This is a genomic window from Ensifer sp. 22521 (assembly GCF_052044795.1).
Taxonomy (GTDB): domain Bacteria; phylum Pseudomonadota; class Alphaproteobacteria; order Rhizobiales; family Rhizobiaceae; genus Ensifer.
In genome coordinates this window covers 1-47,863 of sequence record NZ_JBQENM010000039.1, presented here as the reverse complement: position 1 = coordinate 47,863, position 47,863 = coordinate 1, and the positions used below count along the sequence as shown (strand labels likewise).

Here is a 47,863-nt window from a genome sequence, read left to right as displayed (position 1 = left end):
GCAATCACGTGTCACAGGCGGAAATCGGCCTAATCGGTCTCGGCGTCATGGGCTCGAACCTGGCGCTCAACATCGCTGAAAAGGGCAACAAGATCGCGGTGTTCAACCGCACCGTCGAGGCGACGCACAAGTTCTACGCGGAAGCCGGTGAACTCAAGGGCCAGATTGTGCCCTGCGACACCATTGAAGAGTTTGTTGCCGCCATCCGTCCGCCGCGCCCGATCATCATCATGATCAAGGCCGGCGAGCCGGTCGATCAGCAGATGAAGATCCTCGAGCCCTACCTTTCCAAGGGCGACATCATGATCGACGCCGGCAACGCCAACTTCCGCGACACGATGCGCCGCTTCGAGGCGCTGAAGGACAGTGGCCTGACCTTCATCGGCATGGGGGTTTCCGGCGGTGAGGAGGGCGCGCGCCACGGCCCGTCGATCATGGTCGGCGGCAAGGAGGAGTCCTGGAAGCGCGTCGAGAGCGTTTTGACCTCGATCGCTGCCAAGTATGACAACGACCCTTGCGTTGCCTGGCTCGGCGAAAACGGCGCCGGCCATTTCGTCAAGACCATCCACAACGGCATCGAATATGCCGACATGCAGATGATCGCCGAAATCTACGGCATCCTGCGCGACGGCCTGAAGATGTCGGCGACCGAGATTGGCGACGTCTTCGGCACCTGGAACAAGGGCCGCCTCAACTCCTACCTGATCGAGATCACCGAGAAGGTGCTGAAGGCCGCTGATCCTCTGACCGGCAAGCCGATCGTCGATTTGATCCTCGACAAGGCCGGCCAGAAGGGCACCGGCAAGTGGTCGGTGATCGAAGCGCAGAACATGGGCGTGCCGGCAACCGGCATTGAGGCGGCGGTTGCGGCGCGCAGCACCTCCTCGATGAAGGACGAACGCGAAGCGGCCGAAAAGATCCTCGGGCTGCCTGAGGTCGGCGACTTCAAGGTGGCCGACAAGGCAGCCTTCATCAGGGATCTCGAAAGCGCGCTGCTGGCCGCCAAGATCGGCGCCTATGCGCAAGGCTTCGCGGTGATGTCGGCGGCATCAAAGGAGTTCAACTGGAACCTGCCGATGCCGACCATCGCCAAGATCTGGCGCGCCGGCTGCATCATCCGCTCGCAGTTCCTCGACGAGATCACCACCGCGTTCACCAAGGCGCCGGATGCTGCCAACCTAATCGTCACCCCGGCCTTCGTCGCCATGGTCAAGGAAACCGACGCAGCCCTGCGCCGCGTCGTTTCGGCTGCCGTTCTCGGCGGCCTGCCGGTGCCTGCGCTTGCGTCAGCGCTCGGCTACTTCGACAGCTACCGCCGTGGCCGCGGCACGGCCAACGTCATCCAGGCGCAGCGCGACTTCTTCGGCGCCCACGGCTTCGACCGCATTGACGGCGCCGACAGCCATCACGGTCCGTGGGGCAGCGGCCTCAACGGCTAGAGCAATTCCAGGAAAAGTGCAAAGCGGTTTTCCGTCCGGAACTGCGTGATTTCAAAGACTTAGATCGCTTCAGTTTCGATGAAACAATGAAGTGATCTAAGTCTCGACGACAGAGCAGCTTGAGACGGGGCGGCCTTGGCTGCCCCGTTTTGCGTTGGGGCTGCCGCCGCCGCTTCGTTCGGACAAGATGCTAAAGCGCGTCGCGATCTTCCAGATTTGCTCCTAGCGCTTTAAGTTTTCGATATTTCGCATGTCGTTATCGCAAAACCGCTGCGCACTTTTGCGCGACACGCTTTAGCCCGTCATCGATGAGGTCGCTGATATCCCTGTGCCGCCCGATGCACCCGGATTGGAGCAGGATTTGATTGGCAGGACGGCGAACACCGAGGCAATCATCAGCACAATAATGATCAGCACCAGCCTGTCGGTGAAGGTGGCTCGAAAGATCTGCAGCACATAGTGCTTGGTCTTCATCGTGCCCACGCGCTTTCATCGCCATCTGCGCATGATGGCTTCCGTGCACCGTGGACGTCATACGTCCGTTCATGTGAATTTGCTTGCTTCGTCGGGAAACTGCTGACGTCGTGTATTGTTCCGGGAAGGGCGCCTGGCGCTGCGATTGCCGCCAGGCGCTTTCGCCGATGGGCGTAACTAACGCCGATAGGCGTTGCGGTCGCCACCCGAGCGGCGGCGCTGTGCCCGCAGCTTGCCCAGCCTTTTCGGCGGATCGACAAAGATCACCAGCAGAAACCCGACGGCCATAAGCACGTATGCCGGGATGCCGGTCGCCGCGCTGCCGAAGAAAGCGCAAAGGGTGGCCAGCGCAAGGTAGATGCCGATGGTGAAGGGGTTGGATACAAAGCCCCATACGCGGTTCGTCATTCGGTCTTTCCATGCAATTTTCGGTGTCATGCCGAACATCACCTGTCTGAAGTGATTGGCAGCAGATGCTGCGATGGCGCCCCAGCCAGCCCAGCAATATGTGAATGGTGAGCGTCGCGACAATGACACTCGGACCTTTGACTGCGCGAATCGGACCAAAGTCCCATCGATTTCAAGCGGCCATCCGGTAGGATCTGTAGCAGCTGCTACGGTAGCACTTCACAAGAACCTAGTTTTTTCAGTACCGATTTAGAGCGGAGTCGCGTTGTGCGTTCGGGCTTTGCTTGTGGACCCTCGGTCCCCGCCGAGGAAGGCGGGCACTGCGAATGCTGGGCGCCGGCGCGCGACGCCCAGCTCGCCTATTTTCGTGTCAGCTCCGCAGACCGGGAGCTTCCTGGCCGGTGCGGGCGACATATTCGGTGTAGCCGCCGCCATACTGGTGGATGCCGTCCGGCGTCAGTTCGAGCACACGGTTGGACAGTGCGGCGAGGAAGTGGCGGTCGTGCGAGACGAAGAGCATGGTGCCTTCGTAGTCCGCCAGCGCCTTGATCAGCATTTCCTTGGTGTCGAGGTCGAGGTGGTTGGTCGGCTCGTCGAGAACCAGCAGGTTCGGCGGATCGAACAGCATGATTGCCATCACCAGGCGGGCCTTCTCGCCACCGGAAAGCACCCGGCACTTCTTCTCGACATCGTCGCCGGAAAAGCCGAAGCAGCCGGCAAGCGCGCGAAGCGGTGCCTGGCCTGCCTGCGGGAACGTGTCCTCAAGCTGCTGCAGCACCGTGCGGTCGCCATCGAGCACGTCCATGGCATGCTGGGCGAAGTAACCCAGCTTGACGCTGGCGCCAAGCGCGACGTTGCCTGCGTCCGGTTCGGTCGAGCCGGCAACGAGCTTCAGGAGCGTCGACTTGCCGGCGCCGTTGATGCCCATAATGCACCAGCGCTCGCGCCGGCGCACCATGAAGTCGAACCCTTCATAGATGCTGCGGCTGCCGTATTTCTTGTGCACGCCCTTGATGTTGATGACGTCTTCGCCGGAGCGTGGCGCCGGGCGGAATTCGAAAGCGACGCTCTGGCGGCGCTTCGGCGGCTCGACCCGGTCGATCTTGTCGAGCTTCTTCACCCGGCTCTGAACCTGAGAGGCGTGCGAGGCGCGGGCCTTGAAGCGCTCGATGAACTTGATCTCCTTGGCGAGCATAGCCTGCTGGCGCTCGAACTGCGCCTGCTGCTGCTTCTCGTTCTGGGCGCGCTGCTGCTCGTAGAAGCCGTAGTCGCCCGAATAGGCGTTGAGCGAGCCGCCGTCGATCTCGATGATCTTGGTGATGATGCGGTTCATGAACTCGCGGTCGTGCGAGGTCATCATCAGCGCGCCGTCGTAGTTCTTGAGGAAGTCCTCGAGCCAGATCAGGCTTTCGAGATCCAGATGGTTGCTCGGCTCGTCGAGCAGCATCACGTCGGGCCGCATCAGAAGAATACGGGCAAGCGCCACGCGCATCTTCCAGCCGCCCGAGAGCGCGCCGACATCGCCGTCCATCATCTCCTGGCTGAAGCTCAAGCCCGCCAGCACCTCGCGGGCGCGGCCTTCCAGCGCGTAGCCGTCGAGCTCCTCGTAGCGTGCCTGCACCTCGCCGTAGCGCTCGATGATCGCATCCATCTCGTCGAGCCGATCCGGATCGACCATCGCGGCTTCAAGCTCGCGCAGTTCGGCGGCGACTTCGCTGACCGGCCCGGCGCCGTTCATGACCTCGGCAACCGCGCTGCCGCCCGCCATCTCGCCGACGTCCTGGTTGAAGTAGCCGATGGTGATGCCCTTATCGACGGCGACCTGGCCTTCGTCAGGCACTTCCTCGCCGGTAATCATGCGGAAGAGCGAGGTTTTGCCGGCGCCGTTCGGGCCGACGAGGCCGACCTTTTCGCCGCGGTTGAGGGCGGCGGAGGCTTCGATGAAAAGGATGCGGTGGCTGAGCTGCTTGCTGATGTTTTCGATGCGGATCATGTCTGCTGTAGCCTGAAGGGAGGTGTGGGGCGCCGTCGCGCCCGATTGTTGCCCCGGCCTGTCGCAGGTTTCTGCGTCACAAGCAAGACTTCAGGGTGCTTCCGCGTCGTTTCACGACGCCCATGGCAAACTGTCGCTGGTCGACGACAGAGGGGCATGCCGTCTCCCAGATCCTCATTCCTGTGCCTGTCACAGGAATCCAGTCAGGCCCAAGTCTTTGGGCCGAAAAGACTCTTCCGCGCCGCGGACGCGGCGCTGCTGGATCCCTGTGACAGGGCACAGGGATGAGGGCGGAGATGTTTTCGGCTCAGGCCCGCAGACCGCGCGTGATCGGCGGCTGGAACTCCGGCTGGCTGAGGCTCTGCAGCGTTTCCGGCGGTTGGCCGTCGATATGGCCGATGACCGCCTTTGCCAGTTCGCGACCGGCAACGCGGATGTCCTCGTACATGGTCATCACCTCCGGGCGAAGCCAGCGCAGGAAGTCGCTCGGGGACTTCGAAACCATGTCGCAGTCTTCGCCGAGCTTCTTCTTGGCCATCTCCAGACCGGCGATCAGCGCGATCGCGCCTGAACCGCTGCCCGAGATGATGCCGTCGGGCGCGTCCTCCGAGCGCATCAGCACCTCGAAGGCGTCGCGGATTTCGACCAGAGAATGGTCGATATTGGTCTGGTGGAAGCCGATTGCATCGGCCTGAAAGTCGCGAAGGCCCCGTTCGAAGCCGGCGCGCATATGCGAATAAAAGGTGAGATGCGGCGGCGGCTCGAGCAGCACCAGGCGCCGCCGGCCGCGCGCGACGAGCTTGCGCACCGCCTCATAGGCGAAGCGCTCGTTGTCGAAGTCGTGATAGGGGTGGACGATGCCCATTTCGGTGCGGCCGTGCGTGACGAAAGGCAGGCCGCGCTCGGTCAGAAGTGCCACGCGCGGATCGTGCGGCTCGGTGCGCGAGATGATCACGCCGTCGGCAGCGCCCGTGTCGAGGATGTAGCGGATCGGCGCCAGGGCATCCTTGACGGCGCTATAGGGGGTGACCACGAGGTGATAGGGCGTGCCCGCGAGGATCTCGGTGATGCCGACGACCATCGGGCTGGTGATGCCCATGATCTCTTCTTCCAGCGTCAATACGAGACTGATGACGTTGGTCTTGCCGGTTCTGAGCCGCACGCCGGCGCGGTTCGGCTGGTAGCCGATCTGCTTGGCGACGAGACGCACGCGTTCCTTGGTTTCCGCGCCGATATCGGGCGCATCCTTCAGCGCCCGGGAAACCGTGGTGATGCCGAGCCCGGTCATGAAGGCGATCGTCTTCAGCGTTGGCCGGCCGCCATCCGGCAGTGTTTGCGGCCTGTTTTTCGTCTTGCTGTCCATTGCCGTCACCCGCCCACTCTCTGCCCGCGCGCCGCCAGTTTTGCCCGCCCGGCGGCGAAACGCGTCGGTTCAGCCTGTCCACTGCTGCCTGCCGCGTCACTTTATCGCCTTATATACGAAAAGCAGCGAGCGGCTATCCTGCTTTGGACCGATAAAATTGCTTCAAATCTGTAACGATACAGTTGCGATGTCGAGCGTTTTCGTTGCTGCACTGCGGAATCTGAAGCGGTCTGGTTGAATCGCACCTTGGGGCGGGTGTCTTTTGCGCTTGCGAGACGATGATCTCCACAACGGCGCAAGGCACTCGCTGAAGTTCTATAAATATCAGCTATATAAGCGAGTCTTCTGCAAGACGCGAAGGGGCAGGCGCCGGGCGCAAAGCGCTTTGGACGTCCGCTGTCATCTGCACGCAATAGGTGTTTTCTAAGATTCTGTTTAAATCGATTGTGGTGGGTGTTGCGTCCTGTAATCGATTGCATTAAGTTTTTTACGGTAACGTTACAGTGAGGGAGGAGACTCATGAAAATACGTTCTTTTGCAGCCATGCTCGCGACCGCGGTGGCCCTGCCACTCGGTGCGGCCAGTGCCGCCGATCTTGAAGTAACCCATTGGTGGACGTCCGGCGGCGAAGCAGCCGCGGTCGCGGAACTCGCGAAGGCCTTCGACGCAACGGGCAATCACTGGGTTGACGGCGCAATCGCCGGCTCCGGCGGCACTGCCCGCCCGATCATGATCAGCCGCATCACCGGCGGTGATCCGATGGGCGCCACGCAGTTCAACCACGGCCGCCAGGCAGAAGAGCTGGTTCAGGCCGGCCTGATGCGCGACCTGACCGACGTCGCGACCCGCGAGAAGTGGAAGGACATCATCAAGCCGGCAAGCCTGCTCGATTCCTGCACCATCGACGGCAAGATCTATTGCGCCCCGGTCAACATCCACTCCTGGCAGTGGCTGTGGCTGTCGAACGCCGCCTTCAAGACGGCCGGCGTCGAAGTTCCGAAGAACTGGGACGAGTTTGTTGCCGCCGCACCGGCGCTGGAAAAGGCCGGCATCGTGCCGCTCGCAGTCGGTGGCCAGCCCTGGCAGGCAGCCGGCGCCTTCGACGTGCTGATGGTGGCGATCGCCGGCAAGGACACGTTCCAGAAGGTCTTTGGCGACAAGGACGAGGAAGTGGCGGCCGGTCCTGAGATCGCCAAGGTCTTCAAGGCCGCTGACGACGCCCGCCGCATGTCCAAGGGCACCAATGTCCAGGACTGGAACCAGGCGACGAACATGGTCATCACCGGCAAGGCCGGCGGCCAGATCATGGGTGACTGGGCTCAAGGTGAATTCGCGCTTGCCGGCCAGAAAGCCGGAACGGATTACACCTGCCTTCCGGGTCTCGGCGTCAACGAGATCATTTCGACCGGTGGCGACGCATTCTACTTCCCGCTGCTGAAGGACGAAGAAAAGTCCAAGGCGCAGGAGGCGTTGGCTTCGACGCTGCTCGATCCGAAGACCCAGGTCGCCTTCAATCTCAAGAAGGGCTCGCTGCCGGTGCGTGGCGACGTCGACCTCGCAGCCGCCAACGACTGCATGAAGAAGGGCCTGGACATCCTTGCCAAGGGCAACGTGATCCAGGGCACCGACCAGCTGCTTTCGGCCGACAGCCAGAAGCAGAAGGAGGACCTGTTCTCCGAATTCTTCGCCAACTCGTCGATCACGCCGGAAGACGCGCAGAAGCGTTTCGCCGACATCATCGCGAACGCGGAGTAACCGCAACTGCCTGATTGACCGGTCCCGCCGTAATGGCGTGGGCCGGCCAAGGCCTCCCTTTCGGCACGACGTGCCGACAGCCGCGCGTGCGTTCGCCTTCACGCGGCACTTAGGGAGCGGTTGTCGCCCTGATGCGGCACGACGTCGACGTTGATCGCGCGGCGCTGCCCATCGTCCGAAACCCATTGCAGTTCCGGAGGAACGAAACATGGCAGGCTACACACAAGGTTCGGGCCGACCGAACCAGTGGCTGCGGAACCTGAACGCGAAGATTGCCTCCGTCCCGATGATCCTGACGGCCGTGGTGATTTTCCTCGGCGGCACGATCTGGACGGTCGTCTATTCCTTCACCAATTCCAAGCTCTTGCCGCGGCTATCCTTCGTCGGCCTCGATCAGTACGAGCGCCTCTGGGACGCGCCGCGTTGGCTGGTCTCGGTGCAGAATCTGGCGATCTACGGCGTCTTTTCGCTGATCTTCAGCCTGGTCATCGGCTTCGTGCTGGCGGCGCTGATGGATCAGAAGATCCGCTTCGAAAATACCTTCCGCACGATCATGCTCTATCCCTTCGCCCTGTCCTTCATCGTGACGGGCCTGGTGTGGCAATGGCTGCTCAATCCGGAATTCGGCATCCAGTCTGTGGTGCGTTCGGCCGGCTGGGAGAGTTTTACCTTCGACCCGCTCTATAACGCCGACATCGTCATTTACGGCATCCTGATCGCCGCGCTCTGGCAGGGCACCGGGCTCGTCATGTGCCTGATGCTCGCTGGGCTGCGCGGCATCGACGAGGACATCTGGAAGGCGGCGCGCGTCGACGGCATTCCGATGTGGAAGACCTACATCTTCGTCGTCATCCCGATGATGCGCGGCGTCTTCATCACCACGCTGGTGATTATCGCGAGCGGCATCGTCAAGGTCTACGACCTTGTGGTGGCGCAGACGAGCGGCGGCCCCGGCATCGCGTCGGAAGTGCCGGCCAAGTACGTCTACGACTACATGTTCCAGGCGCAGAACCTCGGTCAGGGCTTCGCCGCCTCGACCATGATGCTGATCACCGTCGCCATCATCATCGTGCCTTGGGCCTATCTGGAATTCGGGGGAGGGCGCAAGCGTGTCTGATATCGTTGCTTTCAATTCGGTGGCTGACGAAGCCGCACCCCAGGCGCAAGCCGACAGGGTTATCGCCGGCCCACGCGGTCGCAAACCCCGCCGGGCGCTGTCGGGCCGTAACATCATGATCTACGGCACGCTGATCGTCGTGGCGCTCTACTACCTGCTGCCGCTCTATGTGATGGTCATGACCTCGCTCAAGGGCATGCCGGAAATCCGGCTCGGCAACATCTTCGCGCCGCCGGTCGAAATTACCTTCGAGCCGTGGGCGAAGGCCTGGGCGAGTGCCTGCACCGGGCTTAACTGCGACGGCCTTTCGCGCGGCTTCTGGAACTCGGTGCGCATCACCGTTCCCTCGACGATCGTCTCGATCGCGATCGCCTCGGTCAACGGCTATGCGCTTGCCAACTGGCGCTTCAAGGGCGCGGAGCTGTTCTTCACGATCCTGATCGTCGGCGCCTTCATTCCCTATCAGGTGATGATCTACCCGATCGTCATCGTGCTCCGGGAAATGGGCATCTACGGCACGCTGACCGGCCTCATCATCGTGCACACCATCTTCGGCATGCCGATCCTGACGCTGCTCTTCCGCAACTATTTCGCCGGCCTGCCGGAGGAACTGTTCAAGGCGGCGCGCGTCGATGGCGCCGGGTTCTGGACGATCTACTTCAGGATCATGCTGCCGATGTCGCTGCCGATCTTCGTCGTGGCGATGATCCTGCAGGTCACCGGCATCTGGAACGACTTCCTGTTCGGCGTCGTGTTCACCCGGCCGGAATACTACCCGATGACGGTTCAGCTCAACAACATCGTCAACTCGGTCCAGGGCGTGAAGGAATACAACGTCAACATGGCGGCGACGATCCTGACGGGTGCCGTGCCGCTCTTCGTCTACTTCGTCTCCGGACGGCTTTTTGTTCGCGGCATCGCCGCCGGCGCAGTGAAAGGGTAAGGACATGCAAAACGTCAGCGTATCGGTCAAAGACCTGTCGTTGAGCTTCGGTGCCGTCACTGTGCTCGACACGCTCAACCTCGACATCAAGGACGGCGAATTCCTGGTGCTGCTCGGCTCGTCCGGCTGCGGCAAGTCGACCCTGCTCAATTGCATCGCTGGCCTGCTCGATGTCAGCGACGGGCAGATCTTCATCAAGAACAAGAATGTCACCTGGGAGGAGCCGAAGGACCGCGGCATCGGCATGGTGTTCCAGTCCTACGCGCTCTATCCGCAGATGTCGGTGGAGAAGAACCTTTCCTTCGGCCTGCAGGTTGCGAAGGTCCCGAAGGAGGAGATCGACAAACGTGTGCGCCGCGCCTCCGAGATCCTGCAGATCCAGCCGCTCCTGAAGCGCAAACCGTCTGAGCTTTCCGGTGGCCAGCGCCAGCGCGTGGCGATTGGCCGGGCGCTGGTGCGCGACGTCGACGTGTTCCTGTTCGACGAGCCGCTCTCCAACCTTGACGCCAAGCTGCGCTCGGAGCTGCGCGTCGAGATCAAGCGGCTGCACCAGTCGCTGAAGAACACGATGATCTACGTCACCCACGATCAGATCGAGGCGCTGACGCTGGCTGACCGCATCGCTGTCATGAAGAGCGGTGTGATCCAGCAGCTGGCCGATCCGATGACGATCTACAACGCCCCGGAAAACCTGTTCGTCGCCGGCTTCATTGGCTCGCCGTCGATGAACTTCTTCCGCGGCGAGCTGCAGCTTCGGGACCAGCGCGCCTACGTCCACGCCAACGGCGTCGATTTCGACGTGTCCGCCTATCCGTCGCGGGCACCCCTCGTGCACGGGCAGAAGGTTGTCCTTGGCCTCAGGCCCGAACATGTGCGCGTCGACGAGGCGGCAAGCGGGGCTGCGGCCTCGCACCGGGCGGTGGTCGATATCGAGGAACCGATGGGCGCCGACAATCTGTTGTGGCTGAAACTCGCCGGGCAGTCGATGTCGGTGCGCATCGCCGGCCAGCGGCGCTATGCGCCAGGCACGGCCGTCACGCTCTCCTTCGACATGGCGGTTGCCTCGATCTTCGATGCGACGAGTGAGAACCGGATCTGAGATAAACGACGTGCCGGACAGAGACCTCTGTCCGGCGTCTCCCAGCAATGACAGCGCCGGCGTCGCCGGTTGATCCATGGAAATACGACAATGCTCTCTGAGGACTACACCCGAACCGCCATCCGTCTCGACATTTCAGGGGATTGGCAGCTCAGCTCGGTCGACAACAGCCACAGCTTGGCTATGGCGCTGCCGGGCGACGTGCACTCGGCCTTGCAGAAAGCGGGCGTGATCGAAGACCCCTATGTCGGTCGCAACGAGAATGACGTGCAGTGGGTGGCGCACAAGGACTGGGTGATCGAGCGAACAGTCACGGTCGCCGCCGACGAACTCGCGGGCTACTGGTATCTCGACCTCGAATGCCTCGATACCGTTGCCTCGGTCTTCGTCAACGACACGCTGGTGCTCGAAGCGGAGAACTGCTTCCGCCGCTATAGACCCGATGTTTCCCGCGCGCTCGTCGCCGGGGAGAACCGCATCCGCATCGTGCTGCATTCCTCGATCGCCGAAGGCGCGCGCCGGCAGGCCGAGCAGCCCTTCTACGTGCCTTACCATCCCGGCAATTCGCCGATCGCCAATGGCAACATGCTGCGCAAGCCCCAGTGCCATTTCGGCTGGGACTGGAACATCGCAATCGCGCCGCTCGGCGTCTACGGCGAGCTCGCGCTCTGCCGGCTGGAGATCGCCCGCATCGAGCATGTGACGACCAAGCAGGTCTGGCTTGAGGACGGTTCGGTCGACCTTCTGGTGACGGTGACGCTGTTTGCCGACGCGCCCGGCATCGTCCCCATACATTTTTCGCTCGACGAGGACCGCGAGCGGCTGGACTGCGCCGTCGGCAAGGGCGAGACGCGCATCACCCATGTCTTCACCGTCGCAAAACCAAAGCGCTGGTGGCCGGCGGGTAGCGGCGAGCAGCATTTGTCACATCTGACGGTCGAGGTGCCGCAGGAGCAAGTGAGCCGCCAGATCGGTTTCCGCACGATCGAGCTGGTGACCGACAAGGACGAGGCCGGCAGCCGCTTTGCCTTCCGCGTCAACGGCCGCGAGATCTTCTGCAAGGGTGCCAACTGGATCCCGGCCGATGCGCTGATGTCGCGGGTGACGCCAGAGGGCGTCGAGGATCTGCTGACCTCGGCAGTGGACGCCAACATGAACATGATCCGGGTCTGGGGCGGCGGCTTCTACGAGCCGAACTGGTTCTACGATCTCTGCGACCGGCTCGGGCTTTTGGTGTGGCAGGACTTCATGTTCGCCTGCAACCTCTATCCCTCGACCCCGGATTTCCTGGAGAATGTCGCGGCAGAGGTGGATTATCAGGCAAAGCGCCTGTCGTCGCATCCATCGATCACGGTCTGGTGCGGTGACAACGAGCTGGTCGGTGCACTCACCTGGTTCGACGAGCCGCGCAAGGATCGCGACCGCTATCTCGTCTCCTATGATCGGCTGAACCGCACGATCGAGGTGGCGCTGAAGGCCGCACTTCCCGAAGCGATCTGGTGGCCGTCGAGCCCGGCGTCCGGCTATCTCGATTTCGGCGACGCCTGGCATGCCGATGGTTCCGGCGACATGCACTACTGGTCGGTTTGGCACGAGAACAAGTCCTTCGACAATTACCGCACCGTGCGCCCGCGTTTCTGCTCGGAGTTCGGCTTCCAGTCCTATACGTCGATGCCGGTCATCCGGCAGTTTGCGGCGGAGAAGGACCTCAACATCGCGTCGCCTGTGATCGAGAGCCACCAGAAGAATGTCGGCGGCAATGAGCGCATCGCCGGCACGATGTTCCGATATTTCCGCTTCCCCAAGGATTTCCCGGCTTTCGTTTATCTCAGCCAGATCCAGCAGGGGCTGGCGATCCGCACGGCCGTCGACTATTGGCGCTCGCTAAAACCCCATTGCATGGGCACGCTCTACTGGCAGCTCAACGACACCTGGCCGGTCGCCTCCTGGTCGAGCCTCGACTATGGTGGTAGCTGGAAGGCGATGCACTATATGGTCCGCCGGTTCTTCCAGCCGGTTTCGGTCGCGGCCATCCCATCGGCGGATGGCAGAGAGATCGCCTTCTCGATGGTCAACGATACGGCGGAGCCGGTGACGGTCGAGCTTCAGACCTTCTTGGTTTCGCTCGATTGCAAGCGCACGCCGCTGACGGCGGCCGCCGGCACCTGCAGCCCGGATCGCGCGGCGACCCTGGTGACGCTTGCGGCTTCCGATATTCCGGCGGATCACCTGTTGTTCTGGTCGTTCGATGCATCGAACGGCATGCGCGGCGAGGGGCACCACGCCAACGGCACCTACAAGGCACTCGACCTGCAACCGTCCGGTTTGACACTCGATGTGGCGCCCGCGGGCGAAGGCGCTTTCGACGTCAGCGTCAAGGCAAGCGGCCTGGCGCTGCATGTGATGATCGAGGCCGATGTCGCCGGCCGATACTCCGACAATGCCTTTGATCTGCTGGCCGGGGAAACCAAGCTTGTCCGCTTCACGCCGAAGGTGCCGCTCGCCGCAGGCGAGCTTCCGCGCTTTGCCGCCTTCGATCTTGAATCCTGCCAGGGAAAAGGTTGACCGCCATGAAACGCAGCCACGTCAACGATATCATCGCCGAGAGCGGTGCCTTCATGAAGAGCTACGGCTTCACACTGCCGCCCTTTGCCTACTGGTCGCCAGAACAACTGAAGGCGCGGGTCGCCTCTGACAGCCCGACGATCTTCGATGCCCGGCTCGGCTGGGACATCACCGACTACGGCAAGGGACGCTTCGATGAATTCGGGCTCGTGCTCTTCACGCTGCGCAATGGCAACGCCGCGAACCTCACGACCGGCCACGGCATGGTCTATGCCGAGAAGCTGATGATCACCGCCAAGGACCAGGTCAATCCGCTGCACCGCCATGCGGTGAAGACCGAGGACATCATCAACCGCGGCGGCGGCTCGCTGGTGCTGCAGATGTACAATTCGAGGCCTGATGGCACCGTCGACGAGGAGAGCGATGTCGTCGTCGCCACCGATGCGCGACTTCGCACACTCAAGGCTGGCGAACTCTTGAAGCTCAAGGCCGGCGAAAGCGTCACGCTTTTGCCCGGCAACTGGCACGCCTTCTGGGCCGAAGCCACGGACGTGCTGATGGGCGAGGTTTCGACCGTCAACGACGATCTCACCGACAACTATTTCCGCGAGCCCGTCGGTCGCTTCTCGGCGATCGAGGAGGACGCGGCACCCACCCACCTGCTGGTGTCGGACTACGACACCTGGCTCAAGTGATCCCAGGACCCCAACCCCCAAGGGCAATTGACCCAAGACCAAACGATCTTTCGAGGAGGATTTCATGAAGGACGTCAGTTTCCAGCTTTATAGCGCCCGCAATTTCCCGCCGTTCGCCAATGTGCTCGAGGCACTCGGACAGGCCGGCTACAGCCAGGTCGAAGGCTATGGCGCACTCTATGCGGCGCTCAGCGACGCGGAGATCGCGAGCTTCAAGGAAGGGCTCGACAGCAATGGCCTCGCCATGCCGACGGCGCACTTTGGCTTGGACATGCTCGAAAGCGATCCGGGCCGCGTGCTGGAGATCGCCAAGGCGCTCGGCATCCAGGCGATCTATTGCCCGTACCTGATGCCCGACCAGCGCCCGACGGATGCGGCCGGCTGGCGTGCCTTCGGAGAGCGGCTGCAGAAGGCCGGCAAGCCCTATCGCGATGCCGGGCTGATCTTCGGCTGGCACAACCACGACTTCGAATTCTTTGCCCTTCCTGACGGCAGCATTCCGCAGGACCTGATCTTCGAAGGCGGACCGGATCTTTCCTGGGAAGCCGACATCGCCTGGATCATCCGCGGCGGTGCCGACCCGATCGCCTGGATCAGGAAATACGGCGACCGCATCACCGCCGTCCACGTGAAGGACATCGCGCCCACCGGCGAGAAGAAGGACGAGGACGGCTGGGCCGATGTCGGCGAGGGCACAGTCGACTGGAAAGGCCTGTTCCAGGCGCTCTCAGGAACCAAGGCCCGCTACTTCATTGCGGAACATGACAATCCGAGCGATTTCAAGCGCTTCGCCAAGCGTTCGCTCGCCTCCATCCAATCCTATTGAGAAGCAGGTTCATCCATGACCAAGGAACTTGGCGTCGGCATCATCGGATGCGGCAACATCTCCACCACCTACTTCAAGCTCGCTCCCCTCTTTAAGGGCATCAAGGTCGTCGCCTGCGCCGACATCAACCCGGCGGCAGCCGAGGCGCGGGCAGCCGAATACGGCGTCGAGGCGCAGAGCATCGAAGCGCTGCTCGCCAATCCTGACGTCGACATCGTCGTCAACCTGACGATCCCGGACGCGCACTACCCGGTGTCGAAGGCGATCCTCGAGGCCGGCAAGCACGTCTACTCTGAAAAGCCATTGGTGCTTTCGCTCGAACAGGGCGAAGACCTCAGGGCGATCGCTAGGGACAAAGGCCTTTCCGTCGGTTGCGCACCGGACACCTTCCTCGGCGGCGCGCACCAGCTGGCCCGCAGCACCATCGATGCCGGCAAGATCGGCCGGGTGACGTCTGGCACCTGCCACGTGATGAGCCCGGGCATGGAGATGTGGCATCCGAACCCGGACTTCTTCTTCCTGCCCGGCGGCGGCCCGATCCTCGATCTCGGCCCCTATTACATCGCCAACCTGATCAACCTGATCGGGCCGGTGAAGCGCGTCGCAGCACTGTCCTCCATGGCCAACCCGACCCGCACCATCACCAGCGAGCCACGCAAGGGCGAGGAGATCCCGGTCAAGACCCCGACCAACATCCACGCGCTGCTCGAGTTCCAAAATGGCGCGACGATCACCCTGTCGGCGAGCTGGGATGTCTGGTCGCATCGCCATGCCAATATGGAGCTCTATGGCACCGAAGGCTCGCTCTACGTGCCCGATCCGAACTTCTTCGGCGGCAAGGTGGAGATAAGCGGTCGCGACAGGAACATTGAGCCACTGGAACCCTGGGATCATCCCTTCGGCGTCGAAAACCAGGAGCATCCGCAGGGACCGATGGCGAACTACCGCACCGCCGGCCTAGCCGACATGGCGCAGGCGATCCTTGAAGGCCGCGATGCCCGCTGCTCGCTCGACCGGGCGCTGCACGGCGTCGACGTCATGGTCTCGATCCTGAAATCGGGCGAGGAGGGCCGCTTCATCGAGCTCTCCACCACCTGCACGCAGCCGGCCGCGCTCGGCATCGAGGAGGCGCGGGCGCTGCTGCGGGAGCGGCAAGAAGAAATGTCGGGAAATCGCGTCGCTGCGGCTTCATAGGGGGCAGCCGTCCGGCACGCGCGCCGCGGACCAGGGGGCCCTCTGCAAACTCGGAAGAGAGGCTTCCGGGGGAGAGCTGCACCCCAACCTCCCTCATCCTCGCCCTTGTGGCGGGGATCCAGCGACACGACGTCTGTCGGGTCAAAAGACTATTCAGCCCAAGGACTTGGGCTGGCTGGATTCCTGTGACAAGCACAGGAATGACGGAGATTTTGGCTGGGGCAAAGCTTCCCTCGCGAGCGTTCGGCGATTAGAGATATCTTTGACAGCAAGCTTGGGTTTCCGTGATCACGGAAACCCTTCTCGTTTTGAGGGATGGTAGGTGCATGCCGCCATCCGGATACGGATCGCGGAGGATTGTGCGATGACCTGGCTACCGGCGGAAAACCGCTACGACACCATGAAGTATAACCGCGTCGGCCGCTCCGGCCTGAAGCTGCCGGCGATCTCGCTGGGGCTCTGGCACAATTTCGGCGGTGACACGCCGCATGACCGCAAGGTCGACATGTGCCGCACCGCGTTTGACCTCGGCATTACCCATTTCGATCTCGCCAACAATTACGGCCCGCCTCCGGGCTCGGCCGAGACCGCCTTCGGCGAAATCATGCGCACGGATTTCGCCCATCTGCGCGATGAGCTGATCATCTCGTCCAAGGCCGGCTACGATATGTGGGCCGGTCCTTACGGCGAATGGGGCAGCCGCAAGTACATGATCGCTTCCTGCGACCAGAGCCTGAAGCGCATGGGGCTCGACTATGTCGACATCTTCTATTCGCACCGTTTCGATCCGGACACGCCGCTTGAAGAAACCTGTGGCGCGCTCGACCATATCGTGCGTTCGGGCAGGGCGCTTTATGTCGGCATTTCCTCCTACAATTCGCAGCGCACCCGCGAAGCGGCTGCAATTCTCAAGGATCTCGGCACACCGTGCCTCATCCATCAGCCGAGCTATTCGATGCTCAACCGCTGGATCGAGGACGATGGCCTGATCCACACGCTCGAAGATCTCGGCATCGGCTCGATCGTCTTTTCGCCGCTTGCCCAGGGCATGCTGACGACCAAGTATCTGCAGGGCATTCCGAGCGACAGCCGGGCGGCGCAGAACCACTTCCTCAAGAAGGACTTCATCCGCCCGGAGATCATCGACAACATCCGCAAGCTGAACGGCATCGCCGAAAAGCGCGGCCAGACTCTGGCGCAGATGGCGCTTGCCTGGGTGCTGCGCAACGGCCGGATCACCTCGGCGCTGATCGGCGCCAGCCGCTCCGAACAGATCGTCGATTGCGTCAAGGCGCTCGAAAACGACACGTTCACGGCGGAGGAGCTGGCCGAGATCGATCTCTATGCCCGTGAGGCCGATATCAACCTCTGGGCATCGTCGGCCGAACGCTAAGTTCTGCTGAAAACATTGATTTGCCTGCATTTTGGGCAAAACTGCCTGCTTTCCGGCGCATTAGACAAAAGTCGAATAGGTGCCGGAAAGCGCCTTCTGGACATGGTCCGGTGTTTCTGTAAGGTGCTGCAATGCCGGTCGATTGCGACGCCGATTTGCGTCGTTTCGGCAGGTTAACGAGGAGGAGCCACCGTCGCCCGGGAAGGGGCAGGGTGGATTGATGGGTGGTAGCGCTGATCGCGGCCGCCCTTTTGGCGAGAACTAGGGGAGGAACCATGGATCGCCGTTCATTTATCAAAAACGCAAGCCTCGGTGGCTTGGCCGCAGCGGGTGCTGCCGCGCTTGCAACGCCGGCCATTGCGCAGGCAAACCCCAAGATCAACTGGCGCCTGGCATCGTCGTTCCCAAAGTCGCTCGACACGATCTATGGCGGCGGTGAAGTGCTGGCGAAGCATGTGTCGGAAGCGACCGACGGCAACTTCCAGATTCAGGTCTTCGCCGCCGGCGAAATCGTGCCCGGCCTGCAGGCTGCTGACGCGGCGGCTGCCGGTACGGTCGAGGCTTGCCACACGGTTTCCTACTATTACTGGGGCAAGGACCCGACCTGGGCGCTTGGTGCCGCCGTTCCCTTCGCGCTCAATGCGCGCGGCATGAACGCCTGGCACTACCACGGCGGCGGCATCGATCTCTTCAACGAGTTCCTGGGAACCCAGGGCCTCGTCGGTTTCCCCAACGGTAATACCGGCGTGCAGATGGGCGGCTGGTTCCGCAAGGAGATCAAGACGGTCGCCGATATGCAGGGCCTGAAGATGCGCATCGGGGGCTTCGCCGGCAAGGTCGTCGAGAAGCTCGGCGTCGTGCCGCAGCAGATCGCCGGCGGCGACATCTATCCGGCGCTCGAAAAGGGCACCATCGACGCCGCCGAATGGGTCGGCCCCTATGACGACGAGAAGCTCGGCTTCTACAAGGTCGCGCCCTACTACTACTATCCCGGCTGGTGGGAAGGTGGCCCGACGGTCCACGCCATGTTCAACAAGGCGGCCTTCGACGGCTTGCCGAAGAACTACCAGTCGCTGCTGCGCACCGCCTGCCAGGCGACCGACGCGAACATGCTGCAGAAGTACGACTACCTGAACCCGTCGGCGATCAAGCGCCTGGTGGCTTCCGGTGCCAAGCTCAGCCCGTTCAGCGCCGAAATCCTGTCGGCCTGCTTCGACAAGGCGAACGAAGTCTATGCCGAAATGGAAGACTCGAACCCGACCTTCAAGAAGATCTGGGACTCGATCAAGGCCTTCCGCGGCGAGTACTACCTCAACGCCCAGATCGCCGAATACAACTACGACACCTTCATGATGATCCAGCAGCGCGGCGGCAAGCTCTAAGCTTTCGCCTGTTGCTGATGACAAAGGGCCGCTCGCAACGTCTGTTGCGGGCGGCTTTTCGTTTCGGCCGGAGGCCGCCGGCGTCCCGACGACCCTGCATTTCTGATCCCTACGCATGCGCAGGAGGCGCGGCACGGCAGCGGTTTCGTGGTATGGTTGCGGCCTTGATGAAAGGGAGAAGGTGCAATGCCAAGCGAAGGCCAATCGGTCGTGCTCGGTCCCCATCAGGGCCGCCGGTACGACATGGGTGCCATACAGGCTGTCTTCAAAGCCGATCGCCCGGAAACCCTAGGCCGCTTTTCGATCTCGGAATGGTGGCTCGATGCTCGGCATGAAGGACCCGGCGCTCACAAGCACGACGACAATGACGAGATTTTCTACGTCATCGAGGGCACCGCCAGCATCCTGGTCGGCGACACCTGGCACCAGATGGCCAAGGGCTCGCTCTGCGTCATCCCGCGCGGAACGATGCATGATTTCCGCAATGAGAGCGCATCGCGCATGGGTCTGCTCAACGTCTATGTCGGCGGACCGTTCGAGGAGATGATGCCCATGATCGTCGACTGGTATCGCGACAATCCGGCCAAGAGGATCGATTGAGCAAGTGCGTTTGGTGTGGCTGCCCTGAGATTGCTGACAGACCTCGACGATGGCCTGCGGCGATATGCGTGCCCCGTTCTCCCTCATCCTCGCCCTTGTGGCGGGGATCCAGCGATCCGACGTCCGTCGGACGAAAGACTCTTTTCAGCCCAAGGACTTGGGCTGGCTAGATTCCTGTGACAGGCACAGGAATGGGGGAGAGTGTGGTTTGCGCTCGACCTCCTACAGGCATCGAGTATCGTTGTCGGCAAACGAAAAGGGCGGCCCTTGCGGGGCCGCCCTTATGTTTTGTGTGCCAGCCGTCTTACTTGAACGAAGGCGGCTGGCTGAGGTCGTTTGACGGTGCCGTCTGCGGCTGGGCACCCGTGCCGCCGAACGAAGGCGGCTGGCTGAGGTCGTTCGAGGGCGCGGTCTGCGGCTGGGCGCCGGAGCCGCCGCCCTGATCCGCAGGCTTCTGGTCGAGCGGGCTGCCGCCTGGAAGCTGCAGGCCGCCCGGAAGGCCGAGGCCACCGCCATTGTCCGGAAGCGTCAGGCCACCACCCGGCGCAAAGCCCGGCACCTCGATCTTGATTGTGTTCGGATCGACGCCCGTGCCCGTTCCCTTGTAGTGCATGACCATCTGCGGGAACATGATCGTCAGCGCCACCATCAGGATCTGGATGCCGACGAAAGGCACCGCACCCCAGTAGATCTGCCCGGTCGTGACGGGCTGGATCGTCTTGCCGGTGATTTTGTCGAGATAGGGCACCTTTGCCGCGACCGAACGCAGATAGAAGAGCGCGAAGCCGAAGGGTGGGTGCATGAAGCTCGTCTGCATGTTGATGCCGAGCAGAACGCCGAACCAGATGAGGTCGATGCCGAGCTTGTCGGCGGCGGGCGCCAGGAGCGGCACGATGATGAAGGCGAGCTCGAAGAAATCCAGGAAGAAGGCCAGGAAGAAGACGAGCAGGTTGACGGTAATGAGGAAGCCGGTTTCGCCGCCCGGCATCGCCGTCAGCAGGTGTTCGACCCAGATGTGGCCGTTGACGCCATAGAAGGTGAGCGAGAAGACGCGCGCACCGATCAGGATGAACAGCACGAAGGCCGAAAGCCGGGTCGTTGCCGTGAGCGCCCCGCGCACCACGTCCATGTTGAGACGGCCCTTGGCGGCTGCCATGATCAGCGCACCGACGGCGCCCATCGCACCGCCTTCGGTCGGCGTCGCGATGCCGAGGAAGATGGTGCCGAGGACGAGGAAGATCAGCGCCAAGGGCGGGATCAGCACGATGATGACCTGCTGGGCAAGCCTCGACATCGCATTGATCTTCAGGCCGCGGTCGATAAGCGCGACGACGTAGATGACGATGACGCCGACGGTGCCGCCGAGGATGTCGGCATTCTCGCCCTGGGTCGGGTAGAGATAGACGTGGGCGGCATACGCGATGCCTGCCGCCACCGCCAGCGCAACGGCGAGCGACGTGACGCCGGAACCGAGCGTGCGGGCTTCCAGCGGCAGGGCCGGCATCGAATCGCGCCGGATGAAGGTCATCAGCAGGATGTAGACCATGTAAAGGCCGGTCAGCACGAGGCCCGGGATCAGGGCGCCGGCGTACATGTCGCCGACCGAGCGGCCGAGCTGGTCGGCAAGAACGATGAGCACGAGCGACGGCGGGATGATCTGGGCAAGCGTGCCCGAAGCCGCGATGACGCCCGAGGCGACCTTCCGGTCATAGCCGTAGCGCAGCATGATCGGCAGCGAGATCAGGCCCATGGCGATGACCGAGGCGGCAACGACACCGGTGGTGGCTGCGAGCAGCGCGCCGACGAAGATGACCGCATAGGCAAGACCGCCGCGGATCGGGCCGAAGAGCTGGCCGACGGTGTCGAGCAGGTCTTCGGCCATGCCCGATTTCTCGAGCACGATCCCCATGAAGGTAAAGAACGGGATGGCGAGCAATGTGTCGTTTGACATCACCCCCCAGAACCGGTCCGGCAGTGCATTGAGCAGCGGCCAGGAAAGATTGATCGAGTCCGACAGCGGCGCGAGCTCGACGCCGATGATGAAGAACAGCAGGCCGTTGGCGGCGAGCGAGAAGGCGACCGGGTATCCCAAGAGCAGGAACACGATCAGCGACGCGAACATGATCGGCGCCAGGTTTTCAGCAATGAATTCGATCATGGACGGGTCTCCGGAGACACGACATCGTCAAGCGGCGCATGGGTCGGCACATAGGGTGTCGGGTCTTCCATGTTTCCGGTCATGATCGCGATCTTCTTGATGATTTCCGACACACCCTGGAAGGCGAGCAGCAGGAAGCCGACCAGCAGGATGGCCTTGGCCGGCCAGATGATCAGGCCGCCGGCCGAGGAGGAGACCTCGCCCGAGACGTAGGACATCTTCACGTAGGGGAAGAGGTAGTAGAGCACCAGGAGAACGAAGGGCATCAGGAACAGCAGGTGTCCGAGCAGATCGATCCAGTGCTGCACGCGACGCGAGAACTGGCCGTAGACCACGTCGATACGGATGTGTTCGTTCTGGCTGAGCGTGTAGGCGGCGGCAAACATGAAGGCGGCGCCGAACAGGTACCATTGCGCCTCGAGCCAGGCGTTCGACGACATGTTGAAGATTTTTCGGATCACGGCATTGCCGGCGCTGACGAGCACTGCCGCCAGGATCAGCCATGAAACGCCCTTTCCGATGAATTCCGTGATCGTGTCTATTAATCGGCTGAAGCCGAGCAAAGCTCTCATCGATTTCCTCCCCGCGATGGCTCTTATGGTTCTTGTGCCAAGCACAGCCAGAGTGCCGATTTCAAGCGCGCGTTCAAGTCCGAGGTACGATTTTCCCGTGTAGTTCGGCCGCCTCCGACTAAAGTAGAATAAGCTGTCCCGGCGCTCTGCCCATTGTTTGTGCAAACCCGTACCGCTTCGTCGGTCTGAGCGTGAGCGGACGGTTCCCGCCGGCGCGTCAGCGGTGCGAATCGGTGTGGAAAGACGGCCATAGAGAGGTGCTTGAACGTCTTACTGCAACGTTGCAGTCTTGAAATCGTATGATTTTTGAGATCGGATGTGCGCACCAACGGAGGACGCCGAAACCCATGACTGCCATGATCCGCAACCCGATCCTGAAGGGGTTCAATCCGGACCCTTCGATCTGCCGCGTCGGCGACGATTACTACATCGCGACCTCCACCTTCGAATGGTATCCGGGTGTGCAGATCCATCACTCGCGCGACCTGGTGAACTGGCGGCTCGTGCGTCGGCCGCTGGAGCGGGCAAGCCAGCTCGACATGCGCGGCAACCCTGATAGCTGCGGCGTCTGGGCGCCGTGCCTCTCCTACAACGACGGGCTGTTCTGGCTGGTCTACACCGACGTCAAGCGCTTCGACGGCAACTTCAAGGACGCGCACAACTACATCGTCACGGCGGAGGCGATCGAGGCGACCTGGTCGGATCCGGTCTACGTCAATTCCTCCGGATTCGATCCGTCGCTCTTCCACGACGACGATGGCCGCAAGTGGTTCCTCAACATGCAGTGGAACCACCGCACCGAGAGTTTCGGCGGTTCGCCCAAGCATCCGGCTTTCGACGGCATTTTGCTGCAGGAGTGGGACGAACGTACACGCAAGCTCGTCGGTCCGGTGAAGAACATCTTTGCGGGCTCGGCGCTCGGCCTGGTCGAAGGGCCGCATCTCTTCAAACGCAATGGCTGGTACTACCTGACGACGGCGGAAGGTGGCACCGGATATGATCATGCCGTGACCATGGCGCGGTCGCGCACGATCGATGGTCCCTACGAGATGCATCCGGATACCTACCTGATGACATCAAAGGATCACCCGGAGGCGCCGCTGCAGCGTGCCGGCCACGGACAATATGTCGAAACACCTGATAGTCAGGCCTATCACACGCATCTCTGCGGCCGGCCGCTGCCGCCGCAGCGTCGCTGCACGCTCGGCCGCGAGACGGCGCTGCAGAAATGCGTCTGGCGCGACGACGGCTGGCTCTATCTCGAAAGCGGCGGCCCGGTGCCGGAAGTGCTCGTGCCCGCTCCAGTTCAGGTCGAGCGGATACCGGCAGCGACCGTCGTAGAGACGGATTTCAACGACAGTGCGCTGCCGATCGAGTTCCAGTGGCTGCGCACACCGCAGCCGGAGCGGATCTTTTCGCTCGAATGGCGGCCCGGGCATCTCCGGCTCTTCGGGCGCGAGAGCATGGGCAGTTGGTTCGAGCAGGCGCTGGTCGCCCGCCGACAGGAACATCACGCCTTCCGCGCCGAGACGACGGTGGATTTCAAGGCCGAAACCTATCAGCAGGTCGCGGGCCTGACGCAGTACTACAATCGTCACAAATTCCACGCGCTCGGCGTGACGTGGCACGAAACGCTCGGGCGTGCGCTGACCATTCTCTCATGCCCCGGCGATTTCCCGCATGGCCGGCTGGAGTTCCCTGTCGGCAGCGGCATCGCCATTCCGGATGGGCCGATCGACCTTGCCATGGAGATCCGCGACAACGATCTGCAGTTCTTCTGGCGGGAGGCGGGTGCCGAGGATTGGCGCGCGATCGGCCCGGTTCTCGATGCGGGCGTCGTTTCGGACGAGGGCGGCCGCGGCGAGCATGGCTCGTTCACCGGTGCTTTTGCCGGGATGTTCGCCTTCGACACGTCGGGGGGCGGCAAGCCGGCCGATTTCGACCATTTCCGCTACGTCAGCCTCGCAGCAGATTGATGATGGCACATTAGGGATATGGAATAAGCGACGGATATCATTGCATATTTGTAATGTAGAGTTTCATATTCGGTTCAGGAGGCGGGGCCTATTTTCCGGGTGCAGACAACGAAAGGACACCCGAATGAAACGTCTCCTGATCGCGCTCTTCGCCAGCTCCGTTCTGATCGCGCCGGTCGCGGCACTTGCCCAGCCGGCAGGATCCTTCGAGGTGGCGCAGAACTAAGACCGCTCCCGCCGCCCAATCGACCGGAATGGCGATCGCCAGATGGATCGTCACGTCGACCGCCACGTCGACAAGCACGTCACGATCGAGAAACGGGTGATCGTCAAGAAGAAGGAACGCTGGGCGCGCGGCCATCGCCTGACGCCGGCCGAGCGCCGCCACATGGCCCAGGTGCGGGACTACCGCTATTACAAGCTGCATCCGCCGCCGCGTGGCCAGCAGTGGGTACGGGTCGACAACGACTTCCTTCTGATCAGCCTTGCAACCGGCGTCATCGTCGGCCTGGCGACGGCACGGTGAGGACAATCTTCTGGCCAGGGGCGGCGGTTGCGCCGCCGCTGGCCAGCAATGGCATTTCTATCATTCTGAGGATGCCCCCGGACGCCCGGCGCCGACCAAGACCTCCCTCATCTCTGTGCTTGTCACAGAGATCCAGCCGCCGTGCGTCGGCACGGCGAAAGGAATGCTGGACGCCTGGAGTTTTCTCGCGCCGCCGACGCGGCGCGGCTGGATTCCTGTGACAAGCACAGGAATGAGGGAGGTTTTTGCGGCTGTTGCACTTCACAAGCGCCTCTTCGAGTCTTGTTTGCCCCTTCACTTGGCGCGCACCGCTACCGTTCCGAGGGTCGGCGAGTATTCCCGCTCTCCGAACAACATGCCTTCGATCTCGCCCATTGGCTCCAATGCCTCTTCCTCCCCAGCCGTTTCCCCTAAGAACGGATCGAACATCGGCACCGGCCGCCCGGCGGTGTTGAGCGCCATGCACATGAAGCGCGGCCGACGCGGAATTGGCGCGGCCTCTGCCATCAGGCGGCCCGCGGCGACCAGTTGGCGAAGGGATCGGCGAGATCGCGCCAGCGCTCTGGTTGGAAGGCTTCGTCGGCGATGAGGCAGGCGTCGAGTTCGGCGCGAATCTCTGTCTCGCTCATCGGACCTGCGCCGATGAAGACGATCTCCTGGCGTCGGTCGCCCCAGACCGGATCGATATAGGGACCGACAGCCTTCAGGAAGCCAGGGTCGCGCGGCCATTGCTCCTTCGGCACCGCGGACCACCAGAGGCCCATCTTGCCGGTTCTGACGAGCGGACCCGCCTGGCTGATCTCGCCGACATAGTGCGGCCGGGTCGCGAGCCAGAAGAAACCCTTGGCCCTGAGCACGCCCGGCCAGGAGCGATTGAGAAAAGCCTGGAAGCGCATGGGATCGAGAGGCCGGCGGGCGCCATAGACGAAGGAGTGGATGCCGTATTCCTCTGTCTCCGGAACATGATCCTTGAAACCGTGCAGTTCCTTGTACCAGAGGGGATGCTGCTCGGCCTGGACGATATCGAAGCGGCCGGTTCCGAGCACATCGCGCAGCTTGACCTTGCCGAAATCGGTCTCGATCAGCTGCGCATCGGGATTAAGGCTGACGATGATCTTGCGGGCGGCGTCCAGCTGCTCGGGCGTGGCGGTGCCGATCTTGTTCAAAACGACGACATCGGCGAATTCGATCTGCTCGACAAGCAAGTCGACGAGCGTGCGTGTATCGCCTTCACCCGCCGTCTCACCGCGATCGGCAAGGAAATCGAGCGAGGAATAGTCCGCGATCAGGTTCACGGCATCGACGACGGTGACCATCGTGTCGAGGCGCGCGACATCGGCCAGGCTCTCGCCGTCCTCGTCGCGAAAGTCGAAGGTGGTGGCGACGGGCAGGGGCTCGGAAATGCCGCTCGATTCGATCAGCAGATAGTCGAAGCGGTTCTGTTCGGCGAGGTTGCGGACCTCCTTCAGCAGATCCTCGCGCAGCGTGCAACAGATGCAGCCATTGGTCATTTCCACCAGCTGCTCTTCCGTGCGCGAGAGGCCGGCGCCGCCGTCGCGCACCAGCGCCGCGTCGATGTTGACTTCGCTCATGTCGTTGACGATGACGGCGACGCGCAGGCCGTCGCGGTTGGAAAGCACGTGGTTGAGCAGCGTCGTCTTGCCGGCGCCGAGGAAGCCGGAGAGAACGGTAACGGGAAGCTTTTCCATCGATTGTTTCCTGTATGTTATATCGTTACGATTGTTGCGGGTAAAAAAGGCGAGCACGATCGCCCGCTTCAGCCTGCTGACAAAGCCGCCTCCGATCGGGAGGGCCCGCCGATGAAGGCAGGGTCAACACCTCCGTCATTCCTGTGCCTGTCACAGGAATCCAGCTGGCCCAAGTCCTTGGGTCGAAAGAGTTTTTTTACCCGACGGACGTCGGGTCACTGCATCCCGCCACAAGGGCGAGGATGACGGAGTGTGGGATAACCGCTCGCAAGCATGCCATCTCACGCTTTGCCAGCGGAGCGAGGCGGGCGCTCCCCACATTCGAGAGAAGCGAACGCCCGCCTTTGCCGTCTTGGGAGGACGGATCAGCTTGCCGAGGCGAGGCAGGTTTTCAGCGATGTGCCGATGTTTTCCATCAGCTGGAAGTAGAGATCCGGGCCGGCGTCGAGCGTGCCGGCTTCCGGGTCGAGCGTGCCGGATTTCGCCGGCGTTCCTTCGATCACCACATTGATCAGCTTCGGCTCGAACTGCGGCTCGGCAAAAACACAGGTCGCACCTAGCTCCTTGATCTTGGCATGGATCTGGGAAAGTCGCTCGGCGCCCGGCAGCACTTCCGGGCTGACCGTGATCGAGCCGGCGACGCGGACCTTGTAGCGGTGCTCGAAATACTGATAGGCATCGTGGAAGACGACGAAGGGCTTGTCTTTCACCGGCGCGACCGTTTCGGCAAGCTTTGCATCAAGGTCGTCCAGCCGCTTGTTCAACGCCTCAAGATTGGCCTTGTAGGCGCCGGCATTGTCCGGATCGGCTTCGGCGAGCGTCTTCTCGATCTCGGCAGCCATCGCCTTGGCATTCACAGGGTCGAGCCACATGTGCATGTCGGTATCGCCGTGGCCGTGCTCATGATCATGGCCGTGATCGTGCCCGGCGGCCGCTTCCGGCGCTGCGGCGTCATCATGCTCCGTTTCGCCTTCCGCATGCTTGTGGCCTTCGTCGCCGTGTCCTTCATCGCCATGGTCATGCGCCTCAAACGCGCCACCCTCGCGGAATTTCAGCTTCTCGAGGCCTGGCGCTTCGCTGAGTTCCACCACCTTGGCGCTGCCACTCAGCGCGTCGAGCGGCTTGTCGAGGAAGGCTTCAAGGCCGGGGCCGACCCAGAAGACCACCTTTGCCGCCTGCAGGGCAGAGGCGTTGGAAGGTTTCATGTTGTAGGTGTGCGGCGAAGCGGCGCCCTCGACAATCAGCGACGGTTCGCCGACGCCCTGCATGATCGAGGCGACGAGGGAGTGGATCGGCTTGATCGAAACCACCACATTGGGACCGGCCGCGATGGCCGGTGCGGCGAGAAGCATGGTGGAGGCAAAAAGCAGGGCGGAAGTCGATTTCATCGGGTTCTCCGGGCTTGAATGGCGCGCCTGGCCCTATCGACCGGGCACGCTGTCGGGCATGCAAAGCATCGATGCAACAGGCCATTGAAGGGCTTGAAGCAATCATGTAATGTTATTACATCAATTGCGTTATGCTATAACGTGTGCGATAGCCAGTGGCAACCATCCAATCCGGAATTTTTTCATGCTGAATTTCCGCTCCCCAGACACGTTGCCGTTGGTCAATCTCAGCAAAACCGGCGTGCGCCGCAACGGCCGCTGGCTGGTGCGCGGCGTCGAGTTCTCGATCAGCCCGGGCGAGATCGTCACGCTGATCGGGCCGAACGGCTCGGGCAAATCGACGACGGCAAAGGCGGCGATCGGCGTGTTGAAGCCGGATGAGGGCTATGTCGAGCGCAAGCCGGGCCTGAAAGTCGGCTACGTGCCGCAGAAGCTCGCCGTCGACTGGACACTGCCCTTGACGGTCGAGCGGCTGATGACGCTGACCGGACCCTTGAAGGGCAGGGAGATCGAGGAAGCGCTTTCGGCGACCGGCGTGCTGCATCTGGCGAAAGCTGAAGTCCAGCATCTGTCGGGCGGCGAGTTCCAGCGGGCGCTGCTTGCCCGTGCCATCGCCCGCAAGCCCGACCTGCTCGTGCTGGACGAGCCGGTGCAGGGCGTCGATTTCAGCGGCGAGATTGCGCTTTACGAACTGATCAAACAGATCCGCAACCGCACAGGCTGCGGCATCCTTCTGATTTCGCACGACCTGCACATCGTCATGGCCGAGACCGACACGGTCGTCTGCCTGAACGGTCACGTCTGCTGCCGCGGTACGCCGCAGGCCGTCAGCCAGAGCCCGGAATACCAGAAGCTCTTCGGTAGGCGGGCGGCCAATACGCTTGCGGTCTACAGCCACCACCATGACCATACCCATCTGCCCGATGGCCGGGTGCTCCATGCCGACGGCTCGATTACGGAACATTGCTTCCCCGGCGACGGCCACCACCATGACGACGAGGAAAACGTGCACGACCACGGCGAGGATTGCGGCTGCGGCCACCACACGCGGCTGCATGGTTATGACGCGAAGGAGAAGCGCGATGCTTGACGATTTCTTCGTGCGCGCGCTGATCGCCGGCATCGGCATCGCCGTCATGGCGGGGCCGCTCGGCTGCTTCGTCATCTGGCGACGCATGGCCTATTTCGGTGACACCATGGCGCATTCGGCGCTGCTCGGCGTGGCGCTATCGCTGCTTCTCGAGCTCAACCTGATGCTCAGCGTCTTCATCGTTGCCGCCGTCGTCTCGGTGCTGCTCCTCTTCCTGCAGCGGCGAGGGGCGCTTTCGACCGATGCACTGCTCGGCATCCTTTCGCATTCGGCGCTCTCCTTCGGCCTCGTCATCGTCGCCTTCATGACCTGGGTGCGCATCGATCTCGTCGGCTTCCTCTTCGGCGACATTCTCGCCGTCTCGGAATCCGACATCGACATCATCTGGGGCGGCGGCATCCTCGTCATCTTCGCCATCGTCTATCTCTGGCGGCCGCTCTTGGCCTCCACCGTCAATCCGGAACTGGCAGAGGCGGAGGGGTTGCAGCCCGAGCGCACGCGGCTCTTCTTCATGCTTTTGATGGCGCTGGTGATCGCGATCGCCATGAAGATCGTCGGCATCCTGCTCATCACCTCGCTGCTCATCATCCCGGCGGCGACTGCACGGCGCTTTTCGACCTCGCCGGAAGTGATGGCGGTTCTTGCCTCGGTCATTGGTGCGCTTGCGGTTACCGGCGGACTTTTCGGCTCGCTGCACTGGGATACGCCATCGGGACCGTCTATCGTCGTTGCTGCGGTTGGGCTTTTCGTTCTGAGTCTGCTACCGATCGGCCGCCGCCCGATCGAGGCAGCGCACCATTCCACGCCCGGAGGACACCACTGATGGCGACGCCGCAACTGACCAAGAACCAGACGCTGGTGATGGATGCGCTCAGCCATTCCGAAGGGCCGATGAGCGCCTACACCATTCTCGACAAGCTGCGCGATCATGGTTTTCGTGCGCCGCTGCAGGTTTATCGGGCACTCGACAAGCTGCTCGAATACGGCCTCGTGCACCGGCTGGAGAGCCTGAACGCCTTCGTCGCCTGTAGCTGCCCGCATGATCACGAGCACGACCACGGCGTCACCGCCTTCACCATCTGCGAAGGCTGCGGCCAGGTGACGGAGTTTCATGACGAGGCGATCGAGCAGCGGCTTTCGACGCTGACGCGGGCGCAGAACTTCAAGACCGAGAAGACCACGATCGAGATCCGCGGCCATTGCCAGAGCTGCGTCTGAGTCCGATTCCGCCGATCAGGGCGGAACCGCTTTTTCGGACAAGCCTGGAGTTCAATCCAGCCGGGTGAGATCGGAGGCGTAGCGCCGCCAGTTCTTGACGTAGTGCGCTGCCGAGCGCTTCAGCCCTTCAACAGCAGCGTCGTCCAGCGTACGGATCGCCTTGGCCGGCGCGCCGACGATCAGCGAATTGTCCGGAAACTCCTTGCCCTCGGTCACTAGCGCATTGGCACCGACCAGGCAGTTGCGGCCGATCTTGGCGCCGTTGAGCACCGTCGCACCCATGCCGATCAGCGAGTTCTCGCCGATGGTGCAGCCGTGGATGATGGCACCATGGCCGATGGTGCAGCCTTCGCCGATCGTGACCGGGAAGCCCGGGTCGACATGGATGACGACGTTTTCCTGGATATTGGTGCGGGCACCGAGCCGGATCGGCTCATTGTCGCCGCGCAGCGTCACGCCGAACCAGATGCCAACCTCGTCGCCGATCTCGACCTGTCCGATGACGTTTGCGTCCGGGGCCACCCAGTAGCCGCCGTTCGGCGGGGTCTGCGGGCGAAGCGATCCAAGGGCATAAAGCGGCATCGGCAGATATCCTTCGTGTCGTCTGAAATGATGGGGTGCCAGGAAGTGCGCGTCACGCCGTTCCTGGCACAATTTTTCTAAAGGACGCTAACCGCAAGCGCCGCGACGCCGTCGACGCCGCAGGTGACCTCGTCGCCGCGCACGACGGCACCAACGCCCGACGGCGTGCCGGTCATGATGACGTCGCCGGGAGCCAGCGTGAAGAGCTTGGAGAGCTCGGCGATGATCTCCGGTACCTTCCAGATCATCTGATCGAGATCGCCCTGCTGGCGCATTTCGCCATTCACCTTCAACCAGATATTGCCGTTGACCGGGTGGCCGATCGCTTCGGCCGGCACGATCACCGAGACCGGGGCGGAATGTTCGAAGGCCTTGGCGGCGGCCCAGGGCTTGCCTGCCTTCTTGGCCTCGGCCTGCAGATCGCGGCGGGTGAAGTCGATGCCGACGGCATAGCCGTAGACGCAATCCAGCGCATCCTCGACGGCGATGTCGCTGCCGCCGCGCTTCAGCGCCACGACGAGTTCGACCTCGTGATGGACGTCGGCGGTCAGCGGCGGATAGGGGAAGGCGCTACCGGCGGCAAGCAGGTTGTCCGGATTCTTCTGGAAGAAGAACGGCGGTTCGCGGTCCGGATCGTGACCCATCTCGATGGCGTGGGCAGCATAGTTGCGACCGACGCAATAGACCCGGCGAACCGGAAAGCCGACCAGACTGCCTGAGATCGGCAGCAGCACGGGAAGCGGAGGAGGGATGATAGTTTCCATGATCGTCCGGTCTTGGGCGTCCATCGGTCTCAACGGACAGAAAGATCGCTGCGCGTTTGATAGGCGCTCGCCGTCGACCGAGTGCGGTTTCGAGCGAGGCAGGGAAGAATCCGGACGTTACTGCATAAATCCGCGAATCGGAATCGATCCGATGAAAAATAAGACGAAGGTTTGAGAAGGATTTTGGACTAAAACGCGCCCGGACGGGCGCGCGAGATCACAGCAGCCGAGAGGATGCCGTGAGCGGCAAACTCAGGCGCAGTGTGCGTAGGCCTGAAGCTGATCGCGGGTCAGGAACCTGCCGTCGGAACGCGAATTGAGCTCCGGATGGCTGTATTCGAGACTGGGAACTTGGGGAAGCTCAAGGGCCTGGCGCACCGTCATGATACCGACGTCACGGCGGCCACCTTCACGCTTCACGCTGACTTCAACGATGCGATAGAGATTGCTCTCGCTCATATGTTCTCTCCCGTATATCGTTTTTTTTAATTCCCTTGCGGGGAATAAAGCGCTCCGAAATTGGTTTTTGTGAGGCACCTCAGAATATAGCCGGAAGAAGTGAAGGCTTCACGACAGAAATCGGGCCGTTTCTGGAAAAATCATGCATGATTGGGCGATAATGCGCCGAAATGATGCGGTTTTTGAGCAAATGCCCGGTATCTGAGCCGTTCGTCGACGGGTATTGGGTCTGCGGCTTCAACTAAGCGGCTTCAACTAAAAGGTCATCTTGCGCCCGCCGCTGGCGAGCGTGCGCCGCTTCGTGCGGCGGGATACGGTCCGGCGCGGTTGCGCCTCAGTGAGCGTCCAGTTCGGCCTCTTCGGCAGCCGATATGAACAGCGTTCGCGCCTCCTCGGCCGTGCGGCGACCATCGATTGCGGCGCGGCAGGCACTGCGGGCGGCAACATAGAACGGCCCGCGGCGGGGCCAATGGTCGGCAAGGCAGGCGAGCGCGTCTGAGGGGCCTTTCACGGTGCGGCACATGCCGCCAACAAAGTCGAGCTCGATCGGCTGTTTCCAGACTACTTGCATGCGTCTCCTCCTCGAGATCATCTCAATGAATGTCGGCACTGCGGCTGTCGGCCCCCTGGCTCCTCTCAAGCGGCATCGACAGTCGATCTTGCTAATGTAGCGCAGGAGGAGGGATTTGTAAGCAGCTTTTCCGTGTTTGATCAGCGCGCTGCACGCGCTGGCGGCGTGCGGCGATGGCCGAAAAGGACGCCACGACCCTAAAGGGAGACGTCGTGCCGCAGGCGCTCGGCAAAGGCGCGTCCTGCAAGAAGCAGGTGCATCTCGTTGGTATTGCCGGCAAGGTAGTCGTCGATCAGCATACGGGCATGGCGCCGCGCCCGTTCGCCGTCGCGTGCCCAGCCCTGTTCCCGGCAAAGCTCGTCGAAGACACGTTGCAGCCTCTCCATGTCACCCTTCGACAGGGCAAGGCATTGTGTCGCTCGCAAAGGGGCCACCTGTTCCTCCCGCAGCACCCATTTCCCCGCCCGGCACTATGGCAGAACGCAAGCGAATTTGACCCCTTGGGAATGAGGGGTTCCAGTGGTCTAGCGATTAATCGGAGATCGGCTATCAGGCCGCGGGCACGACGCGGTCGACCTTGGTGCGGCGACCGCCTTCCTCGATGCGATAATAGTCGGGGCCGATCTGCGCATACTGGTCGCAGCGCCGCCCGCCGTCCTCGAAGGTGATGCAAACCTCGTCGCCACTGATCGTGTAGCTGCCGCCGTCGCGCACCTCGTAGTCGCGATAGCCGTAGCGGCCGTCGGCGTAGAAAGTGGAATTGACGCCGTTGAGGTTGTAGCGCAGCGTCTTTCCGACGAGGAAGGCCTGGAGCGCGTCGCCGGAAAGCGTCGGTACGGAGGGGGCAGCCGGTCTCGGCCTTGCGACTTCAGGCGCCTCCAACTCCATCGACTGGCATCCGGCCAAGAGAAGCGTGAGCAGTGCCGCGATCGCGCGTTTCATGCCGTCCGTCCTTTTTCCTGTCAACTGTATCGATACAGGGGCACTGCCTTACCGTGCAAATCCTTAGTTCGGAATCGATTGATGGGCGAAACTAGGGAGCAGGTTCCTGGACAGCGACCGCTGGCATCTCGATAGACGCGCGGCGCTGTAATCGCCTTCGGTCGCTTCTGTCAAGTCCAGGAAGCGGTGGTGACGGCGGATCGCGTCACGCGTCGTGCCGCGTGGGCGGGCCTGCGAAGTAGAGAAAGAGATTGGCGGACCCCTGCGCGCCGGCCATCGCCGCTTCGCCAAAAGAGCTCGCATCCGTTTCGTTCTGCCAAGCGGCCTTGAGATCGGCGAGGCAATTGGCGATGGAATCGACGATCGCCTGTTTGTCTCCGGCCTGCATGACGAGAGCCGCGACCGTCGCATTCAGGATCGAGAGTTGCCCGAGCCGGGCCGCGTCGCCATGGAGGCGCAGCTCTTCATTGCTCATTTCGTCCGGGGATTTCGACATCGCATGATTCCTTCGCTTGCTGGTTGCGGCGAAAGGCGATCATTTGCCGACGAAGAAGGCAAGTTGGCCGGAGTTCGGCAAGCGGTTCGGTCCGGCGTTGGTCCTTCAAATACAGGCAGGCGGCCTTGGCCGCCTGCCTCACCCAAAAGGGGTATCTCAGAAGATACTGCCGGCCACTGCCGCGGCAACCGTGGCGGCCAGCGCCGCCAGAAGGAACGCTGCCCCTATGACGGTCGCTATTGTCCGCCGGCGCCGTGCGCCGCTCCAATCGTAGCTCATGTCTTCGCTCCGACGACGATCATGTCAAAGCGGAACAATCGGAGATTCTGCTTAACAAAATGGAAACCAGGCTGCCGGCGGGGGGACCGGAGGGCGAGCGCTCCTCGCTGAGGCGCTCTGCCGCGACTCGAGTGGAATCCCATCAGCTGCGCATCGAGCGGAGTTCTGGAAAGTCGTACCAGCGCAGTCGCTTGTCGTTGCAGCGGGAATCGTACGAGCTCGAGTCGACGATCTTCCCATCGCGCAAGGCATAGCCGCCGACCTGCAATACCTCCTGGATCCGGGTTTCCCTGAAGCGGACACAAAAGGCATAGATCTTCGCTTCGGGATTGAGCAAGACCACACTCGATATCTCGGCCATCTTGAACTGGGCGCCCTTGGCGTCGATGGCCCGCATCACTGCAACATACTCCTTGCGCACCGCTGCCGACGGCGTTTTTGCGTCGCCAGAACGGATTCCGGCGCCGGCGGCTGGCAGCCGGAGAGCGCAAGAGCGGCCAGTGCGAGAGAGAGGTATTTCAGCATTCGTTGTTCCCCATGTGTCGTTGCCGCGCAGGTTGTATCCGGCGCGTCGCGCGGCTGCAATATCAATCGGATAGGGGCCGTCATGCGGCTATCACCGCATTGCAGGGGGCGAGAATCGGGGGATGCGCCGTGTCGTTCGACACGGTCTCGCATTCTTCGGCGTTGCACTGTATAAGGCGCCGTCCCATCAGGGGGCTTTGGCGCCAAGCGGGCGCCAGTGCTGCAAATCTGCCGTGAGTGCTACAGTGTAGCGCCGGCGCGCAAAACCAGAATAACGAGAGCTGATCGAGCATGGCAGAAGGCCGCGCACAGCCCGGAAATCCGGGCAACCGTCACTATTTCAACGCACCGGTTTTCGCCGTGGCGCCTATGATCGACTGGACGGACAGGCACTACCGGTTCTTTGCGCGGCAACTGTCGCGGCATGCGCTGCTCTATACGGAGATGATCGTCGCCGAGGCGATCCTGCGTGGCGATCGGCAGAGATTGCTCGGCTTCGACGCCTGCGAACATCCGGTCGCGCTTCAGCTTGGCGGCAGCGATCCCCGGAAGATGGCGGAGGCGGCTGTTATCGCCGAAGACTTCGGCTATGACGAGATCAACATGAATGTCGGCTGCCCGTCGGACCGGGTGCAATCGGGCACCTTCGGTGCCTGCCTGATGCAGGAGCCGGAGACGGTGGCTGCCTGCGTTGCGGCGATGAAGGCGGCGGTGAAGATCCCGGTCACGGTCAAATGCCGCATCGGCGTCGACGAGCAGGATCCGGAGGTGGCGCTGCGGACGCTCGTTGCGCAGGTGGTCGACGCCGGCACGGATGCCGTCTGGGTGCATGCGCGCAAGGCGTGGCTGCAGGGCCTGAGCCCGAGGGAAAACCGCGAGATCCCGCCGCTCGACTATGGTCTCGTGCATCGGCTGAAGCAGGAAAATCCCAATCTTTTCATCGGCATCAATGGCGGCCTTCAAACGTTGAGTCAGGCGCTTGAGCAGTTGCAGCATCTGGATGGCGTGATGCTCGGCCGTGCGGCCTATCACGACAGCGCCATGCTGACGGCGGCGGATGGGCATTTCCCGCATCCGCTGACGGGGGCGGCGCCGGTGATGCAGGAAGCCAACGCCTTCTCCGAGCGCGGCCATCGCCTCGATCTCGATTTCTGGGCGGATGTTCGTGACGTGATGGCGGATTATGCCGCCGCGCATATCGCCAATGGCGGCCGGCTGATCCACGTGACGCGCCACATGGTCGGCCTGTTCCAAGGCTGGCCGGGCGCGCGGCGCTATCGGCAGTTGCTTTCCGCCGACGCGACGCGCAAGGGCGCCGGGCCCGAAGTGATCCACGCTGCCTTCGACGCGGTGTTCGAGGCCATGGCGGCCAAGCAGGCGGCGGAATAGGGTCGGCTAGCGCCTGAGGTTTCTTCCCTCATTCCTGTGCTTGTCACAGGAATCCAGCAGCGCCGCGTCCGCGGCGCAGAAGAGGACAGAGGTCAATAGTCGTCGGGGGAGGTCTCGCCGCGCCGACGCGCGGCGGCTGGATGCCTGTGACAAGCACAGGCATGAGGGGAGCAGAAGTCGTGCCTTCCAAAACCTCGTGCCCCAAACGAAAACGGCGCCCCTTGCGGAGCGCCGTTTCCAAATGAATGTCCGACTGGACGATCCGGCTTAGGCAGCCTGGATGTTGACGGCCTTCGGGCCCTTGCCCATGCGATCCGGCTCGGTGTCGAAGGTGACCTGCTGGCCATCCTTGAGCGTTGCGAGGCCAGCGGCCTGAACGGCGGAGATGTGTACGAACACGTCCTTCGCGCCGCCATCCGGCGTGATGAAGCCGAAGCCCTTGTCCTGGTTGAAGAATTTTACGATGCCCTTGGTGGCCATGGAAGAAGTCCTTTTCCTTCAGTCAATTTGCGTTGCCCGCGCCCCCGAGGGGATGTGGGCATCTCGTCTTCCGCTTGCAAGCGGAAAGGCGTCGAGTGGTCACGATATCGGGGAAAAGACGTCTACGGTGCCGATGCCGGCGGTCCGGCACGAAGCCGGGCGCAGTTGAAAGTCCAGTCTCCGGGATAGAAATCGCCCGAACGGCGCAAGAAGTGACAGGATTTGCAGAAAAAGGCAAGCGCCTTGTACGACGCATCAAGGCGCGGAGTGTCAGGCTTTGCAAGGCTTTGGCCGATTTCTCGCCACTCCATTCACGCCTCCGGCAGAAAAATCGGGGACGGTCCGTTTCTCGACACAATTTCGTCCCGACCGCGACCGAACGTGCGCGCCGCCGACGGGGCCGGTCGCGGATCGCAGCGGATGCTGTCGTTGCGCTTGGCCGCGTGCCTAAGGCTTGCACATCCTCGGGATAACGCGCAGGCTTTACCGAAGGTTGGTTCCGTCTTCGCTGGCGATGGCGTAGCCACTGGCAAAGGCGACGGGCCGACATTCCGCCTGGAGCGGACGAAGGTCGCCTAGCCTGGACGATTAAGTCGCCTTGGCCGGGCGATAACCGGGAAGACTGGGCGAAGTGTCGCCCAGAGGGCGAAGTGTCGCCCAGAGAATGCGCCGGCTGGCTCGACCGGGTGGCGGAAATGACAGACGAAGTGGGGACAGCGTGATCGACCCTTACGAATTGCTTGGACTGGAACGCGACGCCGACAATCAGGCGATCCGCAGCGCCTATCGCAAGGCGGCGAAATCCGCGCATCCGGATTCCGGCGGCGATCCCGAACAGTTTGCGCGGCTGCAGGTGGCCTATGAGCTGCTCAAGGATCCCGTGCGCCGCAAGGTCTATGACGACACCGGCTACGATCCGCAGCTCGCCGATCCGCGCGACCTCAAGGGGCTGATGATGCTGGAAACGCTGGTCAACGAGTTCATTCTCGACGAGCGCGAGCCCGGAACCTTCGATCCTGTCGCCGCCATGCGGCGCAAGCTCTCCGACGATATCGTCAAGAGCCGCTTCCATATCCTCGAGCTCGAGCGCCACCGCGCCCGCGTGCGCAAGCACCTGGACCGCCTCGGCCGCCGGCCGGAAACCGATGTGCTCGGCTCGATGCTGCGCGCCCGCTCGCGGTCAATCGCCGAGGCGATCAAGAATGCCGACGAGCAGATCAAGACGATCGAGCAGGCCTATGAGATGCTGGAAGGCTACAGCTACGAGCTGGAGGCGCTGGAGATGAAGGCGCACGCGGCGGAGTAAGGCGCCGCCTCGGGCGCTGTCGCGTTCGTTCTGGCTTTGCGACGAAAGGCATGGCCGCGCCTGATATGCGGCTGCCGGCTCCCTGATCGCCGATCCTGCTGTCGGCGGCGTTCGCCTACGCGCCGCCGCTGTGCAGCCGCCTCTGTCGGTGTCATACTCTCTCCCTGTCCCTGGGGCCGGGACCTCCGCCGAGCCTGGAGCGAAGGAGAGTGGCATGAGCCGTCGCTTGAACATGCGCGTTGCCTTTCTCCTTCTGGGGATCGTGCTCGCCGCCTACCTCGCGGTCAGCTACTTCCTGGTCCCGGAGCTATGGCTCTTCCACGATGACCGCCGGAAGGTTCCGCTCAATCCCATGGTGACATCCACGGAGCAGGGCATTCCCGGTGATCCGATCAATGTCGGGCTGGTCGGCACCAAGGAGCAGATCATCCGTGCCTTTAACGCTGCAGGCTGGGATGCCGCCGACAAGGTCACGCTGCGATCGTCCGTCGACATCGGCCTCAGCGTCGTGCTCGACCGCCCGGATCTCGATGCGCCTGTCAGTCCGCTGTTCTACGAGGGGCGCAAGCAGGATCTGGCCTTCGAGAAGCCGGTCGGCCGCAGCGCCGACCAGCGCAACCATGTGCGCTTCTGGCAGACCGCGACGCCTGCCGAGGGCGGTGGCCCGCTCTGGCTCGGTTCGGCGAGCTTCGACCGCGGCGTTGGCTTGAGCCACGACACCGGCCAGATCACCCACCACATCGGTCCCGATCTCGATGCCGAACGCGATCTGGTGATCGGCGACCTCAACAAGGCCGGACAGGTGTCGCGGACCTATGAAATCCCCGGCGTCGGTGCCACCAAGACCGGCCGCAACGGCGGTGGCGACCCCTATTTCACCGACGGCAAGGCGCTGGTCGGTGTGCTCAAGCCGGCAGCAGTTGGCAGCGGCGCGGGGATTGCCAAGTGAGGCTCGGCGGCTCGTGCTGCCTCGCCTTGTGGAGCCAGCCCCCAGCGCGCCTTTCGACTTACGCCGGCTGCCCCATGAACTGCGACAGCGATGCGAAATCGTCGTGCAGGTGGCCGGCCTCGATCGCCCGGCGGAAGATCGCCTCGTATCCCCCAGTGATCGTGCGGTCGATGCCGCGGGCTTCCATCAGGTCGACCAAATGGTGAAACGCGCTGTAATGCGGCGATACGGACGAGAGCGTTTCGGCATCAGCGTCATAGCGCCCGGCGGCGCTGCGTTTGATGAGGTCGGAGACGAGCCCCTCGACCACCGGCGCCGTCGCCGTCCATTGTCTTGCGAGCACGCCGAGATCGATCGCCTCGGCCCGGCAAACCGCGATCGACTGCAGCGCACCGAACAATGCGCCCCACATCAGCGCCAGCACGGCGCTGTCGAGCGCATTGGCGAGGCCCGGATCCTCGCCGATGAACTGGACATTGCCGCCGAGGGCGCCGAGCACGTTACGGCCTTCCTCGAAAACAGCTGAAGGACCGGAGACAAGCAGCGTGCCCGCTTCGGTGCCGATGAAGTCCGGCGTCGCCAGGATCGCGCCGTCGAGATAGCGGGCACCCTGCCGCTGCGCCCAGCCGTGCGCCTCGCGGCCACCATCGGGCGTGCCTGACGTGAGTTCGATGATCAGTCTGCCCTCGAGGGCACCGGCGACCTCCTTGTCGCGCAGAAGGCTTTGCGTCGCCTGGTAGTCGCTGACATTGACAATGACGACCTCAGATGCGGCGACCGCATTGCGCACGCTTGCCGCCACCTCGGCCCCGGCGGCAGCGAGCGGCGCCGCCTTTGCCGGCGTGCGGTTCCACACCGTCGTCGGGTGCCCGGCCTTGAGAAGCGCATACGCCAGCGCCGATCCCATGCGCCCCGTTCCCAATACGCTGATTGCAGGTTGCATTCCCAGTCTCCATATCCATGGCGCGGGAAGGGCGCCTGCACCCTTATCCCGCCCTGATTTCCACAGCGACGCGGTTGTCGTCGCGGTTCAGACGTAAGGTGGGCGGCCCGGGTCGCAATACGCACCGGATGGTAAGTGCTTACCGCGACGTAAGGGAGGATGACGTGACGACAGCAATGGAAAACTGCGGCTTTGCCACCGCGCTCAGGGCGATCGAGGGAAAGTGGAAGGTCGATATTCTCTGCGAACTCGGCAAGGCCGCCCGCCGCTTCGGCCGCCTGCGCCAGGCGATCCCTTTAATCAGCGAGAAGATGCTGGCGCAGCAGTTGCGTGAATTGGAGGCCGACGGCCTCGTCAGCCGCACCACCTATCCGGAAATCCCGCCAAAGGTGGTGTACGCGCTGACCGAACGCGGCGCGGCGCTGAACTTGGCGGCGGCGGCTCTCTGCAAGTGGGGCGAGGAGTTTGGCGGCGATGACGAGGTGCGGCCGGAGGCGAGGGTGGTTGCTGCGGGCTGACCGGCGGTAGCGTCGCCCGGGTGAAACAGTGGCGGCGCCCGCAAACGCGCGCGCCTTTGAGCACGCCCTTATGACCGCGCCCCTGTGTCCACGCCTTTGTGTCCACGCCCCTGAGCACCTCCCTCCGGAGCGACGATCTTAGCGGTCACAGCCCGCTCGCCCCTCATCTCTGTGCTTGTCACAGAGATCTAGCAGCCGCACGTCCGCGCGGCGGGGTATGCCGAGCCGGCACGCTGGGTGCTCGCGCATTCGGGGCAACGCATCCCCTCGTGCCGCCGACTCGGCGCGGCTGGATTCCTGTGGCTCCGGGTGCCCGCGATTTCCTGCGCCTGCGGAATTTTCATCCCTGGCATCCGGTTCCCTTGGGGCAACGATCTTCTGTCCACCCTCATCTCTGTGCTTGTCACAGAGATCCAGCAGCCGCACGTCCGCGCGGCGAGAGATCCCGAGCCATAACGAAGACTTTCTCGTAATGGTCGGCGCATCCCCCCGCCGCAGCGCGGCAGGGGGATGCCTGTGACAGACATGGGAATGCGGGCGGTGGGACGCGTGATCGCCGCGCTACTTCACCACGGCATGGCGCTTGCGGCCAAGCGAGAGCCGAACCGGATGCTCGCCGAGTGAGACGATTGTCTCTGCATCCTCAACGACTTCTCCGTCCAGGCGGACACCGCGCCCGGCGATTGCCCGCCGTGCCTCGCCTTTCGATGAGGCCAGTCCTGCCCGCACCACGAGGTCGACGAGACCTATGCCCTTCAGGCGCTCGGCATCGCTCAGCTCGACCGTCGGCAGCCCCTCGGCCGCTTCACCCGCGCCAAAGGCCTGCCGCGCCGTTGCCTGCGCCCGCCGGGCTGCCTCCGGCCCATGCGCCAGCGCCGTTGCCTCATTCGCGAGGCGTTCCTTGACCACGTTGAGGTCCGCGCCCTCGGCGCGACCCAGTCTTTCGATCTCGTCGAGCGGCAGATCGGTGAAGAGTTTGAGAAAGCGCACCACATCGGCATCCTCGGCGTTGCGCCAGAACTGCCAGTAGTCGTAGGGCGACAGGCGGTCTTCGTTGACCCAGACGGCGCCGGCCGCCGTCTTGCCCATCTTGACACCCGAGGCGGTGGTCAGCAGCGGCGTGGTCATGCCGAAGACCTCCGCGCCCTCGATGCGGCGCACCAGGTCGACGCCACCGACGATGTTGCCCCACTGGTCGCCGCCGCCGAGCTGCAGCCGGCAGCCGGTGCGACGGAACAGCTCGAGGTAGTCGACCGCCTGCAGGATCATGTAGTTGAACTCGAGGAAGCTCAGGTTCTCCTGCTGCTCCAGTCGCGTCTTCACGCTGTCGAAGGAGAGCATGCGGTTGACGGAGAAGTGCTTTCCGACGTCCCGCAGCATGTCGATCCAGGCCATCCGGTCCAGCCAGTCCGCATTGTTGACCATGACAGCATCGCTCGGCCCGTCGCCGAAGGTCAGCAGCCGCTCGAACACTTTGCGGATGCCGGCGACATTGGCCGCGATTTCCTCCTCCGACAGCATCGGCCGCGCCGCCGAGCGAAAACTCGGATCGCCGATGCGCGTGGTGCCGCCGCCGATCAGCACGATCGGCTTGTGGCCGGCCTGCTGCAGCCGCCGCAGCGCCATGATCGGCATGAGATGGCCGACATGCAGACTGTCCGCCGTTGCGTCGAAACCGGCGTAAACCGGCACGATGCCAGCCGCGAAGGCGCCGTCGATGCCCGCAAGGTCGGTCACCTGGTTGACATAACCGCGCTCGACCAGCGTCCGGGTGATCGCGGAGCGCGGCTGAAAGGCATCGGTGGGATTGTCGGAATCGGTCATTAGGGCTCTCCATGGCATTGCCGCCAGGGAGCACTGAACAAAACAAAGCCGCCTGACGGCGGCTTGTTTCAAGACATGATCGAAACGCGCCGCTCCCTATGGGGACGTCGCATAATAGGTGGCAGCGATAAGCGCGGTCTTGATCATCGTGTAGTTGTAGCGGTGATTGGGGGAGGCGGCAAGGGCGTGGGTAGCCTTTGATGAGTGCGAGTCGAAAATTCAACATATCGATAAAGACAGAAAAATATTCTGTGTTCAAAAAGGTGGAAATAGGCCGATTGGTGAACATCTACTTGAATTTCTGTCCCCGTATTGCCAGCCTACGGTTGCATTTTTGCCAGCCGCAGTTTTCGGGTAGGAAATACGATAAATTATGTTCAAGAGAATTGAGCTTCTCAATTTTACGAACGATTTAGCGTATCGTGCCGGGAAAGAAACATTCTAGTTGGTCCGAACAACGCCGGGAAATCATCAATTCTAGACGCGCTTAGGCTTTTTGCCGATGTTCAACGTTTCGCAAGTCGTCGTGTTCCGCACTTTGAAAGCTATCCAGGAATTGGGGTTTGCGCGGCGTATGAGGCGAGCAACAGCATTTTCAGCGTAACTCTAGAGAACATATGTCGGAATTATTCAGAAGAGTATGCTGAGATTGTCATTCATAGTGAGAACGGCAGCAAGCTTCATATAAATATAAATCCAGAATTGATGCCGAGGATATACGTAGAGTCGGATACAAAGCTTGTGAAAAACAAAAGCTTCTTTTCCCGGTGCTTTCCGGAAAGGGTCGTAGTCGTTCCAACTTTGAGCCAGTTCGAGGAGGGTGAAAAGCCGAATGATCCCGAGTATGTCCGCTCAGTTGAATACACGCGGCTTGCCGCAAGAAATTTTCGCAATATTTGGCGCAACAAAAGTCCGGCTGAGTTTGAAGAATTTCGGGAACTAGTCAGTGCGCACTGGCCCGGCATTGAGGTTCATGCGCCCGAACTAAACGGTCGCTACCCACCTCAAATTCAAATGTTCTTTCAAGAGAACGGCCTGCATCGGGAAATTTACTGGTCTGGGTTTGGTTTCCAGGCTTGGCTTCAAATGATGACTCATTTTCTGCGAGGAGAGGAGAGCGATATTCTTGTCCTCGACGAACCTGACGTTTACTTACACGCAGATTTGCAGCGCCGATTATTTCACGTCGCAAAAAAGAGATTCAAACAGATCTTTATCGCTACCCACTCTGCGGAACTTATGAACGAAGCAAATGCTGCGGATGTTATCTTGATCAAGCCCGGACTTGTGAGCGGTGCACGTATCACATCGGACGCGGGGTATCGTAGCGCTCACGCTTTGCTAGGTTCATCAGAGAATGCAGACTTTGCTCGCCTGGCTCGCGCGAAGAGAATAGTTGCGTTTGAGGGAAATGACAGGACGCTTTTTAAGAGGTTTGAGCAAAAGGTTTTAAAGGGAGGCGTTCTTTCTGATCCTGATACGCTATCTATAAAAATAGGCGGCTACGAACACTGGCACAGAGTCGATAATTTAACTTGGATGTTCAAAGAGTTATTCGGGATGGAGGCAAAGATTGTTGCTTTGTTCGATCGAGATTATCGTTCGGATGCGGAGATCGACGATTTCCAACGAAGGCTGTCGGACTCTGGCGTCGTTTGTCGAGTACTTCAGCGCAAAGAACTGGAGAACTACCTGCTGGAAACTGAGCCACTATGCGCTGCAATCCAGAAAGCTGGCCTTCGTCGGGAAGTACGTATCTCTGAACGTGAAGCGCAAGATTTGATTGCGACCGTCGCTGAAGTCCATCGTGAGGATTGCTTGATAAATATTCAGTCCTTTGCGACCAAGTACTCTAGCTTAAAAAGAGATGGGAGAGATCCGTCGACAGTTCTAAAAACTGCAAAAATCGAGTTTGACCAGGATTGGTCCACCATCGGCTTCAAGAAGCGTATCGGTGGAAAGCAGTTTCTTATAGATCTCAATGTCGCTCTAAGGGACAAATACGGAATCAACATTTCAAACGCGATGATTGCGGACGAGTTTGAAGTGCGCCACGTCGATGATGACATGTTAAGTATCCTGGGATTGGTCAATTCTGCTTTGTCGTGAGTAAGCGCTCTCAGCTTCTTCGGCCTCATATACTTACTCAGATCGATTTACCTCACCGCCCCGGCCGCCCCGTTTTCCCCTTCGTCCGGCCCTTCTGCCGCTTCTCATCCGCCGGGTCCTCATAGGAGCCGACGCCCGGCTTCGCCCGGGTGAGGATCGGTTTTTCCGGGACGTGGCCGATGACCGGCTTTTCGGTGCGGCCGACGGTCATTTCGTCGAGGGTGTTCCTGCGGAACAGCGATTTGTCCGAGCCGGCGGGTGTCGCAACGTCGCGGCCCATGTCATCGAGGTGGGGTTTCTGGAACAGCGACTTTTCGTCCGTGGTCTTGGATCCTCGGGTCGATCCTCGGGTTGAACCCGAGGACGAGGATGACGTCGACGAGGAGGCGCCCTTGCGGCCTTCCTGCGACCTTGCCTCTTCCCGTGCCATCGGGTCGTCCATCGCGGCGAGTTCGGCGGCCTTGAGGCGTTTGATCTCGTCGCGCAGGCGCGCGGCCTTTTCGAAGTCGAGGTCGGCGGCGGCGTCGCGCATCTGCTTTTCCAGCGCGTTGAGGTGCGCCTGCAGGTTGTTGCCGACGAGATGGCCGCCGTCGGCAAAACCCTTGCCGGCGACGCCGGAGATGTCGGCGCGGACGTGGTCCTTCTCGTAGACCGAGTCGAGGATGTCGGAGATTTTCGCCTTCACCGATTCCGGGGTGATGCCGTTGGCCTCGTTGAAGGCCATCTGCTTTTCGCGGCGGCGGCTGGTCTCGTCCATGGCGCGCTGCATCGAGCCGGTGATCTGGTCGGCATAGAGGATGACCTTGCCGTCGACGTTACGGGCGGCGCGGCCGATGGTCTGCACCAGCGAGGTCTCGGAGCGCAGGAAACCTTCCTTATCGGCGTCGAGAATGGCGACGAAGCCGCATTCGGGAATGTCGAGGCCTTCGCGCAACAGGTTGATGCCGACGAGCACGTCGAAGGCACCGAGGCGCAGGTCGCGGATGATCTCGATGCGTTCCAGCGTGTCGATGTCGGAGTGCATGTAGCGCACGCGAATGCCCTGTTCGTGCAGGTATTCGGTGAGGTCTTCGGCCATGCGCTTGGTGAGCACGGTGACGAGCGTGCGGTAGCCGGCGGCGGCGGTCTCGCGGATTTCGCCCAGGACGTCGTCGACCTGGGTTTTCGCAGAGCGCACTTCGACGGGCGGGTCGATCAGGCCGGTCGGGCGGATGACCTGTTCGGCAAAGACGCCGCCAGACTGTTCCAGCTCCCAGGAGCCGGGGGTCGCCGAAACGGCGATCGTGTCCGGGCGCATCGCGTCCCACTCCTCGAAGCGCAGCGGGCGGTTGTCCATGCACGAGGGCAGGCGGAAGCCGTATTCGGCCAGCGTCGCCTTGCGGCGGAAGTCGCCGCGATACATGCCGCCGATCTGGCTGACGGAGACGTGGCTCTCGTCGATGAACAGCAGCGCGTTGTCGGGGATGTATTCGAACAGCGTCGGCGGCGGCTCGCCGGGATTGCGGCCGGTGAGGTAGCGCGAATAGTTCTCGATGCCGGCGCAGGAGCCGGTCGCCTCCAGCATCTCGATATCATAGCGGGTGCGCTGCTCCAGCCGCTGGGCCTCGAGCAGGCGGCCGCCCTTTTCCAGCTCGGCGAGGCGATGCACCAGCTCTTCCTTGATCGCCTTGATGGCGCCGTTCAGCGTCGGGCGCGGGGTGACATAGTGCGAGTTGGCGTAGATTTTCACCGACTTCAGGTCGCCGGTCTTCTGGCCGGTCAGCGGGTCGAACTCGGTGATCGCGTCGATCTCGTCGCCGAACATGGAGATGCGCCAGGCGGCATCCTCCAGGTGGGCCGGAAAAATCTCGATGGTATCCCCGCGCACGCGAAAAGAGCCGCGCTGGAAATCCATGTCGCGGCGCTTGTACTGCTGCGCCACCAGGTCGGCGAGAAGCTGGCGCTGGTCGAGCCGGTCGCCGACGCTCATCTGGAAGGTCATGGCGGTATAGGTCTCGACCGAGCCGATACCGTAGATGCAGGAGACCGAGGCGACGATGATGCAGTCGTCGCGCTCCAGCAGCGAGCGGGTGGCCGAGTGGCGCATGCGGTCGATCTGTTCGTTGATCGAGGATTCCTTCTCGATGAAGGTATCCGAGCGCGGCACATAGGCTTCCGGCTGGTAATAGTCGTAGTAGGAGACGAAGTACTCGACCGCGTTGTTGGGGAAGAAGTTCTTGAACTCGGAATAGAGCTGGGCGGCCAGCGTCTTGTTGGGCGCGAGGATGACGGCGGGACGCTGCGTTGCCTCGATCACCTTGGCCATGGTGAAGGTCTTGCCGGAACCGGTGACGCCGAGCAGCACCTGGCTGCGCTCGCCGGAGGTCAGGCCCTCGACCAGATCGGCGATCGCCGTCGGCTGGTCGCCGGCCGGCTCGTAATCGGAGACCATCTGGATCTCGACGCCGCCTTCGGATTTCGGCGGCCGGGCAGGCCGGTGCGGCGTCCAGAGCTTGCCGTCCTTGAACAGCGGGTTGCCGCTTTCGATCAGCGCCGACAGCGCTTCCACCGTGGCGGTGACGCCGGATTTGGCCGTCAGCCTGTCGGCATCCTCCAGCGACACGTCCAGGCCGGCGACCGGGTTGAGACCGGCGGCGGCGCGCGTCTTCGGGTCGGTCGAGCCGCCCATGGAGGTGCCGCGGGCGGACTTGCTGCCGACGATTTCGACCTTGCCCTTCTTGCCCGCCTTCTTCGGCTGAGCGTCGTCATCCGTGCCGGCCGCCTTGCGCGCCGCCTTGGAGGCGGCGATCTCCACCGTCTTGCGGTGCTTGCCGGCCTTGGAGGCGATCTGACGCTGGGTTTCGAAAGCGGAGGCTTCCGCATCCGCCTCGAGCTGCTTCACCCAATCCGAGACGTTGCCGCTGAGCGGCGTGCCGGACAAGGGCGCCTGCGGCGCTTCTTCGAAACCGGACGGCGTGGAGGGCTTCGGCGGGGCATTCTTCGGAGCTTTGGTCATGGCGGGGAATATGGCGAGAGTCCGGTCGAAAGAAAAGGGGCGAGTGAGTACAAAAAGGCAACATTTCGCAGTGCTTCGGCGCAGCTTTGCACGCGAAACGGCAGGGGCGTGGCGTTGAATTTGCGGACGACTGGGCGCCGAACGAGTGGCAGCGCCACCACTCGGGCCGACGGCCGGGTCACGCTTGCCTCAACCGCGACGAGCCGGACTGGCTCGTTGATATAACTCTTACGGTTGCGATGTGCCGTTACGTTACTCCAATTGGGCGACAAGACATAAATCCCTGCAGCGTGATAACAATAACACTTTGGAGGGTGCCATGTTCTACTTGCGTGGCGCCGCACTCATCTCGATTTGTGCTGCGTTTTGCCAACCGCTTCCTGTCAGCGCTGCAGAGCCCGTCGGCCAGGCGGTGCAGATTCGCACGTCAGTCAGCGGCGCGCGAGGTCCGATCGCGGTCAAGGACCCGGTCTACAAGGACGAACGGATTTCGACATCGAAGTCCGGTCTCGGCCAGTTCGTCTTCCAGGATGGCACCAAGCTTGCGGTCGGCTGGGGTTCGTCCGTGGTCATCGACAAATTCGTCTACGATGATGCCAAGTCGGTGAAGAAGCTGACGATCATGGCCGCCAAGGGCACGTTCCGCTGGATCAGCGGCAAGTCCGGGCACTCCGCCTATGAAATCGTCACGCCGGCCGGCACGATCGGCGTTCGCGGCACCGCCTTCGATTTTTATGTCGGCCGCGACGGCACGACCGCTGTCGTGCTGCTCAGCGGCGCCGCAAGCTTCTGTGGCGCCGGCGGCTGCCGGCAATTGACGCAGCGTTGCGACTGCGTCGTCGCCAAGCC

The 47,863-nt window shown here is 62.3% G+C and carries 45 protein-coding genes and 1 pseudogene; 24 read left to right on the top strand and 22 right to left on the bottom strand.

Annotated elements, in window-relative coordinates:
- The first annotated feature begins 8 nt into the window (after positions 1 to 8).
- On the top strand, positions 9 to 1,439 hold the full coding sequence (gene gndA, locus ACTJKE_RS33940) for an NADP-dependent phosphogluconate dehydrogenase (RefSeq protein ID WP_440693702.1): 1,431 nt from the start codon (positions 9 to 11) through the stop codon (positions 1,437 to 1,439).
- Positions 1,440 to 1,733: 294 nt separating this feature from the next.
- On the opposite strand, the gene ACTJKE_RS33935 is transcribed toward gndA, so the two are convergent.
- The 4 genes from ACTJKE_RS33935 to ACTJKE_RS33920 all read right to left on the bottom strand — a co-directional run bounded on the left by ACTJKE_RS33935 (position 1,734) and on the right by ACTJKE_RS33920 (position 5,677).
- Entirely contained in the window at positions 1,734 to 1,922 is a 189-nt protein-coding gene (locus ACTJKE_RS33935; RefSeq protein ID WP_058328737.1) for a hypothetical protein, read from the bottom strand.
- 168 nt (positions 1,923 to 2,090) lie between these two features.
- Positions 2,091 to 2,321 (bottom strand): hypothetical protein, encoded by a 231-nt coding sequence (locus ACTJKE_RS33930; protein ID WP_058328736.1) that lies wholly within the window; start codon positions 2,319 to 2,321, stop codon positions 2,091 to 2,093.
- Between the two features lie 370 nt (positions 2,322 to 2,691).
- Positions 2,692 to 4,314 carry an ABC-F family ATP-binding cassette domain-containing protein gene (locus ACTJKE_RS33925; protein ID WP_058324201.1) on the bottom strand — a complete coding sequence of 541 codons (1,623 nt, stop codon included), beginning with the start codon at positions 4,312 to 4,314 and terminating at the stop codon, positions 2,692 to 2,694.
- A 307-nt stretch (positions 4,315 to 4,621) separates the two neighbouring features.
- Positions 4,622 to 5,677, bottom strand: a complete 1,056-nt coding sequence (locus tag ACTJKE_RS33920; RefSeq protein WP_057254246.1) for a LacI family transcriptional regulator — start codon at positions 5,675 to 5,677, stop codon at positions 4,622 to 4,624.
- Between the two features lie 519 nt (positions 5,678 to 6,196).
- Between ACTJKE_RS33920 and ACTJKE_RS33915 the strand changes: the two genes are divergently transcribed.
- The 11 genes from ACTJKE_RS33915 to ACTJKE_RS33865 all read left to right on the top strand — a co-directional run bounded on the left by ACTJKE_RS33915 (position 6,197) and on the right by ACTJKE_RS33865 (position 19,246).
- Positions 6,197 to 7,432: an ABC transporter substrate-binding protein gene (locus tag ACTJKE_RS33915; RefSeq protein ID WP_058324202.1), complete on the top strand. Its 1,236-nt coding sequence runs from the start codon at positions 6,197 to 6,199 to the stop codon at positions 7,430 to 7,432.
- Between the two features lie 208 nt (positions 7,433 to 7,640).
- Complete coding sequence (locus tag ACTJKE_RS33910; protein ID WP_093232948.1) at positions 7,641 to 8,549, top strand: carbohydrate ABC transporter permease; 909 nt, start codon at positions 7,641 to 7,643, stop codon at positions 8,547 to 8,549.
- On the top strand, positions 8,542 to 9,492 hold the full coding sequence (locus tag ACTJKE_RS33905; protein WP_057254252.1) for a carbohydrate ABC transporter permease: 951 nt from the start codon (positions 8,542 to 8,544) through the stop codon (positions 9,490 to 9,492). Before ACTJKE_RS33910 ends, ACTJKE_RS33905 begins: the two co-directional genes overlap by 8 nt.
- Positions 9,493 to 9,496: 4 nt before the next feature.
- A complete protein-coding gene (locus tag ACTJKE_RS33900; RefSeq protein WP_058324204.1) occupies positions 9,497 to 10,591 on the top strand; it encodes an ABC transporter ATP-binding protein in 1,095 nt (364 codons plus the stop codon).
- Between the two features lie 90 nt (positions 10,592 to 10,681).
- Positions 10,682 to 13,156, top strand: coding sequence for a beta-mannosidase (locus ACTJKE_RS33895; RefSeq protein ID WP_440693698.1), 2,475 nt, complete (start codon positions 10,682 to 10,684; stop codon positions 13,154 to 13,156).
- Between the two features lie 5 nt (positions 13,157 to 13,161).
- Entirely contained in the window at positions 13,162 to 13,851 is a 690-nt protein-coding gene (locus ACTJKE_RS33890; protein ID WP_093232951.1) for a D-lyxose/D-mannose family sugar isomerase, read from the top strand.
- Between the two features lie 64 nt (positions 13,852 to 13,915).
- A complete protein-coding gene (locus ACTJKE_RS33885; protein ID WP_093232952.1) occupies positions 13,916 to 14,677 on the top strand; it encodes a sugar phosphate isomerase/epimerase family protein in 762 nt (253 codons plus the stop codon).
- Positions 14,678 to 14,692: 15 nt separating this feature from the next.
- Positions 14,693 to 15,871, top strand: a complete 1,179-nt coding sequence (locus ACTJKE_RS33880) for a Gfo/Idh/MocA family protein (protein ID WP_093232953.1) — start codon at positions 14,693 to 14,695, stop codon at positions 15,869 to 15,871.
- 364 nt (positions 15,872 to 16,235) lie between these two features.
- Positions 16,236 to 17,264 carry an L-glyceraldehyde 3-phosphate reductase gene (gene mgrA / locus ACTJKE_RS33875; RefSeq protein WP_058328731.1) on the top strand — a complete coding sequence of 343 codons (1,029 nt, stop codon included), beginning with the start codon at positions 16,236 to 16,238 and terminating at the stop codon, positions 17,262 to 17,264.
- 275 nt (positions 17,265 to 17,539) lie between these two features.
- Complete coding sequence (locus tag ACTJKE_RS33870; protein WP_057254265.1) at positions 17,540 to 18,646, top strand: TRAP transporter substrate-binding protein; 1,107 nt, start codon at positions 17,540 to 17,542, stop codon at positions 18,644 to 18,646.
- Between the two features lie 186 nt (positions 18,647 to 18,832).
- Complete coding sequence (locus ACTJKE_RS33865) at positions 18,833 to 19,246, top strand: cupin domain-containing protein (RefSeq protein WP_057254267.1); 414 nt, start codon at positions 18,833 to 18,835, stop codon at positions 19,244 to 19,246.
- Positions 19,247 to 19,550: 304 nt separating this feature from the next.
- Here ACTJKE_RS33865 and ACTJKE_RS33860 read toward each other — a convergent pair whose 3' ends face one another.
- Entirely contained in the window at positions 19,551 to 21,404 is a 1,854-nt protein-coding gene (locus tag ACTJKE_RS33860) for a TRAP transporter large permease (protein WP_057254268.1), read from the bottom strand.
- The gene (locus tag ACTJKE_RS33855) at positions 21,401 to 21,976 is read right to left on the bottom strand and encodes a TRAP transporter small permease subunit (RefSeq protein WP_057254270.1); all 576 of its coding nucleotides are present in this window, start codon (positions 21,974 to 21,976) and stop codon (positions 21,401 to 21,403) included. The genes ACTJKE_RS33860 and ACTJKE_RS33855 overlap by 4 nt, the downstream gene beginning before the upstream one ends.
- A 347-nt stretch (positions 21,977 to 22,323) precedes the next feature.
- On the opposite strand from ACTJKE_RS33855, the gene ACTJKE_RS33850 reads away from it, so the two are divergent.
- Positions 22,324 to 23,952, top strand: coding sequence for a glycoside hydrolase family 43 protein (locus tag ACTJKE_RS33850; protein WP_440693696.1), 1,629 nt, complete (start codon positions 22,324 to 22,326; stop codon positions 23,950 to 23,952).
- Positions 23,953 to 24,196: 244 nt separating this feature from the next.
- Positions 24,197 to 24,478: an RcnB family protein gene (locus ACTJKE_RS33845; RefSeq protein WP_440693701.1), complete on the top strand. Its 282-nt coding sequence runs from the start codon at positions 24,197 to 24,199 to the stop codon at positions 24,476 to 24,478.
- Positions 24,479 to 24,772: 294 nt separating this feature from the next.
- On the opposite strand, the gene ACTJKE_RS33840 is transcribed toward ACTJKE_RS33845, so the two are convergent.
- The 3 genes from ACTJKE_RS33840 to znuA all read right to left on the bottom strand — a co-directional run bounded on the left by ACTJKE_RS33840 (position 24,773) and on the right by znuA (position 27,575).
- On the bottom strand, positions 24,773 to 24,985 hold the full coding sequence (locus ACTJKE_RS33840; protein WP_110878712.1) for a hypothetical protein: 213 nt from the start codon (positions 24,983 to 24,985) through the stop codon (positions 24,773 to 24,775).
- A complete protein-coding gene (locus tag ACTJKE_RS33835) occupies positions 24,985 to 26,187 on the bottom strand; it encodes a CobW family GTP-binding protein (protein WP_113514143.1) in 1,203 nt (400 codons plus the stop codon). The genes ACTJKE_RS33840 and ACTJKE_RS33835 overlap by 1 nt, the downstream gene beginning before the upstream one ends.
- 365 nt (positions 26,188 to 26,552) lie before the next feature.
- Positions 26,553 to 27,575, bottom strand: coding sequence for a zinc ABC transporter substrate-binding protein ZnuA (gene znuA / locus ACTJKE_RS33830; RefSeq protein ID WP_057254278.1), 1,023 nt, complete (start codon positions 27,573 to 27,575; stop codon positions 26,553 to 26,555).
- A 184-nt stretch (positions 27,576 to 27,759) separates the two neighbouring features.
- Between znuA and ACTJKE_RS33825 the strand changes: the two genes are divergently transcribed.
- The 3 genes from ACTJKE_RS33825 to ACTJKE_RS33815 are packed head-to-tail and all read left to right on the top strand — an operon-like array spanning position 27,760 to position 29,883.
- Entirely contained in the window at positions 27,760 to 28,665 is a 906-nt protein-coding gene (locus ACTJKE_RS33825; protein WP_058324216.1) for an ATP-binding cassette domain-containing protein, read from the top strand.
- On the top strand, positions 28,658 to 29,488 hold the full coding sequence (znuB, locus tag ACTJKE_RS33820) for a zinc ABC transporter permease subunit ZnuB (protein WP_058324217.1): 831 nt from the start codon (positions 28,658 to 28,660) through the stop codon (positions 29,486 to 29,488). The genes ACTJKE_RS33825 and znuB overlap by 8 nt, the downstream gene beginning before the upstream one ends.
- The gene (locus tag ACTJKE_RS33815) at positions 29,488 to 29,883 is read left to right on the top strand and encodes a Fur family transcriptional regulator (protein ID WP_057254283.1); all 396 of its coding nucleotides are present in this window, start codon (positions 29,488 to 29,490) and stop codon (positions 29,881 to 29,883) included. Before znuB ends, ACTJKE_RS33815 begins: the two co-directional genes overlap by 1 nt.
- A 51-nt stretch (positions 29,884 to 29,934) precedes the next feature.
- On the opposite strand, the gene ACTJKE_RS33810 is transcribed toward ACTJKE_RS33815, so the two are convergent.
- The 9 genes from ACTJKE_RS33810 to ACTJKE_RS33770 form a co-directional block, all read right to left on the bottom strand.
- Positions 29,935 to 30,465 (bottom strand): gamma carbonic anhydrase family protein, encoded by a 531-nt coding sequence (locus ACTJKE_RS33810; RefSeq protein ID WP_058324218.1) that lies wholly within the window; start codon positions 30,463 to 30,465, stop codon positions 29,935 to 29,937.
- 77 nt (positions 30,466 to 30,542) lie between these two features.
- A complete protein-coding gene (locus ACTJKE_RS33805; protein WP_058328739.1) occupies positions 30,543 to 31,229 on the bottom strand; it encodes a fumarylacetoacetate hydrolase family protein in 687 nt (228 codons plus the stop codon).
- 252 nt (positions 31,230 to 31,481) lie between these two features.
- Positions 31,482 to 31,688, bottom strand: a complete 207-nt coding sequence (locus ACTJKE_RS33800) for a hypothetical protein (RefSeq protein WP_057254287.1) — start codon at positions 31,686 to 31,688, stop codon at positions 31,482 to 31,484.
- Between the two features lie 334 nt (positions 31,689 to 32,022).
- Positions 32,023 to 32,259 carry a DUF982 domain-containing protein gene (locus tag ACTJKE_RS33795; RefSeq protein WP_082616090.1) on the bottom strand — a complete coding sequence of 79 codons (237 nt, stop codon included), beginning with the start codon at positions 32,257 to 32,259 and terminating at the stop codon, positions 32,023 to 32,025.
- Between the two features lie 197 nt (positions 32,260 to 32,456).
- On the bottom strand, positions 32,457 to 32,693 hold the full coding sequence (locus tag ACTJKE_RS33790; protein WP_093232960.1) for a hypothetical protein: 237 nt from the start codon (positions 32,691 to 32,693) through the stop codon (positions 32,457 to 32,459).
- A gap of 115 nt (positions 32,694 to 32,808) precedes the next feature.
- Positions 32,809 to 33,201: a hypothetical protein gene (locus ACTJKE_RS33785; protein WP_440693693.1), complete on the bottom strand. Its 393-nt coding sequence runs from the start codon at positions 33,199 to 33,201 to the stop codon at positions 32,809 to 32,811.
- Positions 33,202 to 33,406: 205 nt separating this feature from the next.
- On the bottom strand, positions 33,407 to 33,697 hold the full coding sequence (locus tag ACTJKE_RS33780; RefSeq protein ID WP_093232961.1) for a hypothetical protein: 291 nt from the start codon (positions 33,695 to 33,697) through the stop codon (positions 33,407 to 33,409).
- Between the two features lie 156 nt (positions 33,698 to 33,853).
- Positions 33,854 to 33,976: a hypothetical protein gene (locus ACTJKE_RS33775; protein ID WP_255570991.1), complete on the bottom strand. Its 123-nt coding sequence runs from the start codon at positions 33,974 to 33,976 to the stop codon at positions 33,854 to 33,856.
- A gap of 142 nt (positions 33,977 to 34,118) precedes the next feature.
- On the bottom strand, positions 34,119 to 34,373 hold the full coding sequence (locus tag ACTJKE_RS33770) for a hypothetical protein (RefSeq protein WP_440693691.1): 255 nt from the start codon (positions 34,371 to 34,373) through the stop codon (positions 34,119 to 34,121).
- Between the two features lie 419 nt (positions 34,374 to 34,792).
- On the opposite strand from ACTJKE_RS33770, the gene dusA reads away from it, so the two are divergent.
- Positions 34,793 to 35,890 carry a tRNA dihydrouridine(20/20a) synthase DusA gene (dusA, locus tag ACTJKE_RS33765; protein WP_110878710.1) on the top strand — a complete coding sequence of 366 codons (1,098 nt, stop codon included), beginning with the start codon at positions 34,793 to 34,795 and terminating at the stop codon, positions 35,888 to 35,890.
- Positions 35,891 to 36,157: 267 nt separating this feature from the next.
- Here the strand turns inward: dusA and ACTJKE_RS33760 are convergent, their stop codons facing one another.
- Positions 36,158 to 36,370, bottom strand: a complete 213-nt coding sequence (locus tag ACTJKE_RS33760; RefSeq protein ID WP_034788487.1) for a cold-shock protein — start codon at positions 36,368 to 36,370, stop codon at positions 36,158 to 36,160.
- 664 nt (positions 36,371 to 37,034) lie between these two features.
- On the opposite strand from ACTJKE_RS33760, the gene ACTJKE_RS33755 reads away from it, so the two are divergent.
- Both ACTJKE_RS33755 and ACTJKE_RS33750 read left to right on the top strand, forming a co-directional pair.
- Positions 37,035 to 37,676, top strand: a complete 642-nt coding sequence (locus tag ACTJKE_RS33755; RefSeq protein WP_093232964.1) for a J domain-containing protein — start codon at positions 37,035 to 37,037, stop codon at positions 37,674 to 37,676.
- 214 nt (positions 37,677 to 37,890) lie between these two features.
- Entirely contained in the window at positions 37,891 to 38,625 is a 735-nt protein-coding gene (locus ACTJKE_RS33750) for an LssY C-terminal domain-containing protein (protein WP_058324222.1), read from the top strand.
- A gap of 58 nt (positions 38,626 to 38,683) precedes the next feature.
- On the opposite strand, the gene ACTJKE_RS33745 is transcribed toward ACTJKE_RS33750, so the two are convergent.
- Positions 38,684 to 39,568, bottom strand: a complete 885-nt coding sequence (locus ACTJKE_RS33745) for an NAD(P)-binding domain-containing protein (protein ID WP_110878707.1) — start codon at positions 39,566 to 39,568, stop codon at positions 38,684 to 38,686.
- A gap of 164 nt (positions 39,569 to 39,732) precedes the next feature.
- On the opposite strand from ACTJKE_RS33745, the gene ACTJKE_RS33740 reads away from it, so the two are divergent.
- Positions 39,733 to 40,086 carry a winged helix-turn-helix transcriptional regulator gene (locus ACTJKE_RS33740; protein ID WP_440693688.1) on the top strand — a complete coding sequence of 118 codons (354 nt, stop codon included), beginning with the start codon at positions 39,733 to 39,735 and terminating at the stop codon, positions 40,084 to 40,086.
- 561 nt (positions 40,087 to 40,647) lie between these two features.
- On the opposite strand, the gene tyrS is transcribed toward ACTJKE_RS33740, so the two are convergent.
- A complete protein-coding gene (gene tyrS / locus ACTJKE_RS33735) occupies positions 40,648 to 41,910 on the bottom strand; it encodes a tyrosine--tRNA ligase (RefSeq protein ID WP_110878705.1) in 1,263 nt (420 codons plus the stop codon).
- 438 nt (positions 41,911 to 42,348) lie between these two features.
- Between tyrS and ACTJKE_RS33730 the strand changes: the two are divergent.
- Positions 42,349 to 42,420: pseudogene (locus ACTJKE_RS33730) on the top strand (AAA family ATPase); the annotation flags it as partial.
- Between the two features lie 231 nt (positions 42,421 to 42,651).
- Positions 42,652 to 44,019, top strand: a complete 1,368-nt coding sequence (locus ACTJKE_RS33725; RefSeq protein ID WP_440693686.1) for an ATP-dependent nuclease — start codon at positions 42,652 to 42,654, stop codon at positions 44,017 to 44,019.
- A gap of 52 nt (positions 44,020 to 44,071) precedes the next feature.
- Here the strand turns inward: ACTJKE_RS33725 and uvrB are convergent, their stop codons facing one another.
- Positions 44,072 to 47,014, bottom strand: coding sequence for an excinuclease ABC subunit UvrB (gene uvrB, locus ACTJKE_RS33720; protein ID WP_113514130.1), 2,943 nt, complete (start codon positions 47,012 to 47,014; stop codon positions 44,072 to 44,074).
- Between the two features lie 319 nt (positions 47,015 to 47,333).
- Here uvrB and ACTJKE_RS33715 point away from each other — a divergent pair.
- The coding region (locus tag ACTJKE_RS33715; RefSeq protein ID WP_440693684.1) for a FecR family protein at positions 47,334 to 47,863 on the top strand (530 nt) is incomplete at its 3' end.

Excerpts from the sequence above, each read along its gene's own strand:
- ACTJKE_RS33910 (WP_093232948.1), top strand. The coding sequence starts at position 7,641 with ATGGCAGGCTACACACAAGGTTCGGGCCGACCGAACCAGTGGCTGCGG.
- ACTJKE_RS33760 (WP_034788487.1), bottom strand. The coding sequence starts at position 36,370 with ATGGCCACCAAGGGCATCGTAAAATTCTTCAACCAGGACAAGGGCTTC.
- ACTJKE_RS33870 (WP_057254265.1), top strand. The coding sequence starts at position 17,540 with ATGGATCGCCGTTCATTTATCAAAAACGCAAGCCTCGGTGGCTTGGCC.
- ACTJKE_RS33780 (WP_093232961.1), bottom strand. The coding sequence starts at position 33,697 with ATGTCGAAATCCCCGGACGAAATGAGCAATGAAGAGCTGCGCCTCCAT.
- ACTJKE_RS33885 (WP_093232952.1), top strand. The coding sequence starts at position 13,916 with ATGAAGGACGTCAGTTTCCAGCTTTATAGCGCCCGCAATTTCCCGCCG.
- dusA (WP_110878710.1), top strand. The coding sequence starts at position 34,793 with ATGGCAGAAGGCCGCGCACAGCCCGGAAATCCGGGCAACCGTCACTAT.
- ACTJKE_RS33855 (WP_057254270.1), bottom strand. The coding sequence starts at position 21,976 with ATGAGAGCTTTGCTCGGCTTCAGCCGATTAATAGACACGATCACGGAA.
- ACTJKE_RS33930 (WP_058328736.1), bottom strand. The coding sequence starts at position 2,321 with ATGACGAACCGCGTATGGGGCTTTGTATCCAACCCCTTCACCATCGGC.
- uvrB (WP_113514130.1), bottom strand. The coding sequence starts at position 47,014 with ATGACCAAAGCTCCGAAGAATGCCCCGCCGAAGCCCTCCACGCCGTCC.
- ACTJKE_RS33900 (WP_058324204.1), top strand. The coding sequence starts at position 9,497 with ATGCAAAACGTCAGCGTATCGGTCAAAGACCTGTCGTTGAGCTTCGGT.
- ACTJKE_RS33800 (WP_057254287.1), bottom strand. The coding sequence starts at position 31,688 with ATGAGCGAGAGCAATCTCTATCGCATCGTTGAAGTCAGCGTGAAGCGT.
- ACTJKE_RS33805 (WP_058328739.1), bottom strand. The coding sequence starts at position 31,229 with ATGGAAACTATCATCCCTCCTCCGCTTCCCGTGCTGCTGCCGATCTCA.
- mgrA (WP_058328731.1), top strand. The coding sequence starts at position 16,236 with ATGACCTGGCTACCGGCGGAAAACCGCTACGACACCATGAAGTATAAC.
- ACTJKE_RS33860 (WP_057254268.1), bottom strand. The coding sequence starts at position 21,404 with ATGATCGAATTCATTGCTGAAAACCTGGCGCCGATCATGTTCGCGTCG.
- ACTJKE_RS33915 (WP_058324202.1), top strand. The coding sequence starts at position 6,197 with ATGAAAATACGTTCTTTTGCAGCCATGCTCGCGACCGCGGTGGCCCTG.
- ACTJKE_RS33925 (WP_058324201.1), bottom strand. The coding sequence starts at position 4,314 with ATGATCCGCATCGAAAACATCAGCAAGCAGCTCAGCCACCGCATCCTT.
- ACTJKE_RS33865 (WP_057254267.1), top strand. The coding sequence starts at position 18,833 with ATGCCAAGCGAAGGCCAATCGGTCGTGCTCGGTCCCCATCAGGGCCGC.
- ACTJKE_RS33770 (WP_440693691.1), bottom strand. The coding sequence starts at position 34,373 with ATGCGGGCCATCGACGCCAAGGGCGCCCAGTTCAAGATGGCCGAGATA.
- ACTJKE_RS33835 (WP_113514143.1), bottom strand. The coding sequence starts at position 26,187 with ATGGAAAAGCTTCCCGTTACCGTTCTCTCCGGCTTCCTCGGCGCCGGC.
- ACTJKE_RS33755 (WP_093232964.1), top strand. The coding sequence starts at position 37,035 with ATGCGCCGGCTGGCTCGACCGGGTGGCGGAAATGACAGACGAAGTGGG.
- ACTJKE_RS33775 (WP_255570991.1), bottom strand. The coding sequence starts at position 33,976 with ATGAGCTACGATTGGAGCGGCGCACGGCGCCGGCGGACAATAGCGACC.
- ACTJKE_RS33895 (WP_440693698.1), top strand. The coding sequence starts at position 10,682 with ATGCTCTCTGAGGACTACACCCGAACCGCCATCCGTCTCGACATTTCA.
- ACTJKE_RS33920 (WP_057254246.1), bottom strand. The coding sequence starts at position 5,677 with ATGGACAGCAAGACGAAAAACAGGCCGCAAACACTGCCGGATGGCGGC.
- tyrS (WP_110878705.1), bottom strand. The coding sequence starts at position 41,910 with ATGACCGATTCCGACAATCCCACCGATGCCTTTCAGCCGCGCTCCGCG.
- ACTJKE_RS33890 (WP_093232951.1), top strand. The coding sequence starts at position 13,162 with ATGAAACGCAGCCACGTCAACGATATCATCGCCGAGAGCGGTGCCTTC.
- znuB (WP_058324217.1), top strand. The coding sequence starts at position 28,658 with ATGCTTGACGATTTCTTCGTGCGCGCGCTGATCGCCGGCATCGGCATC.
- ACTJKE_RS33880 (WP_093232953.1), top strand. The coding sequence starts at position 14,693 with ATGACCAAGGAACTTGGCGTCGGCATCATCGGATGCGGCAACATCTCC.
- ACTJKE_RS33815 (WP_057254283.1), top strand. The coding sequence starts at position 29,488 with ATGGCGACGCCGCAACTGACCAAGAACCAGACGCTGGTGATGGATGCG.
- ACTJKE_RS33745 (WP_110878707.1), bottom strand. The coding sequence starts at position 39,568 with ATGCAACCTGCAATCAGCGTATTGGGAACGGGGCGCATGGGATCGGCG.
- ACTJKE_RS33840 (WP_110878712.1), bottom strand. The coding sequence starts at position 24,985 with ATGGCAGAGGCCGCGCCAATTCCGCGTCGGCCGCGCTTCATGTGCATG.
- ACTJKE_RS33750 (WP_058324222.1), top strand. The coding sequence starts at position 37,891 with ATGAGCCGTCGCTTGAACATGCGCGTTGCCTTTCTCCTTCTGGGGATC.
- ACTJKE_RS33850 (WP_440693696.1), top strand. The coding sequence starts at position 22,324 with ATGACTGCCATGATCCGCAACCCGATCCTGAAGGGGTTCAATCCGGAC.
- ACTJKE_RS33825 (WP_058324216.1), top strand. The coding sequence starts at position 27,760 with ATGCTGAATTTCCGCTCCCCAGACACGTTGCCGTTGGTCAATCTCAGC.
- znuA (WP_057254278.1), bottom strand. The coding sequence starts at position 27,575 with ATGAAATCGACTTCCGCCCTGCTTTTTGCCTCCACCATGCTTCTCGCC.
- ACTJKE_RS33785 (WP_440693693.1), bottom strand. The coding sequence starts at position 33,201 with ATGAAACGCGCGATCGCGGCACTGCTCACGCTTCTCTTGGCCGGATGC.
- ACTJKE_RS33810 (WP_058324218.1), bottom strand. The coding sequence starts at position 30,465 with ATGCCGCTTTATGCCCTTGGATCGCTTCGCCCGCAGACCCCGCCGAAC.
- ACTJKE_RS33795 (WP_082616090.1), bottom strand. The coding sequence starts at position 32,259 with ATGCAAGTAGTCTGGAAACAGCCGATCGAGCTCGACTTTGTTGGCGGC.